Genomic DNA, 56175 nt, shown 5'->3' with positions numbered 1-56175 from the left:
GGACACCTCGTAGGTGAAGTCGACGTGGCCCGGGGTGTCGATCATGTTCAGCACGGCCTGCTCGCCGGCCCGCTCGCCCTCGCGGATGGTCCACGGCATCCGGACGGCCTGGCTCTTGATGGTGATGCCGCGCTCGCGCTCGATGTCCATCCGGTCGAGGTACTGGGCGCGCATCTGCCGGGGGTCGACCACGCCGGTGAGCTGCAACATCCGGTCGGCCAGGGTCGACTTCCCGTGGTCGATGTGAGCGATGATGCAGAAGTTCCTGATGCGCGCCGGGTCGGTGGCACCAGGAGCGTTCGCGCCGGAATCGAGCGTCGGTGGCACAGCTGTCCGTTCTGGTCGGCTGACGTTGAGCAGGCCGGCGCGACGCCGGCCCCCTCTATGCTCCCACGTCGCCGCCGCGCTCCCGCTGCGCGGGCGATCCCCGGCACCGACCTCGTGCCGTGGCCCGAGCCAACGCGGCCGTCACCCGGCGCCGCTCCCCCGCGCCGGCGTCACTCGGCGGGCGGTTCGACGAAGAGCGCGGCGAGCTTCGGCAGCCGACGGCGGGCCTCCTCCTCGTCGTCGAAGTCCCAGAAGTCGTTGAGGTCGGGCACCGGGACCGGGTCGCGGTCGGCCGGCAGGTCGGTCGCGGTCGCCTTCCGGTAGGCGTCCCAGGGCACCGTGAGCATCTCCTCGCACTCGAACTCCTCGCCGCTGAGCGAGGCGGCCCGCACCTGCGGCAACTCGGCCAGCGAGTCGGGGTCGGCGACGGCCCGGGCGAAGACCGCCCGCCCCTGGGTCATCAACCAGCCCCGGAAGTACTCGAAGCCGTCGTCCGAGGCACCCCCGTTGATCAGGTAGGCCGCGCCCCAGAGGTCGACCCGGTAGGACGCGGCGAGCACCCGCTGCTGGTGGCGGGCGTAGCCGACGATGTCGGCCGGCTCGTGCTCGGCGAGCAGCGCCACGGCCCGCGCGGCGACCGCTCCGGGCTCGCCGCCGCCGCCGGCCCGGGCCCGGTCGATCAACTGCCAGAAGTCGTCGGTCCTCATGGCCTGGCAGTCTCCCAGACCGACCAGGGCGGCCGGTCGGGCAGCGGGAACAGCTCGACCAGTCGCGGAAAGCGCCGGGTGAGCTCGTCGGGGTCGGCCAGCTCCCATTCCGGGTCCTGCGGGTCGGGGGACATGCTCACGTCTCTCCCCCGCACCGTCAGCGCGCCCTCCAGCCCGTCCTCGTCGCCGGTGATCCGCGCGTACGCCCGGTCGGCGACGTAGTCGAGCGCCTCCCAGTCGGGCCACTCGTGGTCGGCCCAGTCACGGTTGGGCCGGCCGGCCAGCCGGCGCACCTGCGGCACGTCGGCGAGCGCGTCCGGGTCGGCGACCACCCGCTCGAACGCCCCCCGGCCCAGCCCGACCAGCCAGGCCTGGAAGTAGTGGAAGCCGTCGTCGGAGCAGAGCCCGCCGCAGATGTGCAGCGCGGCGCCCCACATCGACCAGGTGTCCGCCCGGGCGCGGGCCTCGTCGAGCCGGACCGCGAAGTCGACCACGTCGTCGGTGGGCCGCTCGGCCAGGCGGTCGGTGAGCCAGGCCAGCCGGGCGTCCGGGTCGGCGGTGGCCGTGGCGGACGCCTCGATCAGCGCCCAGAAGTCGTCGGTGGCGATCACCGGCGCAGTATCGCGGGGCGGTACGACACGGGGCAGCATGGAGCCGTGCCCCCGCCGTCGCTGCCACCGGTGCCGTACCACGCGACGGCGCGGCGGCCGGACTGGGCCGACCTGCCCGCCGGGCTGCGGACGGCGCTCGCCGACCGGCTCGGCGCGCCGGTGGTCGCGGTGGAGATCGCCGGCGCCGGCTTCACCCGCGGCTTCGCCGCCGTGCTCGGCACCGCCGACGGCGACCGGGCCTTCGTCAAGGCCGCGCCCGCCGCCGGGCAACCGCAGCTGGTCGACTGGTACGCGCGGGAGGCGGCGATCCTCGACCGGCTGCCCGCCGGCCTGCCGGCGCCCCGCCCCCGCTGGACCCTGCGCGCGGCCGGCTGGTTCGCGGTCGGCCAGGAGGCGATCCGCGGCCGTACGCCCCGGCTGCCCTGGGACCCGGCCGAGCTGGCCGCCGCCCTCGCCGGGTACGCCCAGCTCGCCGCCGCCCTGGCCGACCCGCCGGCCGAACTGGTCGCCCTGGGGCTGCCCCGGCTCGCCGACCTGGCCCGGGAGGACATCCTCTGGTGGGGCGAGGTGGCCGCCGGGCGCGAGCCGCCGCCACCGCTGCCCGCCCCGGTCCGGGGGCGGCTGCCCGAGCTGGTCACCCTGGAGTCGCGCCTCCCCCGCTACGCCGCCGCCGGCACCGGGTTGATCCACGGCGACCTGCGCCTGGACAACGTGCTCGTCGACGCCGGCGGTCGGGCCTGGTTCTGCGACTGGACCTGGCTCTGCCACGGGCCGCCCTGGTTCGACCTGGCCGGCCTGCTGATCACCGCGTACGCCAGCGGGCTGGACGCCGACGGCCTCTTCGCCGGGCACCCGGCCGCCGCCGGCGCTCCCCCGGACGTGCTGGACGTCACCCTGGCCGCGCTGGCCGGCTACTTCCTCACCACCGCCGCGTCGGCGCCACCGACCGCCTCGCCGCACCTGCGGGCGCACCAGCGGTGGAGCGGCGAGCAGGCGCTCGACTGGCTCGCCCGCCGGCGGGGCTGGGCGTGACCCGGCGATCTCCGCCGGGACGCGGCACTAGCCGAGCGTGGCCGGCGCGGCGGTGGCGGAGACGCGATGGGATCGGCCGCCCGCGCCCCTTCCGGGCACCGCGGACCCGGCCGTTTTGGCTCGTCCCGGGCGACCTGGTAACCTGGCTCTTCGCGCAGCGATGACGCATGCTCGTCGCGCGCAGAAGCAGACCAACCCGAGCTATCAAGACGAGGCTGTCGCGTGGCGAACATCAAGTCCCAGATCAAGCGCAACCGGCAGAACGAGAAGCGCCGGCTGCGTAACAAGTCGGTCAAGTCGTCGCTGAAGACCGCCATCCGGAAGTTCCACGAGGCCGCCGAGGCCGGCGACGTGGAGAAGGCTGCCGTCCTCATGCGCGACGCTACGCGGAAGCTGGACAAGGCGGCCAGCAAGGGCGTGATCCACGCCAACCAGGCCGCGAACCGCAAGTCCGCGATCGCCAAGCGCGTGGTGTCGCTCTCCGCCTGAGCCGGCGGACCCAGACCTGACCGGAAGCCCCGGGCGCTGCCCCGGGGCTTCCGTCTGTGTGTCCGGGCACCCGGCCCGATCATGCTCGCCGACGGCGCCATGATCGTTGCGGTTCGGCCGCCGCTCGCCCGGTCTGCGGTGCCACGACCTACCGCGCCGGCCGTGCTCTCTCGGGGTGACGTGCATCCGTGGCGCGCGCTGTCGGGCAGGGCCATGCCCTTCCGCAGGACCGACGCTCCCGGTCGATATTCCTGTCAGTCATAAAAATCCGCTCCGGAATGTCGTTCACCTGCGTGCGGCGATCCAGGCCCGCCGGCGTCAGGTCAGCGGGTCGGGACGCTCGCCGGACGGGCCGGAGTCGACCTCGGGCTGGCCCGAGGCGCGGCGCACCGACCCGGGGTCGCCCGCCGGGCCGGACCCACCCGGCGCGCGGTGCGCCGATTCAGTGTCACCCGACCGGCCCGAGCCACCCGCCCCGTCCCGGGCGGGCGTCGTGCGCACCGGCTCGGACGTGATGACCACGCCGGGCACGCTGTGCGTGATCCACTCGACCTGCGCCCGGCCGACGACCGGCTCCATCTGCCGCCGGAACCGCTCCCGCTCCTGCTCGGGCACCGCCGCCGCGGACCGGACGACCAGCGCGGCCACCACGTCGTTGAGCTTCACCATCACCGCCACCGCGGCCGGCAGGACCAGCACCGCCCACCAGGTCACCAGCTCGGCGAGGGCGAGCAGCGCGGCCAGCGCGACGACGCCCTCGAAGAAGAGGAAGCAGAGCACCCCGCCGGGATTGACGAAGCGCAGGCCGAGGATCCGGGCGTAGAGCGGCCGGTACCGCTCCTCGTCGGCCGGGATCGTCGCCCACGAGCCGTGGCCCGCTCCGCTCACCGGGCGCCACCCTGCCGGGCGGCCGCGACCGAGAAGACGGCCCGCTCCAGGGCGTACGCCCGGTCGTCCGCACCGCCCTTGACGGCGGCGTTGCACTCGGCGGCGGCCTGCATCGCCCGGACCAGGCCCTCGGGCGTCCAACCGCGACCCTGCCGCTGGGCCCGCTCGATCTTCCACGCCGGCATGCCGAGGCTGCTGGCCAGCTGGTAGGGGCTGCCCCGGCCGGCGGACGCGACCCGGGCCACGGTGCGGACGCCGTCGGCGATCGCGTCGGCGATCGGCACCGGATCCACCCCGACGTGCAGGGCCCAGCGCAACGCCTCCAGCGCGGCCGGGACGTCGCCGACCATGGTGGCGTCGGCCACCGTGAAGCCGGTCACCTCGACCCGCCCCCGGTAGTAGCGCGCCACCGTGTCGGCGCCGATCCGGCCGTCGGTGTCGGCCATCAGCTGGGAGCAGGCCGCCGCCAGCTCGCGCAGGTCGTTGCCGACCGCCGCGATGAGCGCCTCGGCGGCGTCCTCGGTGCACTTGCCCCCGGCGCGGCGGATCTCGTCGCGCACGAAGGCCACCCGGTCGCGGTGCCCCTTGAGCTTGGCCGCCGGCACGACCGTCGCACCCGCCGCCTTGAGCCCGTCGGCGAACGCCTTGCCCTTGGCGGCACCGAGGTGCAGCACGATCAGCTGGACGTCCGGGTCGGGGTTCTTCGCGTACGCGAGCAGAGCCGCGACCAGGTCCTTGCGGGCGTCCTGGCCGGACCGGAGCACCAGCACCCGCCGGCCGCCGAAGAGCGAGGGGCTGAGCATCTCGGCGATCTCGCCGACGGTGAGCGCACCCGCCTGGTACTCCCGAACGTCCACGTCCGGGTCCACACTGCGGGCCCGGGCGACGGCTTCGGTCACCGCGCGCGTGGCGAGCAGCTCTTCGTCGCCGAGGACGAGCAGAATGGGAGCGAGGTTGGCGGCGGTCACGCCGCCCATATTCGCACGGCGTGCGACCGGATCCAGCCTGGTCATCGGTACTCCGCTCACGGAGCCCGCACTCAGTGCAAATCCAGACATTTATGTTGGTTCACCGTTAGTCGCTAGAATCGGCGTCGATTCGTCAGCGCTGCCGGCCGGGATCGACGCCCCGGGTCACCACCGCCAGGCCGGACCGCCCGACCACCGCCGCCACGTCGCCGTCGGTGTCGGTGCGCAGCACCCGCGCTCCGCCCCGGGCCAGCCGGTCCAGCAGCCCCGGGTTCGGGTGCCCGTAGTCGTTGTCGACGCCCACGCACACCAGCGCGACGGCGGGACGGACCGCGTCCAGGAACGCCGGATCCTGGTAGGCCGAGCCGTGGTGCGCCACCTTCAGCACCTCCGCCCGCAGCTCACCCGCCGGTACGCCGGCCAGCAGCGCCCGCTGCTGCTCGACCTCCGCGTCGCCGGTGAGCAGGATCCGCACGCCGGAGACCACGGCGCGCAGCACCACCGAGTTGTTGTTCGGGTCGGACCGGGTGCCGCGCAGCGGGTGGGGCGAACCGAGAGCGGCCAACTCGACCGCGCCCAGCCGGTAGCGCCAGCCGGGCGGGGCGGTCAGCAGCTCGGCGGCGCGGGTCATCGCCTCGACGCGCACCAGGTCCCGACCGGTCACCGGCTCCGGCCACTGCGGAGCGAGCACGGCGTCGACCCGCCGTCCCCGGAACACCCCGGCGACGCCGCCGACGTGGTCGACGTGGAAGTGGCTGATCACCAGCAGCGGCACCTCCCGTACGCCGAGCCGGCGCAGGCAGGCGTCGACCGCCGCCGGTTCCGGGCCGGCGTCGACCACCACCGCCCGCCCGGCGCTCACCGGCAGCACGATCGCGTCCCCCTGACCAACGGCGCAGGCGGCCACCACCCAGCCCGCCGGCGGCCAGCCGTCGGCCACCAGCCGGACCGGCAGCGCGCCGAGCACGACCGCGACGCCGACCACCTCCACCAGCCGGCGCACCAGCGGGCGTCGGGTCGCCACCAGCAACGCCCCGGTCAGGCCCGCCAGCAACAGCGCGCCCGGCACACCGCCCGGCCACGGCACCGTGCCGGCGGGCAGCTGTGCCCCGTACCGGGCCGGTGACCAGCCACCAGGCCGGCCAGCTGGCCAGCCAGGCGGCGAACTCGGCCCCAGCCGGCCAGACCGGCGACACCGCCGCCGCGAGTACGCCGAGCACGGTGGCCGGCGCGATCGCCGGGACCGCCAGCAGGTTGGCCGGCACCGCGACCAGGCTGACCGTGCCGGAAATCCCGGCGACCACCGGAGCGCAGGCGAGCTGCGCGGCGGCCGGCACCGCCAGTGCCTCGGCCAGCCCCGGCGGCACCCCGCGGCGGCGCAGCCAGTCGCGCCACCGCGGGGCGAGCAGCAGCAGGCCCCCGGTGGCCAGCACGGAGAGCGCGAAGCCGGCGTCGCCGGCCAGCTCCGGGTCGAGCAGCACCAGCACCGTCACCGCGGCGGCCAGGGCCGGCAGCGCGGCCCGGGGCCGGCCGGCGGCCAGGGCGACCAGCCCGATCGCGCCCATGGTGGCCGCGCGCACCACGCTCGGCGACGGGCGGACCAGGATGACGAAGCCCACCAGCGCCACGGCGCACAGCCCCGCGGCCAGCCACGGCCCGGCCCGCGCCCAGCGCGCGAGCAGCAGCACCGCGCCAACGACGATGGCCACGTTGGAGCCGGAGACCGCGTTCAGGTGGGTCATGCCGGTGGCCAGGAAATCCTCCTCCACGGTGGCGGGCAGCCGACTGGTGTCCCCGACCACCAGACCGGGCAGCAGGCCGCCCTGCTCGTCCGGCAGCGGCTCGCAGGCCCGTTGCAGGCCGGCCCGGAGCTGGCCGGCGGCCCGCTGGGGCGACGGCGCCGGCCCGTGCCGCGCCGGCGGTCCGGTCGCGGCGAGCACGGCGGCGGTGAGGTCCCCGCCGCGCGGCGCGGCCAGCCGCCCCTCGGCGGTCAGCCGCTGCCCCGGCAGCAGTCCCCGCCATCCCGGGACGCCGGCCAAGACGAGCACGCGCACCGGGGCGACCACCCGCCGCCCGTCCGGGCCGGTGACGTTGATCAGCTCGGCCGCCACCAGCAGCATCGCCGGGCGGCCGGCGCCGCCACGGATGGGCCGGGGATCGTCGCGGACGACCAGCTCCGCGCTGACCCGGGCCCGCTCGTCGACCAGCACGCGGACCGGCCCGGCGTCCCGGACGGCCAGCCGGGCGGCGGTGGCGCTCGCACCGCACACCACCCCGAGCAGAACGGCGACGGCGATCCAGCCATACCGCCCTGCCTGGGCGGACGGCCGGCCGAGGACGCCGAGCAGGCGCAGCGCGCCCAGTGCGGCCAGCCCGGCCGCCACCGCGGCGACCAGCAGCGTGGTCGCGGCGGTGAGGTACAGCCCGGCCAGCGCGGCGAGCCAGGCCGCCACGGCCAGCCCGGCGAGCCGCAGGTCCGGCCCCTCCGTCCGGGGTGGGTCCGCCACCCGGTTCCCGGCGCTCACACCGTCACCAGGTCCTTGAGCTGCTCGTAGCGGGCGTCGCCGATGCCGTCCACCTGGCGCCGGTCGCCGACGGACCGGAAGCCGCCGTGCTGTTCGCGATGGTCGAGGATCCGCTGGGCGAGCACCGGGCCGACCCCCGGCAACGCGTCGAGCTGCGCCAGCGTCGCGGTGTTGAGGTTGAGCCGGCCACCCGCGCCGGGCGCCGTGCCAGGGCCGCCCGCCGGCGCCCCGGCCGCGCCCGGCACGTTGGCCGGCGCCGGTACGCCGACCAGGATCAGCTCGCCGTCGGTGACCTTGCGGGCCGGATTGAGCAGAGCCACGTCCACACCGGGCAGCGCCCCGCCGGCCGCCTGGACGGCATCGGCGACCCGGGCGCCGGCCGGCACCCGGACCAGCCCCGGCCGGCGGACCTTGCCCGCGACGGCCACCACCAGTTCGCCCGTCGGCGACGGTGCCGGGTCGTCGAACGACGTGTGGAGCGGCCCGGCTGGCGCGGCGGTCGCCACCGGGGCGACCGGCTCGGCCCGCGGGCGCGACCGCCAGGCCCAGAAGCCGGCGCCGAGCACCACCAGCACGGCGACGACGGCCAGTGCCCGCACGCCCCGCCGCCCCGGATCGAACACGCCCGGCCCGGGCAGCCGGGACGTCGGAGCGTCCCCGCCGTGCAGTCCGACCCGCTCGGGAGTGGTGACCGTGGCGGCGGTTGGCGGCGGACCGGCCCCGCGGGCCGGGGCAGCGGCAGGCGGCCCGGAAGGATCCGGCGCGTCCGCGTCGCCGACCGGCACCACGCCGGGCAGCAGGCGCCGCAGGCGCTGCCGGACCACCGTCTCCTCGTCGTTCGACACGGCGCGAGGTTAGGCAGCCCACGCCCACTCCGAACGCCCGTGCGCCCCTGGCTGTGGACAGGCATCTCCGCTGTGGACAACGCGCTGATCATGCAGAGATGTGCTAGCCGACCGGGCGAGGCGTGCTGGGGCAACCACCGTGCCCCGGCAGGTCACCCGAGCAGTTGGTCACGCACGTCGGCCAGGACGGTCTGGGCCCAACGGGCGGTGAAGGAACTGCACGCCCGGGATCTCATCTACGGCCAGCAGGGACAGGGCGTCTTCGTCGCCGAGGCCGAGTAGGCCCGCGCGTCAGCGCGCTTCCGGGTCGAGGCCGAGCACCGAACGCCCGCCGTCGACCGGCAGGGTCACCCCGTTGACGAAGCTCGCCGCCGGCGAGAGCAGGTACGCGACCGCCTCCGCCACCTCCTCGACCCGGCCGATCCGCCCCACCGGGTGCAGCCGGGTCAGCTCCGCGTCGATCCACTCCGCCTCGGCCGGCTCCCGCTCGGCCAGGAAGGCGGCGTGCCGCTCGGTGGCGATCGATCCGAGCGCGACCGCGTTGGTCCGGATTCCCCGTGGCCCGTACTCGACGGCCAGCGCCCGGGTCAGCCCCTCGACGGCCGCCTTCGCCGTCGCATACGGCAGGCAGCCGCGCACCGGCCGGCGGGCCTGGTGGGACGAGACGTTGACGATCGCGCCGGCGGTCCCGGCGGCGAGGAACCGGCGGACCGCGGTGGTCGCACCGACCACCGCCGGCCGCAGGTTGAGCCCGATCAGGTCGAACACCTCGGTGGCGGGCGCGGAGTGCACCGAGGCGTCCCGGAACACCGCCGCGTTGTTGACCCACCCGGTCAGCGGCCCGGCGCGTTCGGCCAGGTCGGCGGCGCGCGTGACGACCTCCTCGTCGCCGGCGTCACCGGTCACGGCGACCAGCCGGTCCGGGGTCGCCACCTGACCCAGCCAGGCGAGCGCGTCACGGTCGTGCTCGATCACCACCACCGTGTCGCCGGTGGCGGCCAGCCGCTCCGCCACGGCCCGGCCCACTCCCCGGCCACCGCCGGTCACCACGAAGGACATCGCCGCTCCTCTCCCCGCCGACGGTCCGGGCCGCCGCGCCGACCGGCCGACCCGATCGCGCTGCCCCATCCGTGCGGGCAGCTCGACAGGGCACTCGACGTCGCCCCGGCCGGCCCGACCCGCGCCAGGGCCGAGCAGGCCGGACCGCACCCCAGACCCGCCGCGCCCGACCGTCCGGGCACCCTCAGCAGAGGCAGCCTGTCCGCCCGGACGGGCACGCCAGGACCAACCCTGCCAGCCCGACCCGACACCCACCGTCCGAACCGGTCACCGGACCGCGACGACGTGCGGCGGACGCTCGCTCAGCCGGCGTCGGGGGCCGGCCGGCGGTGCACCACCACGCACGCCAGGCCCGGGCCGGCGTGCGCGGCGACCACCGCACCGGCCTCCGAGACGTACGCGTCGTGCAGGCGGTCGCCGAGCCGCTCGCGCAACGCCGTCAGCAGCGACTCGGCCCGCTGCGGCGCGGCGAGGTGGTGCACGGCGAGGTCCACCTCGGCATCGCCGGCCGCCTCGACGGCGAGGTCGACCAGCCGGGCCACGCCCCGGCTCGCGGTGCGCACCCTGTCCTTGAGCACGATCGCGCCGTCCGGCATGTGCATGATCGGCTTGACCGACAGCGCGGTGCCGAGCAGCGCCTCGGCGGCGCCGATCCGGCCGCCTCGGCGGAGGAACTCCAGCGTGTCGACGTAGAACCACATGGTGGTGCGGCCGACGGCGGCCAGCGCGGCGTCGCGTACCGCCGGCAGGTCCGCGCCCCGGTCGGCGGCCGTGGCGGCCGCGACGACCGGGAAGCCCAGGCCCATGCCGCAGGACCGGCTGTCCACCACGGCGACCCGGTCGCCGAACTCCGCGGTCGCCAGCCGGGCCGCCTCCACCGTGCCGGAGAGCTCGGCGGAGATGTGCACCGAGACGACGCCGTCCGCGCCGGCGTCGAGCAGCCGACGGTACGTCCGGACGAACTGCTCCGGGGCGGGCCGGGAGGTGCTCACCGACACCCGCCGGCCGCCGAGCGCCCGGGTCGCGTCCGCCGGGAACGTCTCGATGCCTTCCAGGCCCTCCGCGCCGTTGAGCACCACGGTCAGCGGCACCACGGTCGGCCGGTGGGCGGACAGCAGCTCGGGGGGCAGGTAGGCGGTGGAGTCGGTGACGACCGCGACGGGCATGCCCGGCACGCTAGCCGATGCCGCCCCGGTATGCCGAGGGCGTGCCCTCAGACCGCGTCGGCCGGGGCCGGTGCGCCGATCAGCCCGACGTTGTGGGCCCGCAGGTGCCAGCCCCGCACCTCGTCGTGCCGCAGCTCGGTCCAGTGGCAGTTCTGCAGCGACCCGATGGTGCGCAGCACCTGGTGGTCCCAGCCGAGCAGCTGGCCGCAGCCCTGCCGGGCGCCGCCGCCGTGGGTGGCGACCACCACGGTCCCGCCGGCCACCGCGTCGGCGGCCTCCTGCAGGGCGGCGCCGACCCGCTTGCCGAGGTCGTCGAGGGTCTCGATGCCGGCGCCCGGGTCCGGGTCACCGGCCCGCCAGCGGGCGTACTCGCTCGGGTAGCGGCGGGCCGCCTCGGCCAGGGCGAGCCCCTGCCAGTGCCCGAAGTGCCGCTCGCGCAGCCGGGCGTCGGTGCGCACGGGCAGCCCGGTGACCGCGGCCAGCGCGGCGGCGGTGTCGGCCGCCCGGCGCAGGTCGCTGGCCACGATGGCGTCCGGGCGCAGCCCGGCGAGCAGCGGCGCGGCGGCCCGGGCCTGCTCGTGGCCGAGGTCGTTGAGCGGTACGTCGGTCTGCCCCTGGACCCGACCGGCGGCGTTCCAGTCGGTGTTGCCGTGCCGCCAGATGATCAGGCGGGTCATTCCGCCGCGGCGGTGCCGGACTCGGCGTCGACCAGGTCGCGGTCGACGAACGGGATCGTCGGGCAGTCCTTCCAGAGCCGGTCGAGGGCGTAGAACTCGCGCTCCTCGGTGTGCTGGACGTGCACCACGATGTCGACGTAGTCGAGCAGCACCCAGCGCCCGCCGCGCTCGCCCTCGCGCCGCACCGGCTTGGCCTTCTCGGGCAGCTGGAGCAGGCGCTCCTCGATGGCATCGACGATGGCCAGCACCTGACGCTCGTTCGGGGCCGCGGCGAGCAGGAACGCGTCGGTGATGGCGAGCTGGTCGCCCACGTCGATGATGACGATGTCCTGCGCCTTCTTGTCGGCGGCGGCCTGGGCGGCGGCGATCGCCAGCTCGTGAGCGCGTTCGGAAACTGTCACCGTTCTCCTTCGATCAACCGTGCGATCCTCCAAGCGTCTCACACACGGTGGAATCCCGACTTGTCAGTTCTGGTCGATTACCCGCACGATCCCCCTGATACCGGGCGGAATCACTGCTGATAGAGGCGCCGCTTGGCGATGTACTGCACCACACCGTCGGGCACCAGGTACCAGACCGGCTCACCCCGGGCCACCCGGTCCCGGCAGTCGGTGGACGAGATGGCCATCGCCGGCACCTGGATCAGGCTGACCGTGTCGGCCGGCAGGTGCGCGTCGGAGAGTTCGAACCCCGGCCGGGTCACCCCGATGAAGTGGGCCAGTTCGAAGATCTCGTCGAGGTCCTTCCAGCTGAGGATCTTCGCCAGCGCGTCGGCGCCGGTGATGAAGTAGAGCTGCACCTTCGGGCCGTACTCGGCGTGCAGGTCGCGCAGCGTGTCGACGGTGTAGGTGGGGCCGCCGCGGTCGATGTCGACGCGGCTGACCTGGAAGCGGGGGTTGGAGGCGGTGGCGATCACCGTCATGAGGTAGCGGTCCTCGGCCGGGCTGACCGGCTCGTCCACCTTCTGCCACGGCTGGCCGGTCGGCACGAAGACCACCTCGTCGAGCCCGAACCGGTCCGCCACCTCGCTGGCCGCGACGAGGTGGCCGTGGTGGATGGGATCGAAGGTGCCACCCATGATCCCGATCCGCCGGATGTCTTCCTCCACCCCGTGATCCTAATGCGGCGACGGGGGTCGCATCGTCGCCCCGTCAGACGTATACTCGCCTACGAGTAATCGTAGACGAGCAGTGACCGGAGGTGCGATGCCCAAGCGGCGCAAGGTCGGGAACCTGCTGGCGCTGGCCGTCCTCTCCGCCCTCACCCAGCGGCCGCTGCACCCGTACGAGATCGCCACCACCCTGCGGGCCTGGGGCAAGGACCAGGACATGGAGATCAAGTGGGGGTCGTTCTACACGGTCATCCGCAACATGGACCGGCACGGGCTGATCGCGGCCGTGGAGAGCGTCCGCGAGGGCCGGCGCCCCGAGCGCACCGTCTACCGGATCACCGACGCCGGCCGGGAAGAGCTGGTCGACTGGGCCCGCGAGCTGGTCTCCACCCCGGTGCCGGAGCAGTCCCGGTTCCGCGCCGGGCTGTCCGTGCTCGCCGCGCTGCACCCCGACGAGGCCGCAGCGCTGCTGCGGCAGCGCCTCGACCTGCTCGACGACACGATCCGGGCCGGCCGGGCCGCGCTCGAGGAGCACCTGCGGCACGTGCCCCGGCTGTTCCTGGTCGAGTCGGAATACGACCTGGCGATCCGGGAGGCGGAGGCGGCCTGGATCCGCGGCCTGCTGGCCGAGCTCGCCTCCGGCGGCCTGCCCGGGCTCGACCAGTGGCGGGCGTTCCACGAGACCGGCGAGCTGCCGGCGGAGCTGACCGACCTCGCGGAGAGGAGCCGCGCCACCGAGTGACGGACGGCCCCGGCGCGGTGCGCCAACACCGCACCGGGGCCCTTACCTCGAACCACACCTGGAAAGGTGCCCGGCCCGAAGCGGCAACACGAGGATAACCGGGCTCCCGTCCAGGACGGTTCGCACGCACGCACCCACGAACCCCTGGAGAGGACCTTCCATGACACGAGTGAGGACAGCCCTCGTCATCGGCGGCGGCATCGCCGGCCCGGTCACCGCGCTGGCGCTGCGCCGCGCGGGCATCGCCGCCACCGTCCACGAGGCGTACCCGGGCACCACCGACGGCATCGGCGGCACCCTCGCGCTCGCCCCCAACGGCGTCGCCGCCCTGCGCGTCGTCGGCGCGGACGACGCGGTGACCGCGATCGCCACCCCGATCCACCGGACGGCGATGGCCGTCGGCCGCAAGCGCATCGAGCTGCCCGGCCTGGCCGACGTGCCGCCGCTGCGCGTGGTGCGCCGCAACGAACTCCACCGGGTGCTGCACGAGCGGGCCCGCGCCGAGGGCGTACCGATCGAGCACGGCAAGCGCCTGGTCGGGGCGCGGGAGACCGGGGACGGCGTGACCGCGACGTTCGCCGACGGCAGCACCGCCACGGCCGACATCCTCGTCGGCGCCGACGGCGTCCGGTCCACCGTGCGCACCCTCATCGACCCGGACGCGCCGGGCCCGCGGTTCACCGGCCTGCTCGGCTTCGAGGCGGTGGCCCGGCACGAGGTGGACGCCGAACCGGGCACCATGACCTTCGCCTTCGGCCGGCGCGGCTACTACCTCTACTGGCCGGAGCCGGGCGGCGGCACCCGCTGGGGCGCCAACCTGCCGCAGCAGCGGCCGATGAGCCTGGTCGAGGCGCGGGCGGTGCCCCCGGCCGAGTGGCTGCGCACGCTGCGGGCCGCCTACGCCGACGACGACCCGGGCGGCGAGCTGTTGCGGACCAGCGACGCCGACGGCCTCCATGCGGTGGGTTCGCTGCACATCATGCCGCCGGTGCCGCGCTGGCACCGCGGACGCATGGTGCTGGTCGGCGACTCGGCGCACGCGCCCTCGAACAGCTCCGGCCAGGGCGCGTCGCTGGCCGTCGAAAGCGCCGTGCAGCTCGCCCGCTGCCTGCGTGACCTGCCCGACGTCGGTTCGGCGTTCGCCGCCTTCGAGCGGCTGCGCCGCGCCCGGGTGGAGCGGGTCGCCGCCCGGGCGGCCCGGATCAACCAGGCCAAGGCACCGGGTGCGGTGGCCCGCGCGATGATGCCGCTGCTGATGCCGCTGCTGGTGAAGACCGCGATGAACCCGGAGAAGACCGTCGGTCCCGAACAGCGTTACGTCATCGACTGGGACGCACCGGTGGCGTCGGAGCTGGTGTCCCGCTGACCGGTCCGTGGGGTGGCACACCGAAGTCGGGTGCCACCCCACGCACGGCCGGCTTCCGCCGCCGAGCCGCGCGTCCATCCGACGTGGCCCGGGTGGGTGCGCCCCGGCGGTGGGTCAGGCCGCGGCGGCGGCGACCGCGGTGCGGGCGATCAGGGCCCGGCGCAGGTCGTCGTCGGCGTCGGTCACCACCCGGCGCAGCCCCGGCGTGAGGTCGTCGCGGGCCAGCAGCGCCGCGGCCGCCTCCCGGGTGGGCTGCGCCACGGCGTAGCGGGGAAAGGCCAGGCCGGCCACCCGGTCGGCCGTCCACGGCGTACGCAGCCGCGCGGCGGCCGGCATGTCGGCGAAGTACCGGTCGACGTACCCGGCGGTCAGCTCGGCCTGCTCGGGCTGCCAGAAGCCCTCCGCGGTCGCCTCGACCAGCCGGTTGGAGAGCTCCGCGTTCGACACGATGATCTCCCAGGCGGCCCGCTTCGCCGCCGGGTCGGGCAGCGCGCCGCGGCAGCGGGCGGCCCGCTCGGCCCCGGCGGCGCTCGGGTCGGCGGCCGCCTCGGCGGCGATCTCCGCCTCGCCGGCCGTGCCGAGCACCACCAGCCGGTGCAGCACCGCCCAGCGCAGCTCCGCGTCGACGGCCAGCCCGGCCGGTACGCCGCGACCGGCCAGCCAACCGGTGAGCAGGTCGGCGTCGGTGGTCGCGGCGAGCCAGCCCCGGGCGGCGGCCAGCTGCAACGACTGCCCGGCCGGGGCGCCGTCGAGCAGCTGCCGGCAGGCGCCCGCGACGAGGGCCAGCGCGGCCGTCCGGGCCACCGGGTCGATGTAGCGGTCGATCAGCGAGCGGCTCAGCGTGAGCACGTCCTCGGCGATGATCACCTCGGTCTCGGCGGGCAGCGCGGCGGCGATCAGCTCGACCAGCCCGGCGACCGGCCGCTCCCCGTCGATGGCGGCGTCCAGCGCCTCGCGCCAGAGCAGCGCCCGGGCCAGCGGGTCGGCCAGGCCGGGCAGCACCAGCGGCACGGCGTCCGCCGAGGCCGGGTCGAGGCGGACCTTGGCGAAGGTCAGGTCGCCGTCGTTTGGCAGCAGCAGCTGGGCCGCCGGCGCGCCGGTCAGCCCGGCGAGCACCGTCCGGCCGCCGTCGGTGTCCGGGTCGAGGTCCACCTCGACCCGGTCGACGGTGCCGTCCGCCGAGTACCGGGCCACGCCGATGCGGTGCGGGCGCAGCACCGGGTGCGTCTCGGGGGCGGTCTGCACCACCGCCACCTCGGTGTAGCGCCCGTCGGCGTCGACCGCGACCTCGGCGCGGAGCGTGTTGACCTGGGCGCGGCGCAGCCAGCGCTCGGCCCAGCCGGCCAGGTCGCGCCCGCTGGCGGCGGAGAGGCCGGCGAGCAGGTCGGCCAGGGTGGCGTTGCCGAACCGGTGCTTGGCGAAGTGCGCGTTCAGGCCGGCGAGGAAGGCGTCGTCGCCGAGCCAGGCCACCAGCTGCCGCAGCACGCTGGCGCCCTTGGCGTACGAGATGCCGTCGAAGTTGAGCAGTCCCTGGGCCGCGTCGCGCACCTCCTCCGGCGCCACCGGGTGGGTGGAGGGGCGCTGGTCGGCGGCGTAGCCCCAGGCCTTGCGGCGCATCGCGAAGGTGGTCCAGGCCTGGTCGAAGCGGGTCGCCTCGGCGGTGACCCGGGTGCCGAGGTACTCGGCGAAGGACTCGTTCAGCCACAGGTCGTCCCACCAGCGCATGGTGACCAGGTCGCCGAACCACATGTGCGCCATCTCGTGCGCGATGGTGGTGGCGCGCAACTCGCGCTGGGTGTCGGTGACCGCGGACCGGAAGACGTAGTCGTCGCGGAAGGTGACCAGGCCCGGGTTCTCCATCGCGCCGGCGTTGAACTCCGGCACGAACGCCTGGTCGTACTTGCCGAACGGGTAGCGCTCGGCGAAGAGCTGGTGGAACCGGTCCAGGCACTGCTTGGTGACGGTGAAGATCTCGTCGGCGTCCGCGTCCAGGTGCTCGGCCAGCGAGCGGCGGCAGTAGATGCCCAGCGGGATGCCGTCGTGCTCGTCGCGCCGCACGTGCCAGGGCCCGGCGACGAGCGAGACGAAGTACGTGGCCAGCGGCGCGGTCGGGGCGAACTCCCAGCGGCCGGGGCGCGGGATGGCCGCGAGCTGGCCGTTGGCGGCGACCGTCCAGTGCTCCGGCGCGGTCACCGCGAGGGTGACCGGGGCCTTCAGGTCGGGCTGGTCGAAGGCGGCGAAGATGCGCTGCACGTCGTCCAGGAAGGACATGGCGTAGAGGTAGGTCTCGCCGTCGGCGGGGTCGACGAACCGGTGCATCCCCTCGCCGGTGTTGGTGTAGGCCATCTCGGCCTCGACGGTCAGCGTGTTGACCTCGGCCAGCCCGGTCAGCGACAGCCGGTTGTCGTCCAGCGTGGCCGGGTCCAGGTCGCTGTCGTTGAGGCGTACCGCCAGCAGTTTCGCGGGTTTGACCTCGGCGAACGTCGCGGCCCCGGGGGTCGCCCGGAACCGGATGGTGACGTGCGAGCGGAACCGCTCCGCACCGCCGGTGAGGTCGAGGTCCACCTGGTAGGACTCGACGGTAATCGCCGCGCCACGCGCGGTCGCCTCTACACGGGTCAGGCTCGGCATCCGCTTATCCTGCCGGATGGGGAACCGGACGTGTCTCCCCGTGACCCGTGGCACTGGAGGAATGAACCATGGCTTCGCACCCCAAGGGCGACTTCGACCTCTCTCGGGCGGTCTGGCAGCGGGCCGATGGCGACACCTCCGAGAGCGCCGTCGAGGTCGCCTTCGTCGACGACCTGATCGGCATGCGCAACTCCGCCGAACCGGACGGGCCGGTGCTGGTCTTCACCCAGGCCGAGTGGGACGCCTTCGTCGCCGGCGCCCAGGACGGCGAGTTCGACCTGGACTGACCGGGACGCGCGCCGCCTCACCCGTCGCCCCAGCCGAGCCCGCCGGGGCCCGCCGCGTGGTGGAAACCAGGGTGGTCGGCCACGTCCGCGCAGCGTTCGCCGTCCGGGCCGAGCGCCCCGCAGAACAGCCGCTCGGCCCGGTGCCAGGCGTCGGCGGGCGACAGCGCGGCCGCGCCGAGCGCCAGCTCGGGGCGGAGCAGGCTCAACGCCTCGGCGTAGCCGACCGCCAGCTCGCGGGCGTCGGCCGGGCCGGCGGCGGTGAAGCCGAGGTGCACGGTGAAGAACCGGGCCGGCCGGGTCACCCGCCGGGCCGGCGCGACCAGCGGCGCCGCGCCGATGTCCTGCCCGCCGGCGAGCCGCTCGCCCGACCGCCGTTGCCGCCAGTACGGCGCCCCGTTGTCCCGCATGCACCCTCCCCGTGGTCGACCATCCGCGCCGGCCCGTCCCGGCCCCGTCCCGCCGGGCGGTGCCGACCGGGCCGCTGCCGGTGGTGGCCGCCGGTCTCCCGGCGCTCGCGGCCGACCTCAGCGAACCAGATTCGGGCGGCCCTGGGAGGGGCCAGCCGGGGGCCGGCTTGCTGGCCCCTCCCCCGCCGCCGCGCCGCCGGCTCGGGATTCAGCGTCACTGACCTGGGTAGAAACAGGCGGCCGAGCAATCGGCGGGCCGGCCACGGCCGCGCCAGTGCAGCGTCAGGAGGCCCGATGTCGACCATTCCGGCAGACCGCAGCCCGGAGAGCACCCTTGCCTTCCTGCGCGACGGCTACCGGTTCGTGGGCGCCCGCTGCGACCGGTACGGCACCGACATCTTCCAGACCCGGCTGCTCGGACAGCGCACCATCTGCCTGCGCGGCCGGCCGGCCGCGCAGCTCTTCTACGACAACGAGCGCTTCGTCCGCGCCGACGCCCTGCCGCTGCGGGCCCAGCGGACGCTCACCGGTCGCGGCGGCGTGCAGGGGCTGGACGGCGCCACGCACCGGGACCGCAAGGCGATGTTGCTGTCGATCATGACGCCGACCGCGGTCCGGCACATCGGCCAGCTCTTCGACGACGAGTGGCGGGCCCGGATCACGGTCTGGGAACGGTCCGGGCCGGTCGTGCTCTACGAGGAGCTGGGCCGGATGCTCACCCGGACGGTCTGCGCCTGGGCCGGGGTGCCGCTGGCCGACGCGGAGGTGACCCGGCGCACCGGCGAACTGCACGCCATGATCGAGGGGCCGGCCGCGGTCGGCCCTCGGCACTGGCGGGGGCTGCTGGCCCGCCGCCGTGGCGAGCGCTGGGCCGGCGACCTCGCCGAGCGGGCCCGGGCCGGCAGGGTGCCGGCGCCGGCGGGGAGCGCGCTGCGGGTGATCGCCGAGCACCGGGACGAGCGGGGCCGGCTGCTCCCCCGCCGGATCGCCGCGGTGGAGCTGCTCAACATCCTGCGGCCCACGGTCGCCGTGGACCGCTTCGTCGTCTTCGTCGCGCTGGCCCTGCACGACCATCCGGCCTGGCGGCAACGGGTCCGGGAGAGCGACGAGGCCGCCGAGTGCTTCGTGCAGGAGGTCCGCCGCTACTACCCGTTCTTCCCGATGACCGCGGCCCGGGTCCGGCGCTCCTTCGACTGGAAGGGCTACCACTTCCCGCGCGGCCGGCGGGTCGTGCTGGACCTGTACGGCACCAACCACGACCGCACGCTCTGGCCGCAGCCGGAGCAGTTCCGCCCGGAGCGCTTCGCCAACTGGCGCGACGATCCGTTCGGCCTGATCCCGCAGGGCGGCGGCGAGCACCTGGCCGGGCACCGCTGCGCCGGCGAGTGGATCACGATCGAGCTGATGAAGCGGGCGGTGACCAACCTGACCACCGCCATGCGGTACGACGTGCCCCCGCAGAAGCTGGCGGTGAGCCTGCGCCGGATGCCGGCGCTGCCGCCCAGCGGCTTCCTGATCGCCAACGTGCGCCGCACCGCCTGACCAGCACACCACCACGGCGGGCCGACCCGCACGGGGGCGGCCCTTCGTGGTGTTCGACGCGGCGACCGGTCAGGCCGGATGCAGGACGGTGCGCAGGCAGCCGTCCTGCTTCTTCTCGAACACCTCGTAGCCACGGACGCCCTGCTCCAGCGACATCGGGTGGGTGGCCAGGTAGCCGGGGTCGATCTCGCCGGCGGCGAGCCGGTCCAGCAGCATCGGGATGTAGCGCTGGGCGTGCATCTGCCCCATCCGCAGCACCAGCGCCTTGTTCATCGCCGCGCCGAGCGGGAACTTGTCGACGAAGCCGCCGTAGACGCCGACGATGCTCACCGTGCCGCCCTTGCGACAGGCCATGATCGCCTGCCGGACCGAGGTGGGCCGGTCGCTCTGCAGGCGTACGGACTGCTTGGCCTTGTCGTACGCGTACGCCGGACCGACGTCGTGGCTCTCCATGCCGACCGCCTCGATGCAGGCGTCCGGCCCCCGTCCGGCGGTCATCTCCCGCAGCGCCTCCAGCACGTCGGTCTCGGCGTAGTCGATCGTCTCCACCCCGAGCCGGCCGGCCGCGGTGGCCAGCCGCTCCGGCAGCCGATCGATGACGATCACCCGCCCGGCGCCGAGCAGTTGGGCGGCCCGGGCGGCCATCTGCCCCACCCCGCCGGCACCCCAGACCGCGACCACCTCGCCGCCGGTCAGCCCGCAGAAGTCGGCGGCCATCCAGCCGGTGGGCATCGCGTCGGAGGCGAACACCACCGAGTCGTCCGGCACCCCGTCCGGGACCTTGAACGCCCCGACGTCACCGAAGGGCACCCGGACGTACTCGGCGTGCGAGCCGGCGTAGCCGCCGGCCGCGTGCGAGTAGCCGAGGATGCCGGCCGGCGAGTGCCCCCAGAGCTTCTCGGTGAAGACCGGCTGCGGGTTGGAGTTGTCGCAGAGCGAATACTGCTCGGTCCGGCAGTACCAGCAGCCGCCGCAGGCCACCACCGAACCGACCACCACCCGGTCGCCGACCTTCAGCCGCCGCACCCCCGGCCCGGTCTCCACCACCTCGCCCATGAACTCGTGGCCGAGCACGTCGCCCTCGCGCATGGCCGGCAGGTAGCCGTTGATCAGGTGCAGGTCGGAGCCGCAGACGCTGCTGGCCCGGACCTTGACGACGATGTCCCCCTCGGCGCGGATCCGCGGCTCGGGCACGTCGCGCACCGCCAGCTTGCCGACCCCCTCCCAGCACAGCGCCCTCACGCCCGGCCTCCCGTCGCCAACTTCTCGCGCACCTTGTCGGTCGCCCGCTCCTGGGCCGGGTCACGGCCGGACGGGTCGCGCCGGGTGTCGATCACCTGCCCGGCCTCGATCAGTGACTTCACCCGCCGCAGGGTGTCCCGCAGGGCCAGGTCCGGTTCGTCGCCGGCGGCCAGGCCGAGCGCCCGGCGCAGCGGCCCGGAGCGGTAGCGCAGCTCGGCCCGGATCTCGGTGCCCCGGTCCTGCGGCGCGGGCACCAGCTCGACCGTGCCCTGCTGCTCCGGCCCGTCGGTCACCCGCCAGCTCAGCCGCCCGGGGCCGACGACGCTGATCTCGGCGCACCACTCTGTCCCGCCACCGGCCGCGTCGCGTGCCACGCACCGCCAGCGGTTCTCGGCCAGCTGCTCCAGCGTCGCCCACTCCGCCAGCGCCCGGTCCAGCCGCTCCCGGTCGGTCCAGAAGCCGAGCACCGCCTCCACCGGCCGGTCCACGGTCACCCCGCGCCGCACCACGTACCAGCCGCCCTGCCGCTGCGGCTGGTGACGACGGCGGCGCCGGGCCACCACCCGGGCGGCGCCGAGCGCGGTCAACGCCCCGGCACCGAGCACCGCCCACCTCGTTCCGTTGCTGGTCATCACGTCTCCTCCAGCGGGCGTCTCGGGGTTGGACCGCCCGTGCCCGTTGCGCTACCCGGCGCCGGCCCGACGAAACGGCGGACCGGTTTGATCCGCCGATATCCGGGCACCTGCTGGGCACTCACAGCTCGCCCTGGAGGCCCCGTTGCCCTTCGACGCCAGTGCCTACGGCCGGCAGATCGCCGACGTCTACGACGAGGCGTACGCCCACCTGAACCCGGACGCGGCCGTGGACCGGCTGGCGGCGCTGGCCGACGACGGCCCGGTCTGCGAGTTCGGCATCGGCACCGGGCGGCTGGCCCTGCCGCTGGTGGAGCGGGGCCTGACCGTCGCCGGCATCGAAGGGTCGCCGGAGATGGTGGCCGGGCTGCGCGACAAGCCGGGCGGCGACAAGATCGAAGTGGCGGTGGGCGACTTCGCGCAGACCCGGGTGCCCGGCGAGTTCGCCCTGGTGGTGCTCGCGTTCAACACCGTCTTCGCGCTGCCCGACCAGGCCGCGCAGGTGGCCTGCTTCCGCAACGCCGCCGCCCACCTGCGCCCCGGCGGCCGGTTCGTGGTCGAGGCGTGGGTGCCCGACCCGGGCGCGTTCCGGGCCGGCTCGGCGCTGCGGCCGGTCCGGGTCGCCGAGGACGAGGTGCTGCTGGAGGCGGCCGTGCTACACCCGGCCGAGCAGCGGATGACCACCACGAAGATCCGGCTCACCGACGCCGGCGTCCGGCTGCTGCCGGCCAACCACCGCTACGCCTGGCCGGCCGAGCTGGACCTGATGGCCGAGCTGGCCGGGATGACCCGGGAGCACCGCTTCGCGGACTGGTCGGGCCGACCGTTCACCGACGACAGCCGGGAGCACGTCTCGGTCTGGCGACGGCCGGAGGCGGCGTGAGCGCCCCGACCCGCCCGGCCGGCGGAGCCACCGACGACGACCACGCCCGCCGGGCCGCCCTCGCTCCGGCCGGTTCGGCCACCGGTGACGGCGCCGCCGACCGGTCCGGGCCCGCGCCGGCCGGCTCCGTCGGCGGCGACGGCGACGCCAGGCCCGGGCCGGCCGGGTCGACCGGCGGCGACGTTCCGGCCGGCGACCGGTCGCGCCGGCTGCCGGTGTCGTACGTGCTGCCGCTGCGCTGGGCCGATGACGCCGGCCTGGCCGAGCTGACCGGATACCTGCGCTGGCTCGCCACCCGGGTCGAGGTGACCGTGGTCGACGGGTCCGCCCCCGAGGTCTTCGCCCGGCACGCGCGCACCTGGCGCGGGCTGGTCCGGCACCTGCCCCCGGATCCCGCCCTGCGCAGCGTCAACGGCAAGGTCACCGGGGTGCTCACCGGCGTCCGGGCGGCCCGGCACGAGCACGTGGTGATCGCCGACGACGACGTCCGCTACGACGAGACCGGGCTGCGCGCGGTGCACCGGCTGCTGCACCGGGTGGACCTGGTCCGGCCGCAGAACTACTTCGACCCGCTGCCCTGGCACGCGTACTGGGACACCGGGCGGACGCTGCTGAACCGGGCGCTCGGCGCCGACTACCCGGGCACCCTCGCGGTGCGCCGGAGCACCTTCCTCGGCATGGGCGGCTACGACCCGGACGTGCTCTTCGAGAACCTGGAGCTGATCCGCACCGTGCGCGCGTACGGGGGCACCGAGGCGGCCCCGGCCGGGCTCTACGTCCGCCGGCTGCCACCGGACACCGCGCACTTCCGCGGCCAGCGGGTCCGCCAGGCGTACGACGACCTGGCCCAGCCGGTGCGGCTGGTCACCTCGCTCGCGGTCCTGCCGGCGCTGGCGGCGGCGGTCGCGGCCCGGCGGCCGGGGCTGCTGCTCGGCGCGGCGGTGACCACCGTGGCGCTGGCCGAGGTGGGCCGGCGCCGGGCCGGCGGCACCGCCGTCTTCCCGCCCGCCACCGCCCTGACGGCGCCGCTGTGGCTGCTCGAGCGGGGGGTGTGCGCCTGGCTGGCGGTCGGCCGGCGGGTGCTCTTCGGCGGCGTCCCCTACGCCGGCACCCGGATCCGCCGCGCCGCGCACTCCGAGCGCGCCCTGCGCCGCCGCCTGCGCTGACCGCGATCTTGCACTTTCCGCCCGGGCGGACCGGTAGAAATGCCGCACAGGGCGGGCCCGAAGTGCAAGATCGCGGGGGTTGCCGACGGGCCGGACCGCACACGGCAGCTCGCGGCCACTGTCCGGCGGGGTGCCGGGAAGTGGCCGCGAGCTGGAGTGTGCGGGGACCGGCTGGTCAGTACCGGACCTGGTCGCGGGGCTGTTGCGCCTGGTCCTTGACGTCCTGTGCGGCAGACTTCGTGTCGTCCTTGACGGCGTGCACGGCGTCCTGCGCGGTGGACTTCACCGACTCGGTGGCCTGCTGCGCCGGCTCGCGCAGCTCCTCCTTCAGCTCGCCGGCCACCTCGGTCAGCTTCTCCTTGACCGCGCCGGTGTGCTCGCCGGCCATCTCCTTGACCTGCGTCGCCACCTGCTGCTCCCGACGGGTGGCCGGGATCAGCGAGGAGGCCAGCCAGCCGACGCCGAACGCGATCAGGCCGGCGGCCAGCGGGTTGCCCTCGGACTTCTCCCGGATCACCTGCGGCGCCCGCTGCGCGGCGTCACCGACCGTCGACGCGGCCGACTGCGCCTTGTCGCCGACCGTGTGCGCCGCCGAGGAGGCGCGGTCGCCCACCGAGTGGGCGGCGTGGCCGGTGCCGTGGCCCAGGTCCGAAGCGGTTCCCATCACCTTGTCCCTCACATTCTGCAGCGCGGTACGGGCCCGCTGCTTACGGTCGTCGACGATGCGGCTCGGGCTGACCTTGTAGGCCAGCGCGTCCACATCGGAGCTCAGGTTGTTGCGGGTGGCCTCGATCTCCCGGCGGATCTGGGCGGGATCGGTGCTCATCGGGTGACCTCCTGCGGGTGGGGCTTGAGCGCGTCGGGGATCCGCTGCACGCTGTCGTTGGTCTGCTTGAGGCCGCGGATCCGCTCCGCGTTCTTCTTCGCCATGGAGTAGAGGACGGCGGCGATCACGCCCCAGACGACGGCCACGATCAGCGCCGCCCAGCCGGCGTCCATCACGTTGGACAGCCCGGCCCACAGGGCCAGCGAGAGGAACAGGGCCACCATGTAGCCGCCGAAGCCGGCGCCGCCGAAGAACCCGGCGGCCTTGCCCGCCTTCCTGCCCTCCTGGCGGATCTCCGCCTTGGCCAGCTCCACCTCCTGGCGCATCAGGGTGGACAGGTCGGCGGTGACCTGGCGCATCAGCTCGCCGAGCGAGCTGCCCCTGACCTCGTCCGCGGTGTGCGGGGCACCCGCGTGTCCGGAGTTCGGCCCGGACCCCTGCGTCGGCATGCTCATGCCGCCGCCTCCCTTCGGATAACTCGGCTCACGGACGGGTGGTCCCGCTCGACGGCACGCCCGGCAGCGGGTCGGTCTGGTTCACCGGCGGCAGCGGCTGACCGGTGCCGCCGGCCGGGTCGGCGTAGCTGGTGGTGGTCCCGGAGTCCGGGTAGGCGCCCGGCGTCGGGTCGAGGTAGCCGCCCGGCGGCACGGCGTCCGGCACCGCCCGCGGTGCCGGCGGGGTCGGGATGACCGCGGTCCGGTCCGGGTCGTAGCCGGCGTCCGAGCCGTACGCCCGGTGGGCGCCGCTCTGGTCGGCGGAGAGGTTCTTGGTCAGCCGGCCGGCGAGCACGCCGAGCACGGCCGCGCCGACGAGGAAGGTGCCCGGGTTGCGGCGGGCGTAGTCGCGCACCTCGGTGAGGATGTCGCCGGGCTCGCGCGCCTCCAGCCAGCCGGCCACCCCGTGCACCCGGTCGGCGGCCTGGCGGGCGAGTTCGCTCACCGGGCCGGCCTGCCCGCCCTGCTCGGCCATCGAGCGCATCTCGTCGGCCAGCGACCGGAGCCCGCCGGCGGCGCGGCGCTGCTGCTCGCTGGTCTGGCCGGCGAGCTGGGTGCGGGCCTCGCCGTACAGGTTGCGCGCCTGGCGGGCCGCCTCGCGGCCGACCTCCTTGCCCTGCTCCTTGGCGGTCTCCGCGACCGCCCCGCCGGCCTGCGCGGCCTCCGACCCGACCTGGCGGGCCTGCTCGCGGACGCCGCCGTTGGTCGACTCCTGCCCGTAGGTGGCAGACGTGGATGACAGATCGTAAGTCATGATGTCCCTTCCGCTCGGAAAGTCGTCGCGGTGTGCTGGGGGAACGCGCCGGTCGTCCGGCCGACGCGGACATTCACCTACCCTCCGTCGCCGGGTCCATACCTGATTCGCCATTTCTCTGCGGAGCCGTCCGCGCAGGGTTACAAAATGGAGGATCGTCGGGTTGGGTGACGTCGCCGATGCGGACAGTCACGAGCGCTTCTCGCGAACCGGCGCCGCGGAGATTCCGCGGATCCACGGAGGTGACATCGATGGCGCGTGACGCACGCGGTGGCGCGACCGCCGGGCCGAAGCCCCGGGTCCAACTCGCCGCCGCGGCCGCGGCCGGGGTCTTCGCCCTGCTCGGGGTGCTCGGCTTCATCCCCGGCATCACCACCGGCTACGACCAGATGACCTTCGCCGGACACCACTCGGAGGCCATGCTGCTCGGCGTGATCCAGGTGTCGATCCTGCACAACATCCTGCACCTGGGCTTCGGCCTGGTCGGCCTGGTGATGGCCCGCCGGGTGGCCGGGGCGCGGGTCTTCCTGGCCGGCGGCGGCGCGCTCTACCTCGGGCTCTGGCTCTACGGCTTCGCCATCGACCAGGAGAGCGGGGCGAACCTGATCCCGGTCAACGACGCCGCCAACTGGCTGCACCTGGCGCTCGGCTTCGGCATGCTCGCCTTCGGCCTGCTGCTCTCCAACCAGGTCGGCACCGGCGGCCGGCTGGACACCCCGTTCGACCGCCCCTGACCGGGGGCGGTACTGGCGCGCCGGCGGTGTGACCCGCCCGTCGGCGGAGTTTGCCAGGTGATCCGCTGGGGCAACGGAGAGTCACCGGATCTCCGACGAGGAGGCGACGATGCCCCGCTGGCTGCGGAACAACGCCCTGAGCGTGTCGATGTTCGGCGCGTTCCTGGTCTTCCTGGTGCTGCAGAGCGTGTTCGGCTGGCAGACCCACAACGAGGAGCTGGCCGAGTTCGGCGCCCCCCAGCTCAGCTGGTGGGCCTACCTGGGCACGGGGCACTTCGGCGAGGCGGTCTTCGAGAACTGGGAGTCGGAGTTCCTCCAGATGGGCGGCTACGTCCTGCTCACCGCGTACCTGGTGCAGCGGGGGTCGGCGGAGTCGAAGCCGCTGGAGCAGACCGACCGGCCCGAGGACGACGAGCGGCGGGCCACCCCGAACTCCCCCTGGCCGGTACGCGCCGGCGGGCTGCCGCTGGTGGTGTACCGCAACAGCCTCTCCCTGGCGCTACTGCTGATCTTCGCCGGCTCGTTCCTCGGCCACCTGCTCACCGGCACCGCCGAGTACAACCAGCAGCAGGCGTTGCAGAGCGGTGCCCCGCCGATCGGCGTCTCGGAGTTCCTCGGCACCAGCGACTTCTGGTTCCAGTCGATGCAGAACTGGCAGAGCGAGTTCCTCGCCGTCGGCACGCTGATCGTGCTGAGCATCTTCCTGCGTCAGCACGCCTCCCCGGAGTCGAAGCCGGTCACCGTGGAGCACGCGCACACCGGCGACTGACCGGGCGTCAGGCCCGCACCGCCAGCCGCTTCGCGAAGCAGACGCTGTACGGGTTGTCGACGTACTCGCCGTAGACCGGGATCGGCTCGTAGCCGCAGGAGGTGTAGAGCCCGATGGCCGCCGGGAGGTACGTCCCGGTCTCCAGGCAGACCGTCTCGTGCCCCTGCCGGAAGGCCAGTTCCTCCAGCGCGGCGAGCAACTGCCGGGCGATCCCCCGTCCCCGGTACGCCGGCCGGACGTACATCCGCTTGACCTCGCCGGTGCCGGCGTCCAGCGCCTGGATCCCGCCGCAGGCCACCGCGCGCCCACCGACCACCACCGCCAGGTAGCGGATGTCGTCGTGGGTCACGGTGACCTGCCCGTCCAGCCCGCCGTCGGCCTCGCGCAGCTCGCGCTGCTGGGCCGTGACCAGGGCGGCGATCTCCGGATCGGTGGCGGGACGTGACTCGATCAGCATCACGCCACGTTACGATGCCCGGATTTCGGCCAGGTTTCCGGCAGTCGACCTGGTCACGGAGCGCAACGAGCTATTCGGCGTCGATCTCCCCGACCCGGTCCGGGCCGGTCTCGGCGACGTCGACCTCGCCGGAGGTCACCTCGCCGGCCACGACCTCGTCGGCCGGCCGCTGCCGGCGGGCCTTGCGGGCCGCCAGCCGCTCGGCCGCCGAGGCGCGGGTCGACTTCTCCTCCAGCCGGACGTCGGTGCCCCGGCTGCCCGGGACAAAGTCGACGCCCGCGTAGAGGGTGGGCTGCCAGTCGAACTCCCGGTCGCCGATCCGGACCAGGTCGCCCGCCTCGGCGCCGGCCTTCGCGAGCTTCTCCTCGACGCCCAGCCGGGCCAGCCGGTCGGCGAGGTAGCCGACCGCCTCGTCGTTGTCGAAGTTCGTCTGCCGCACCCACCGCTCCGGCCGTACGCCGCGCACCACCCAGGCGCCGTCCGGCGCCGCCGCGATGGTGAAGCCGGCGTCGTCCACCGCGGTCGGACGGATCACGATCCGGGTCGGCTCGGCCGGCGGCGCCGCCTGGCGCGCCTGCTCCACCAGCTCCGCCAGTGCGTACGTGAACTCCTTGAGCCCCTCCCGGGTGGCCGCGGAGACCTCGAACACCCGCAGGCCGCGCGCCTCCAGGTCGGGGCGGACGATCTCGGCGAGGTCCCGGCCGTCCGGCACGTCGACCTTGTTCAACGCGACCAGCCGGGGCCGGTCGGCCAGCCCGCCGTACTCGGCCAGCTCGGCCTCGATGGTGTCGATGTCGGCGACCGGATCGCGGCCGGGCTCCAGGGTGGCGGTGTCGATCACGTGCACCAGCACCGAGCAGCGCTCGATGTGCCGGAGGAACTCCAGGCCGAGCCCCTTGCCGGTGGCCGCGCCCGGGATCAGGCCGGGGACGTCGGCGACGGTGAAGGTGTGGTTGTCGACCCGGACCACGCCGAGGTTGGGCACCAGGGTGGTGAACGGGTAGTCGGCGATCTTGGGCTTGGCGGCGGAGATCACCGAGATCAGCGACGACTTGCCGGCCGACGGGAAGCCCACCAGGCCGACGTCGGCAACGCTCTTGAGCTCCAGCACCACGTCGAGCTGCTCGCCGGGCTCGCCCAGCTCGGCGAAGCCGGGGGCCTTGCGTCGGGCGTTGGCCAGCGCCGCGTTCCCGCGCCCCCCGCGCCCGCCCCGGGCCACCTCGAAGGTGGTGCCGGCGCCGACCATGTCGGCCAGCACGGTGCCGTCGAGGGCCTGCACCACGGTGCCGTTGGGCACCTTCAGCACCAGGTCGGTGCCGTTGGCGCCGTCCCGGTTCGAGCCCGCGCCGCCCTTGCCGTTCGGGGCCTTGACGTGCGGGCGGAAGTGGAAGTCGAGCAGCGTGGTCACCTGCGGGTCGACGACGAGCGACACGCTGCCGCCGTGCCCGCCGTTGCCGCCGTCGGGGCCGCCGAACGGCTTGAACTTCTCCCGATGGATCGAGGCACAACCGTGCCCGCCATCGCCGGCCTGCAGGTGCAGGACGACCCGGTCAACGAACGTCGCCACGCCGTCAATCCTTCCAGCGAGGCACAGCCCCGCACGAGAAAAGCGAAACGGGCCGGGACACCAGGTCCACGGCCCGCTTCGCGGAAAACTACTGCTGTGCCTGAACGATGCTGACGGTCTTGCGACCGCGCTTCGTGCCGAACTGAACCGCACCGGCGGCCAGCGCGAAGAGCGTGTCGTCGCCGCCGCGGCCGACCAGGTCACCGGGGTGGAACTTGGTGCCACGCTGCCGGACGAGGATCTCGCCGGCGCTGACGACCTGACCACCGAAGCGCTTCACGCCGAGCCGCTGGGCCGCGGAGTCACGACCGTTACGCGAGCTGGACGCACCCTTTTTGTGAGCCATCTGAGGACGACCTACTTCCCGCTGGAGATGCCGGTCACCTTGACCTGGGTCAGCGGCTGGCGGTGACCCTGGCGCTTGTGGTAGCCGGTCTTGTTCTTGAACTTGTGGATCCGGATCTTCGGGCCCTTGGTGTGCGCGGCGATCTCGCCGGACACCGAGACCTCGGCAAGCTTCGCCGCGTCGGTCACCAGGTCGTCACCGTCGACGAGGAGCACCGCGGTGAGCTTCACCGCGTCGCCGGGGTCACCGGCGAGCTTCTCGACCTCGATCACGTCGCCCTCGGCGACCTTGTACTGCTTGCCGCCGGTCTTGACGATCGCGTACATCGGAGGCGGACTCCCTGTCGTTGAGGCTGCTGGCGGTAGTCCCCGCGGCGGCTCGCCGGGTAGCAGTGGCACGGCGGCCCGGGCACGCGGGAACTCGGCACACCAAAGTGCGCCGCAGGCAAGCGTACGCCATGGCGGGGCCGACGCCCAAACCGGGCCGGCGGGTCAGCGGCCGCAGAGCTCGTCGAGGCGCTGCTGGAGCCGGTCGAGCTCGGTCTCGTCTATCGCGTCGAGGTCGGCGCCCATCGCCTCGACCTCGCCGGCCAGGTCGGTCAGGAGCGTCTTGAGCTGGGGATCCTCGGCCCGCGCGGACTGCTGCCGCAGGGCGGTCCGCCAGCCGGCGAGCGCGGCCCCGGCCCGCCGCCGGGCGGTTTCCGCCGCCGTGGTGTCGTTGGCGCCGATCGCGGCGAGCATCCTGCCCACCTCCTCGACGTACGTGGTGACCGCGGCCCCGCCGGCCTGCCGCGCGGCGGCGCACACCTCGGCGTCGTCGCCGGCCGCCCCGCCCGCCGTCGGGTCCGACCCGGTCGTCCCGGCGCCGGCGGTGACGGCCGGGGCGGCCGGCCCGGCGGCCTCCGGCCGGTCGGCGGCGGCACAGCCCGTCGCGACGAGCAGAACGGCGGTGGCCGCGGTGGCGGCGAGCAGACGCATCCTTCTCCTCCTGGCCCGGGGCGGACCGGTTCCCGGCCCGGCCGGCCCGGACGGCAGAGCCCCTCCCACCGGACTTTGCCGGCGAAGGGGCCCTGTCAAACCCGGAGCTGGTCAGCCGGTCACGGCCGGGTCCGCCGCCGGGCGCCGCCACGGCGCGACCGGCGCCGTCCGGTGCCGCCCTCCGACTCGTCGGCGTCCGCCTCGGCGAGCGCGTCCGGGTCGTCCGGCGCGGCCAGCCGGGCCGACTCGCCCTGCTGGCTGTCGGCGACCTCCGGCGCGGCGGCGGTGTCCGACTCGTAGCGGGACAGGTCGTAGCCCATGGTGTCGTGGTAGTCGGCCTCGGCCGTGGTGGTGTCGGTGTCCGTGTCGGTCACCTCGACCACGGTCCGCTCGGCCGGCGCGCTCTTGCGCGCCCGCCGCCGGGACGTCCCGCCCGCGGCTTCGGCCGCCGGAGCGGTGACGGCCGAGGCGACGGCCTTGACCTTCTCCCCCGCCCCGCCGGTGCGCGCCTTCTCGGGCACCGGCTCGGGGTGGATGATCACACCCCGACCCTTGCAGCACTCGCAGGTCTCGCTGAACGCCTCCAGCAGGCCCGCGCCGATCCGCTTGCGGGTCATCTGCACCAGGCCCAGCGAGGTGATCTCGGTGACCTGGTGCTTGGTACGGTCCCGGCCCAGGCACTCGGTCAGCCGGCGCAGCACCAGCTCCCGGTTCGACTCCAGCACCATGTCGATGAAGTCGATCACCACGATGCCGCCGATGTCGCGCAGCCGGAGCTGGCGGACGATCTCCTCCGCGGCCTCCAGGTTGTTCCGGGTGACCGTCTCCTCCAGGTTGCCGCCGGCGCCGGTGTACTTGCCGGTGTTCACGTCGACCACGGTCATCGCCTCGGTCCGGTCGATCACCAGGTGACCGCCGGAGGGCAGGAAGACCTTGCGGTCGAGACCCTTGAGGATCTGCTCGTCGATCCGGTACTCGGCGAAGACATCGGTGGTGCCGACGTGCCGGCGCAGCCGGGCGACCAGGTCCGGCGAGACGTGCGACAGGTACGACTCGACCATGTCGTACGCCCCGTCGCCCTCGATGACCAGTTCGCGGAAGTCCTCGTTGAACAGGTCCCGGACCACCCGGATGACCAGGTCCGGCTCCTCGTAGAGCAGCACCGGGGCGCCACCCTCGGCCGCCTTGGCCTGGATGTCCTCCCACTGCGCCTGCAGCCGCTTGACGTCGCGGGCCAGCTCGTCCTCGCTGGCGCCCTCGGCGGCGGTCCGCACGATCACGCCCGCGCCGTCCGGAACCAGCTTCTTCAGCACGTCCCGCAGCCGCTTGCGCTCGTTGTCCGGCAGCTTCCGGCTGATCCCGGAGGCGTTGCCGTTCGGCACGTAGACCAGGTGCCGGCCGGAGAGCGCGATGTGGCTGGTCAGCCGGGCGCCCTTGTGCCCGATCGGGTCCTTGGTGACCTGCACCAGCACCGAGTCGCCGGACTTCAGCGCCTGCTCGATCGAGCGGGCCCGCCCCTCCAGGCCGGTGCTGTCCCAGTTGACCTCGCCGGCGTACAGCACCGCGTTGCGGCCGCGGCCGACGTCGACGAAGGCCGCCTCCATGCTGGGCAGGACGTTCTGCACCTTGCCCAGGTAGACGTTGCCGGCCATGGTGCCGGCGGAGTTGCGGGTGACGTAGTGCTCGACCAGCACGCCGTCCTCGAGCACGGCGATCTGGGTGCGGTCGCCACGCTGGCGCACCGCCATCACCCGGTCGACGGCCTCCCGGCGGGCCAGGAACTCCGACTCGCTCAGGATCGGCGGGCGGGTCCGGCGCTGCTCGCGGCCGTCCCGGCGGCGCTGCCGCTTGGCCTCCAGCCGGGTCGAGCCGGAGACGCCCTGCACCTCGTCCACGGTCCGGCGGGGCTCGCGGATCTTGACCACGGTCGGCACGCCGTCCTCGACGGCGCCCTCGGCCTCCCCGGCACCCCGGCGACGCCGGCGGCGCCGGCGGCGGGTCAACCCCTCGCCGCCCTCGGCCTCTTCCTCCTCGGCCTCCTCGGCCTCGGCCTCCTCGGCCTCGGCCTGGATGGCCTCCTCGGCTTCCTCGTCCTCGACGTCCTCGACGCCGCCCTTGCCGCGGCCCCGGCCGCGGCGACCCCGGCGGCGCCGGCGGCGGGCAGCGGCGCTCTCCTCGTCCTCGTCCTCGGCGGCCTCCTCGGTCTCCTCGGTCGGCTCCTCCTCGGCCTCCACCGCCTCGACCGGCTCCACCTCGCGGCGGCCCCGCCGGCGCCGGCGGGACGGCTCGACCGCCTCCTCGGCGGGCTCCTCGACCGACGCGGCCGGGACGACCCGGGCGACCGGCAGTTCCTCCGGCTGCGGGGGCATGAAGAGCACGGTGGGCGCGGAGAGCGCGGCCCGCCGGCGGCGGGTGCGCGGCTCCGGCTCGACGACGGCCGGCTCGGCCGCCTCCTCGGCGGACGGGCTGACCGCCACGCCCGGCGGGACCTCGCCGGAGCGGGGCTCCGCCCCGCTGCCGGCCGCTGGCGCGGCGGCGCCGAAGTCGGTTCCGGCCGCCGGCTCGGTGTCCGGGCCGGCGGCGGCCGGCGCCGACGGCGGGGTCGCCTCGGCGGCCGCCTCGGGCTCGGTGAGCGGCTCGGCGGTCGGGCCGGTGCCCTCCTCCGCCGTCTCCGCGGCCGGCTCGGCCGCGGCGGGGGCGGCCTTGCGCCGCCGGGTACGGGTGGCCTTGACCGGCGGCACGACCTCGGCGGACGTCTCCGCTGCCGCCTCGGCCACGACCGGCGGCTCCTCGGCGGCCTTCGCGGTGCTGGCCTTGCGCCGGCGGCGCGGGGTCTTCGGTGCGGCGTCGAGATCGCCGGAGATCGGGGCGAGCACCTCCGCCTCCGGGGCCTCCCCGCTGCCCGACGCGGGCGCGGTGGACGCCTCGACCGGCGCCTCGATCTGCTCGGGCTGGTTCAGCGGGGTCGCCCGCTTGCGCGTGGTGCGGCGCCGGGTCGGCGCGGCCGGGGCCTCGCCCTCGGCGCCCGCCAGGGGCGCGCTTCCGACGGCGCCGCCGTCGACGGTGCTGCTGTCAGCGGTCTCACCGGCCGGCTGTGCGCCGGTCCGTTCGCCGCCCTCGGGCTCGTTCTCGAGCATGGACGTTCTCCAGTTCTGGCTACCCCGGGCGCGGGTGAGCGCTGCCACGCAGGGTTGCCGCAAAGGTGTTTCCGCCGGGCGCGCTAGCTGTGCGACCGGCGAAGTCTGCCTGCCTGGGCGCTGACCGTCGGTCAGTGCCCGCCGATGGTTGCCCCGTCGCGGTCCGCTTCCAACGGATCCGCGATCGCACCCTGCGCGGTCAGCGTGCCCTGAGCCAGCCGGATCACCCTCGGCGGTACCGGCGGCTCCAGGTCGGCCACCACGCGGAGGCCGGAAAGGACGTCATCGGGTCGTACGGAGGGGGTGACCTGCCGGACGACCAGTTCGAGTATCGCACACGGTACGGCCACCGCCCCGGAAGGCGTCTCCGTCGGCGCGACGACATCGATGGAGATGACCGCGGCCCGGGCGTCGAAGGTGCGCCGGCCCTGCTTGGTCATCCGCTCCACCAGCACCTCGCCGGCGGCGGTGAAGGCGGACACCGCGGCCGAAAGCACGCCCGGGTCGACCTCGGGCAGCTCGATCCGCCAGTGCGACGCCTCGATCCGGTCGGCCAGACTGCCGCCGCCGGCCACCACCGCGTCCAGCACGTCGAGGCCGGGCGAGAGCGCGGCGTCCAGCGCGGCCCGCAGCTCCGCCGGGTCGACCTGCTCGCGCAGCCCGATCTCCAGGTACTCGGCCTCGCTCGCCACGCCGGTCGGCGCCGCGCTGGCGTACGAGATCTTGGGGTGCGGGGTGAAGCCCTGGGAGAAGGCGACGGGCACCCCGGCCCGGCGCAGCGCCCGCTCGAACGCCCGGGCGAAGTCCCGGTGCGAGGTGAACCGCAACGGTCCGCGCTTGGCGTACCGGATCCGGACGCGCTGGACGACCGGCGCCTGCCCGCCCTCCGGCTGTGGTCTCTTACTGATCGTCGTGCTCCTCGTTCGGTCAGTGCTCGTTGATCATGAAATTGTCGTCATCGGCACCGCGTGTTCGCCGACGACACCTTCATGATCAACCAAGTGGGCCCCCGGGCGCCGGTCAGGGCTGGGCGGGGGTGGGCAGCTTCAGGCCGTTGATCGGGGTCAACGGGAGGAGCTTCTTTCCGGTCGGGCCGATCTGGATCTCGGTGTCCATCGCCGGGCAGACGCCGCAGTCGAAGCACGGGGTCCACCGGCAGTCGTCCTGCTCGTACCCGCTCATCGCGTCCTGCCAGTCCTGCCAGAGCCAGTCCTTGTCCAGCCCCGAGTCCAGGTGGTCCCAGGGCAGGACCTCCAGCTCGTCGCGCTCGCGGGTGGTGTACCAGTCGAGGTCCACCCCGAACGCGGGCAGCACCTCGGCGGCCGCGTCCACCCAGCGCTGGTAGGAGAAGTGCTCGCTCCAGCCGTCAAACCGGGCGCCGTTCTCCCACACCTTGCGGATCACCGCGCCGACCCGGCGGTCACCGCGGCTGAGCAGGCCCTCGATCAGCGACGGCTCGCCGTCGTGGTAGCGGAAGCCGATCGCCCGGCCCAGCGAGCGGTCCGCGTTGATCGCCTGCTTGAGCAGCTTGAGCCGGCCGTCGATGACCTCCGGCCGCTCCATCGCCGCCCACTGGAAGGGGGTGTGCGGCTTCGGCACGAAACCGCCGATGGAGACCGTGCACCGGATGTCCTTGGATCCGGTGGCGGCCCGACCGGCCCTGATCACCTCGTGCGCCATGTCCGCGATCTCGAGGACGTCCTCGTCGGTCTCGGTGGGCAGGCCGCACATGAAGTAGAGCTTCACCTGCCGCCAGCCGTTGGTGTACGCGGTGACGACGGTCCGGATCAGGTCTTCCTTCGACACCATCTTGTTGATGACCTTGCGGATCCGCTCCGACCCGCCCTCCGGGGCGAAGGTCAGGCCGGTCCGCCGCCCGTTGCGGGACAACTCCTGGGCCAGGTCGATGTTGAACGCGTCCACCCGGGTGGACGGCAGCGACAGCGAGACGTTGGTGCCCTCGTACTGCTGGGCCAGGCCGGAGCACATGTCGCCGATCTCCGAGTGGTCGGCCGACGACAGCGACAGCAGACCCACCTCGTGGAAGCCGGAGAACTCCAGCCCCTGCTGCACCATCTGCCCCACCGTGGTGATGGACCGCTCGCGGACCGGCCGGGTGATCATCCCGGCCTGGCAGAACCGGCAGCCGCGGGTGCAGCCCCGGAAGATCTCCACCGCGTACCGCTCGTGCACCGTCTCGGCGAGCGGCACCAGCGGCTTCTTCGGGTACGGCCAGGCGTCCAGGTCCATCGTCGTGCGCTTGTGCACCCGGAACGGCACGTCCGCCCGGTTCGGCACCACCCGCTGGATCCGGCCGTCGGGCAGGTAGTCGACGTCGTAGAAGCGCGGCACGTAGACGCTCTCGGTGCGGGCCAGCCGCAGCAGCAGCTCGTCCCGCCCGCCCGGGGAGCCCTCGGCCTTCCACTCCCGGACGATCGCGGTGATCTCCAGCACCGCCTCCTCGCCGTCGCCGAGCACGGCGGCGTCGACGAAGTCGGCGATCGGCTCCGGGTTGAACGCGGCGTGCCCGCCGGCCACGATCACCGGGTCGGCGTCGGTGCGGTCGGCGGCGAGCAGCGGGATGCCGGCCAGGTCGATCGCGGTGAGCAGGTTGGTGTAGCCCAGCTCGGTGGAGAACGAGACGCCGAACACGTCGAAATCGCGCACCGAGCGGTGCGCGTCGACGGTGAACTGCGGCACGCCGTGGGCGCGCATCAGCTGCTCCAGGTCCGGCCAGACCGCGTAGGTGCGCTCGGCGAGGACGTCGGGCTGCTCGTTGAGCACCTCGTAGAGGATCTGCACGCCCTGGTTGGGCAGGCCGACCTCGTAGGCGTCGGGGTACATCAGCGCCCAGCGCACGGTCGCCGCGGCCCAGTCCTTGACCACCGCACCCAGCTCGCCACCCACGTACTGGATGGGCTTGGTCACCTGGGGCAGCAGCGGCTCCAGCCGGGGCCAGACGGATTCGCCCGCGGCGGGGCGCGGGGTGGTGGACGGGACGCTCATGATGCCCAAGGGTACGCGTCCCGGCGGCGGGGGCGGCGCGCACGCCGCCGCCGGGTCACCGGGAGGCATCGCCGCGCGGGATGGCCGCCGCCGCACGCGGGGTGGCGGCCGCCGGGCGGTGGGCGGCTCCCCGGTGGTGGCGGAGCGGTACTAACCTCGGATCGGCGCGAGAGGAGATTGCCGCGATGCCGCAGCCGCAGCCGGGAGCAGACCGGCCGGCCGACGGGAGCACCCCGGACCAGCACCCGGACCGGGGTCCGGCGGTCAGCGAGGAGCCGACCCTCTCCCCCGTACCGCCCGCCGACAGGCCCCGCACGGGCCCGGAGGGCACCCGCGAGCTGCCCACCGACCAGTCCGGCCGCGACCCGGAGGCGGACGGGCCCACCGCGGCCGCCCCGCCCGCCAGCGAACCCGCGGACGACGGGCCGCACGACCCCGACACGCCGCCCGCCGACGCCGCAGACGCGGACCCGCGGGACACCGACGCACCGCCGGCCGACGCCGGCCCGCAGGGCACCCGCCGGCTGCCCGGCGACCAGGCGGCCGACGCCGCCACCCCGGCACCCGACGCGGCACCGGCACCGGACGCCGGCCCGCAGAGCACCCGGCGGCTGCCCGCCGACGAGCCGGAGGCCGCGCCCCGGTGGAGCGGCTCCGCCCCGGTCCCGCCCCCGCCGCCGCGCCGACGGGCCTGGGGCGAGTCGGCCGAGCCCACCCCGGTGCCGCCGGCCCCGCCCGAGCCGCCGGAGCACCGGGTCCCGGTCGACCCCTGGGCGCACGCGGACACCGGCGGCTGGGAACTGCCCTCGGCCGAACTCCCGGCCCTGCCGCCCACGCTGCCCTACCCGGTGCCGCCGCCGACCCGGCCGTACTCCGGGCCGCCCGCGCCGCCGCCCGCCTTCCCGGCCCCCGCGCCGCCGCCGGCTCCGGTGTCCCCACCGCCGGCCGCCCGGCCGGGGCCGCCGCCCGCGCCGGTCGCCCGGCCGCCGGCCCCGGTGGCCCCGCCACCGATGGCCCCGGTGCGGCCGCCCCGGCAACGACGCGGCAAGACCCCGCCGCCGGTGGCGCCGCCCCCCGGCTGGCAGGCCCCCAAGGGGTACGTCCCGGTCGCCGTCCGCAAGCGCCGCCGCTGGCCCTGGCTGCTGCTGCTCAGCCTGGCCTGCTGCTGCGGCTGCCCGGCCTACTACGGCATGCCGATGGCGACGCAGTACCCGGCGCACGCCACCCTGCCGGCCGAGGTGGCCGACCTGCGGCTACGCGACGACAACCGGGCCGAGGCGACCGCCAGGCAGTTGGAGACCGAGGTACGCAAGGCGCACTGGCTGGCCGAGGAGACCTTCGCCGGCGTCTACGCCACCGGGGACGGCAAGCGGGTCACCGTCTTCGGCGGCACCGGTTTCCGGCTCACCCCGGAGGCGGACGCCGAGGAGGAGCTCGCCCGGCTCACCGAGCAGTACCAGCTCGGCGAGGCGCAGGTGGTCGAGACCGGGGTGCGCGGCCGACACGGGCGCTGCGCGGCCGGCCGCGACGGCGGCACGGACGTGGTGGTGTGCACCTCGGCCGACCACGGCAGCATCGCCACCGCAGTGTTCACCCGGCTCTCCGTCGACGACAGCGCCCGGCTGCTCGACACGCTGCGCGGACAGATCGTCACGGCGGAGCAGAACTGAGCCGATCGGCCGGGGTCAGGCCGGGCTGTCCCCGGAGGTGGCCGGGTGGGCCCGCGGCGGGGCGTACCGGGGCACATACTCCTGGCCGGTGAGCTTCTGGATCTCGCTCATCACCTCATCGGTCATCGCCCGCAGCGAGGTCCGGTCGTCCGGCCGGCCGGTGAAGTCCAGCGGCTTGCCGAACCGGATGGTGATGTCCGCCGGGAGCAGCCGGGGCATCCGGGCGCCGATCGGCTGGACCTTCTCGGTGCCGATGGTGCCCACCGGGATCACCGGCACCTGAGCGGCGACCGCCAGCCGGGCCACCCCGGTGCGCCCGCGGTAGAGCCGGCCGTCCGGTGACCGGGTCCCCTCCGGATAGACGACCACCAGGTCACCACCCTTGAGGGCGGGGATCGCCGCGTCGAACGCCGACAGCGCCGCCCGCCCGCCGGCCCGCTCGACCGGGATCGCGCCGAGGCCGGTGAGCACCGCCTTGCTGAACCGGCCCCGCAGGCCGGTGCCCTTGAAGTAGTCCGACTTGGCCCAGAACGCCAGGTGCCGGGGCACCACCGTGCCCAGCAGCAGCTCGTCGGCGACCGAGAGGTGGTTGGCGGCGAAGATCGCACCACCGGTCGGTGGAATGTGCTCCAGCCCTTCGACGCGGGGACGCCAGGCCAACCGGAGCGCGGGCGCCACGGTGAGCTTGCCGATGGTGTAGAGCAGGGGCACGGATCCTCCGGCGGTCGGGCTGGGCGGGCGCTGTCACGTTAGCGGACGCCACCCGGACGATCCGCGCGGGTGGCGGACGGTCCGGCGGCTGGTCCGGGAGCGTGGCGACGGGCGGGAGAGACCCTTCCGCTGCGCGAACGCGGCGGAAGGGGCCCCTCCTGCCACCTCACCCGAATCTCATACCCGGCGAACCGCGACCGTCACCCGGTCGCCCTCGCCGACCTCCCCGGTGAACCCCTCGACGCCGTCGACGACGTCGACCGAGTCGGCCAGCACCTCCCGGGCGACGAAGTCCGCGAACCCGGCCACCGCCGCGCGGACCTCCTCGGAGGCCGACAGCGCCACCACGATCCGGTCCGAGACGTCCAGGTCGGCGTCCCGGCGGGCCTGCTGCACCACCCGCACCACGTCCCGGGCCAGCCCCTCGGCGGCCAGCTCGGGGGTGACCTCGGTGTCCAGCACGACCACGCCCTCACCGCCGGGCAGCGGCGCCGAGTGCTCGGCGTCGGCGGCGACCAGGCGCAGCTCGTACTCGCCCTCGGCCAGGGTGACCCCGGCGGCGACCGGGGCGCCGTCGACCAGCTCCCACTCCCCCGCCTTGACCGCCTTGATGACCTGCTGCACCTGCTTGCCGACCCGCGGCCCGAGCGCCCGGGGCACCACGGTCAGCACCTGCTGGCAGTACGCGGACACCTCGTCGGTGAACTCCACCGCCTTGACGTTGACCTCGTCGGCTACCAGGTCGGCGAACGGGCGCAGCTGCTCCGCCGCCGGGGAGGCGACGGTGAGCTTCGACAGCGGCAGCCGGACCCGCAGCCCCTTGGCCTTGCGCAGCGACAGCGCCGCCGAGGCGACCGCGCGGGTGTCGTCCATCGCCGCCACCAGCTCATGGTCGGCCGGGAACCCGGTGGCGTCCGGCCAGTCGGTCAGGTGCACCGACCGCTCACCGGTGAGGCCGCGCCAGATCTCCTCGGCGGTCAGCGGCGCCAGCGGCGCCACCACCCGGCAGAGCGTCTCCAGCACCGTCCACAGCGTGTCGAACGCGTTCTGGTCACCGGACCAGAACCGGTCCCGGGAGCGCCGGACGTACCAGTTGGTCAGCGCGTCCAGGAAGGACCGCACGGTGGCACAGGCGCCGGAGATGTCGTACGCGTCCAGCTGCGCCTGGACCGTGTCGACCAGCTCGCGGGTCTTCGCCAGCACGTACCGGTCGAGCAGGTGGGTGCTGTCGGTCCGGCGCCGCGCCTGGTACCCGTCGGCGTTGGCGTAGAGCGAGAAGAAGTACCAGACGTTCCAGAGCGGCAGCAGCACCTGCCGGACGGCGTCGCGGATGCCCGCCTCGGTGACCGCCATGTCGCCGCCGCGCAGCACCGGCGAGGACATCAGCATCCAGCGCATCGCGTCCGAGCCGTACGCGTCGAAGACGTGGTAGACGTCCGGGTAGTTGCGCAGGCTCTTGGACATCTTGCGCCCGTCGGAGCCGAGCAGGATGCCGTGGCTGAGGCAGTTGCGGAACGCCGGCCGGTCGAACAGCGCGGTGGCCAGCACGTGCATGGTGTAGAACCAGCCGCGGGTCTGCCCGATGTACTCCACGATGAAGTCGCCCGGGTAGTGGTGCTCGAACCAGTCGGCGTTCTCGAACGGGTAGTGCACCTGGGCGAACGGCATCGAGCCGGACTCGAACCAGCAGTCCAGCACCTCCGGCACCCGGCGCATCATCGACCTGCCGGTCGGGTCGTCCGGGTTGGGGCGGACCAGCTCGTCCACCGCCGGCCGGTGCAGGTCGGTCAGCCGTACGCCGAAGTCCCGCTCGATCTCCTCCAGCGAGCCGTAGACGTCGATCCGCGGGTAGGTCGGGTCGTCGGACTTCCACACCGGGATCGGCGAGCCCCAGAACCGGTTCCGGCTGATCGACCAGTCCCGGGCGTTGGCCAGCCACTTGCCGAACGAGCCGTCCTTGATGTGCCCCGGGGTCCAGTTGATCTGCTGGTTCAGCTCGACCATCCGGTCCTTGAACGCGGTCACCGCGACGAACCACGACGACACCGCCTTGTAGACCAGCGGGGTGTCGCAGCGCCAGCAGTGCGGGTAGGAGTGGGTGTAGGTGTCCTGCTTGAGCACCACCCCCCGCTCCTTGAGCTCCCGGATCACCGGCTTGTTGACGTCGAAGACCTGCTCGCCCTGGTACGGCGAGACCAGCGCGGTGAACCGGGTGTGGTCGTCCACGGTGACGACGGTGGGGATGCCGGCCGCGTTGCAGACGTTCTGGTCGTCCTCACCGAAGGCCGGGGCGAGGTGGACGATCCCGGTGCCGTCCTCGGTGGTGACGAAGTCCGCGCCGAGCACCTGGTAGGCGTTCTCCCCGGCCTGCTCCACCAGGAAGTCGTAGAGCGGGGTGTAGCGGCGTCCGACCAGGTCGGCGCCGCGCACCGTGCCGACCCGCGCGTACCCCTCCAGCTCCTTGTCGTACGCGGCCAGCCGGGCCGCGCCGACGACGTACCGCCGGCCGTCGCGCTCCAGCACCGCGTACTCGATGTCGGGGCCGACGGCGAGCGCCAGGTTGGACGGCAGGGTCCACGGCGTGGTCGTCCAGACGCCGAGCCGCACCGGCCCGCGCACCAGCTCGGGGGCGGACTCGTCGGGGGTCAGCTCGAACCAGACCGACAGCGTCGGGTCGTGCCGGTCCCGGTAGACGTCGTCCATCCGGGTCTCGGTGTTCGACAGCGGCGTCTCGCAGCGCCAGCAGTACGCCAGGACCCGGAAGCCCTCGTAGACCAGACCCTTGTCGTGCAGGGTCTTGAAGGCCCACATGACGCTTTCCATGTAGTCCAGGTCGAGGGTCTTGTAGTCGTTGGCGAAGTCGACCCAGCGGGCCTGGCGGGTGACGTACCGCTCCCAGTCCTGGGTGAACTCCAGCACCGAGGTGCGGCAGGCCTCGTTGAACCGGGCCACGCCGAGGTCGAGGATCTCCGCCTTGCTGGTGATGCCGAGCTGCTTCTCGGCCACCACCTCGGCGGGCAGGCCGTGGCAGTCCCAGCCGAAGCGCCGCTCGACGTGCTTGCCGCGCATGGTCTGGTAGCGCGGCACCACGTCCTTGACGTAGCCGGTGAAGAGGTGCCCGTAGTGCGGCAGGCCGTTGGCGAACGGCGGGCCGTCGTAGAAGACGTACTCGTTCTTGCCGTTCTCCCCGGCCGGACGGGCCTCCACCGACGCCTCGAAGGTCTTGTCGGCCGTCCAGTGCTCCAGGACCCGGCGCTCGACCGCGGGCAGGTCCGGGCTCGCCGGCACGCCGGCGGCGGTCGGGTCGTGCAACGGATAGGCCATCGGGGGTCGCTCTCCTCGCGCAGCTCACTCGTCGTGTGGGTCTGCGAGGACGAGCCTTCTCGGGTACGCCTCGACGGCGCCCCCGGGCAGGCCCGCGGTACCACCCCGCTTGGCGGCCAGGATCGACCGCCCGCTCGTTGGCCGGCTGTGACGGGCCGGACCCGTCCGGTTCTACTGGGCCGGTCACCCGGCTGTTCTTCCGGAGGCTCGCCGGTGATGGCCGGGTCATCGCCTTACGGTCGCCAAGGATACTCGACCACCGCCGCGGACCGCCGCCGAGTAATCGGCAAGCGGCGGCCGGAGGCCCGCCGACTAGGCTCGGGCCGTGATCCGGATCGAATTGGACGAGCCCACGCTGGCGCGCACCCGGATCGCGACCAGTCCCCTCTGGGAAGCCAAGTGCAGCCTCTACCTGCTCGACCGCTATCCGGACGAGGCGCCCTGGCCGTACACCGACTGGGCCCGGCACGCCCGCCGGGTGCTCGCCGAACTGCCCGCCACGGCCCCGGTCCGGCTCTACTCGGCCACCGGCGCCTGGTATCCGGACTTCCTCGGCCCGGTGCCGCCCGCCGCGAGCCCGACGCTGGCGGAGGAGCTGGCCGCGCTGCGCGCGACACCGGCCGAGGTGATCGCCGAGCAGATCCCCCGCTACCACCGCCCCGACGACCTGCCGCCCTGGCTGCGCCCGTACGTCGACGACCGGCAGGCCGCCCTGGACCGGCTGGCCGACGGCCTCCAGGCGTACTGGGACGCGGCGATCGCGCCCTGGTGGCCGGCGATGCGGGCGGCCCTGGACGAGGAGGTGCTGCACCGGGCGCGGGCGCTCGCCGCGGACGGGCCGGACGCGCTCCTCGCCGACCTGCACGAGCGGGTGCGCTGGGAGAAACCGGTGCTGACCCTGGTCAAGCCCTCCGAGCGGCGCTTCGCCGCGGTCGACCAGCGGCTGCTGCTGATCCCGCTGATCTTCTCCCGGGGCGCGCTGACCCACTCCACCGACCATCCCGAGGTGATCGCCGTCTCCTACCAGGCCCGGGGCGCGGTCGTGCTGGCGGACCGGCCGGCCCCCGGCGCCCCGGCGGCGAAGACAGGGACGGACCGGCTAGCCGTTCTGGTCGGGCGGGGCCGGGCCGGGGTGCTGCGGGCGCTGGCCCGCCCGGCCACCACCGCCGGGCTCGCCGCCACCCTGGGACTGGCCCCGAGCACCGTCTCCGAACACCTCGCCGCGCTGCTCGCCGCCGGCGTGGTGCACCGGCGCCGGATCGGGCGGCGGGTGCTGTACGGGCTGGAACCCGCCGGCGTGGCCCTGGTGAACCTGGTCGGCGAGGAGCCGGTGACCGCCTCGGCCTGAGCATTCGGCCGGCGCCGAATCCGTTTCCGCCCGGCCCGGCCCGGCCGTAGGTTCCCGGACATGAGCGAACACGCGATCGAGGCGGTCGGCCTGCGGCGCACCTACCGCAGCCGGACCGGATGGTTACGACCCCAGCACCGGGAGGTGGAGGCGGTCCGCGGCGTCGACCTGACGGTCGGCAACGGGGAGCTGTTCGGCCTGCTCGGACCGAACGGCGCGGGCAAGACCACCACCATCAAGCTGCTGAACACGCTGCTCATCCCGACCGCCGGCACCGCCCGGATCTGCGGGTACGACGTGGTCAGCCGGACCCGGGAGGTACGCCGGCGGATCGGGTACGTCTTCGGCGGCGACCGTGGCCTCTACGACCGGCTCTCCGCCCGGGACAACCTCCGCTACTTCGCCGAGCTGTACGGCGTGCCCGGCCGGGAGCAGAAGCGCCGGATCGCCGAACTGCTCGACCTGGTGCGGCTCACCGGCCGGGAGAACGAGCGGGTCGAGGGCTACTCCCGGGGCATGCGGCAGCGGCTGCACATCGCCCGGGGCCTGCTGCACCGCCCGCAGGTGCTCTTCCTCGACGAACCGTCGATCGGGGTGGACCCGGTGGCCGCCCGCGAGCTGCGGCAGACCGTCGCCGACCTGGCCGCGAGCGGTACCACCGTGCTGCTCACCACCCACTACATGGTCGAGGCCGACGAGCTGTGCGGCCGGATCGCGGTGATCGCCAATGGCCGGATCCAGGCTCTCGGCACCCCGGCCGAACTGCGCCACCACGCGGACGGCCGGCGGGTGCTGGAGGTCGAGGCGTACGGAGTGACCGACGGGCAGTTGGCCGCGATCCGCGCCCTGCGCGGGGTGCGGGAGGCGAGCATGGAGGTCGTCGGCGCCGCCCAGGTGCTCGGGGTGCAGTCCGACGCGGGGGTGGACGTGCAGGCCGACGTGCTGCGGGAGCTGGACGGGGTCCGGCTCGGCCGGGTCACCGCCCGGCAGCCGACCCTGGAGGACGCGTACGTCGCCATCGTCAACCGGGTCGCCGACGAGCGGCCGGTCGCGGCGGTGCCGGCGTGAGGACGCTACGCATGCTCGCGGTCGGGGCGCTGCTGCACGCCAAGCAGCTCAGCCGGTCGCCGTTCGAGATCGCCACCGCGCTGATCGTGCCGGTGGTGCAGGCGACCCTCGCGGTCTACCTGTTCCGGGCCGGCGGCGAACCCGGCCGGCTGCTGGAGGCCGCGGTCGGGGCGGGCCTGATGGGGGTCTGGTCGTCGGTGCTCTTCGGCTCCGGCGGCGCGATCCAGAACCAGCGCTGGCAGGGCACCCTGGAGATGATCATGCTGGCGCCCCGGCCACCGGCGCTGGTGGTCCTGCCCATCACCCTGGCCACCGCGCTGACCGGCACCTACGCCATGCTCGCCACGTTGGTCTGGGGCCGGCTGCTGTACGGCATCCGGCTCGACTTCGCCCATCCGCTGCTGTTCGCCGTCGCGGTGCCCGGCTGCATCCTCGGGCTGGGCATGTTCGGGCTGCTGCTGGCCTCCACCTTCGTGCTGCTGCGCAACGCCAACGCGCTCACCAACACGCTGGAGTACCCGATCTGGCTGGTCTCCGGGATGCTCGTGCCGATCACCGTGCTGCCGGGCTGGCTCGGTCCGGTCGCCGCCGTGCTGCCGACGACCTGGGGAGCCCGGGCGGTCCGCGAGGCCGCCACCGGCACCGGCCCGGTGTGGCCGTCCCTCGGCATCTGCCTGGCGATCAGCCTGGCCTGCCTGGCGGTCGGCGCGATCATGATGACCCACGTCGAGCGGCGGGCCCGCGCCGCGGCCACCCTCGCGCTGGCCTGAGGAGGCAATGATGACCGCACTGCTCCGCCTGGTCGGCACCGGGGGCGTGATCGCCTACCGAGCGCTGTTCAACTGGACCACCCCGGCGATGTTCGTCGGCACCCTGCTGGTGGGACCGCTGTTCCAGCTGCTCTTCTTCGCCTACCTCGGCCGCCAGCTCGGGGTGGCCGACGACCGGTTCTACATCGTCGGCAACGCGGTGCTGGCCGCCTCGCTGGCCTGTGTGTTCGGCGGCACCATGGCGGTGTCGAACGAGCGCCGCTTCGGCACCCTCGGGCATGTGCTGCTCTCTCCGCGCAGCCGCACCGCGGTGTTCCTCGGCCGGGTGCTGCCGTACGCCGGCAACGGCCTGCTGATCGCGGTGAGCACGCTGACCGTCAGCTCGCTGCTGCTCGGCCTGCGGGTGCCGCTCGCGGCCCTGCCCGGCCTGCTGCTCACAATGGCCGTGGCGGCCCTGGCCTGCGGCTTCTTCGGGCTGACCCTGGGCGCCATCGGCCTGCGCTTCCGTGACGTCTGGCTGGTCTCCAACGTCTCGGTGGCGCTGCTGCTCCTGCTCACCGGGGTCAACGTGCCGGCCGCCGGCCTCCCCGCCGGGATGCGGGCGGTGGGCGAGGTGCTGCCGATCACCCACGCCGCCGAGGCGGCCCGCCGGCTGGTCGGCGGCGAGGGCTTCGCCGCGGCGCTGCCGCCACTCGCCGCGGAGCTGGCCGTCGGCGCCGGGTACGCGGTGCTGGCCGCCGTGCTGCTCAAGGTGTTCGAAGCGGAGAGCCGCCGGCGCGCCTCCCTCGACACCCTCTGATGCCGTCCGGGCCGGCATGACCGGTGTCACAGGCCCCGGCCGTCACGCCCCGACCCCGCCGCCTCGTCGTACCGGTGTCACAGCACAGCACCGACCTGGGAGGTTTGTCATGCAGCGGATCAACGCGGCCGAGGTGGCGCCGGAGGCTTACCACGCCGTGCTCGGGCTGGAGAAGTACGTGCGGGCCAACGTCGAGCACACCGTGCTGGAACTGGTCAAGCTGCGGGCGTCGATGCTGAACGGCTGCGCGTTCTGCGTCGACATGCACAGCCGGGACGCGCTCGACGCGGGCGAGTCGAGCCGCCGGCTGTTCGCGGTGGCCGCCTGGCGGGAGGCGCCGTTCTTCACCGAGCGGGAGCGCACCGCGCTGGCGCTCACCGACGCGGTCACCCGGCTCGGCGAGCACGGCGTGCCCGACGACGTCTGGGACGCCGCCGCCAAGGTGTGGTCGGAGAAGGAGCTGGCCGACCTGGTCATGGCGATCGCCACGATCAACGTGTGGAACCGGATCGCGGTGACCACCCGGACCCAGCCCCCGACGGACGTCTGACCCCCGACCGGGGCGGCGCAGGCGGCCGGTGCGCCCGGGGCGCGCCGGCCGCCGCCGCTCTCGCGGGGTAAGGACCGGTGCGGCACCCGCCGCCTCTCCGCCCGACATCCGCCGCGCGGCTTGACCTGCCCCGCGCGCTAGCGCAGACTCGCTCGGTGCGCGCACTCAGCCATTCCGAATTCCTCGCGATGCGCCGATTCGACGCGCTGGACGGGCTCCGGGCCTTCGCCGCCGTGATCGTGGTCGCATTCCACTTCGGCGGTTCCGCCTGGGGCTGGACGTCCGGCTGGATCGGCGTGCACCTGTTCTTCGTGCTCTCCGGGTTCCTGATCACGACGCTGCTGCTGCGCGAGGAGAGCGCACGCCGCCGGGTGTCGCTGCGCGGGTTCTACATCCGGCGCTTCTTCCGGATCCTGCCGGTCTACTTCGTGGTGCTCGCCGCCACCTGGGCGCTCGCCCACGTCAACGGCACCGGCCACCGGGTCCGCGAGTCGATGGTGCACTACGTGCTCATGCTCAACGAGTTCGCGCCGACCAAGTCCTTCCTGCACTCCTGGACGATCGCGATCGAGCAGAAGTTCTACCTGGTCTGGCCGCTGCTCGCGTTCGTCCTGGTCACCGGCGCGTTCTACCGGCGGCTGGCGGTCACCGCGGCCGCCGTGGTGGCGCTGCTCGCCCTGATCCCGGTCTTCACCTCGTGGCCGTACTGGCCGGTGCAGTACGTGGTCATCCTGGTCGGCTGCGCACTGGCGATCATCATGCACAACCCCCGGTCGTACGCCCTGGTCCGCCCGTTGACCCACCCGGTCACGGCGGTCGTGGTGGTGGTCGCGTTCACCGCGCTGCACCTGTCGCTGCCGTACTGGCCGGAGGCCGCGGACGGGCACAACGACACCCGGGTGCTGGTCTACGCGTTCGGCACCGCCCTGCTGCTGCCCGCGCTGCTCACCCGCAGCGTCCCGGCCCGGATCCTGGCGCTGCGGCCGCTGGCGTTCGTCGGCGAGCGGTCGTACTCGCTGTACCTGGTGCAGTACCTCGCGGCGGCGACGGTGGCCGGTCTCGCGCCGTCGGTGCCCCGGGGCACCACCTTCTTCCTCGCCACCGTGGTGGTCGGCCTGCTCGCCGCCGACCTGCTGTACCGCTGGGTGGAACTGCCGATGATCGGGCTGGGCCGCCGGCTGGCCAAGGGCCGGTCCGCCGCGGCACAGCCGGTGGCGGACGTCACCCCGCCCGCCGCTGCGCCCGCCCCGACGTCCGCCGTCGGCCGCGCGCAGCCGGTCATCGTCCGGCAGGTCGACGGGCACGTCGAGGCATCGACCGCCGGCCACCCGGCGCCGCCGCCCTACGGGCCCTACCCGGCACCGGCGCCCTTCGGACTCCAGCCGACCCCGCACGAGGCGCACCCCGACCCGCTGCCCTTCGGGGGTCACCCGGCACCGTCGCAGGCCACCCGGCCAGCCCCGATCATCCCCTGACCCCGCCCGACCGCCCCCCCGCGACCGGTCCCCGGCAGCCCGGGCCCAGCCGGTTGATCATGAGGTTGGCGGCGGGACCCGATCTCCACAACCGCCGCTAACCTCATGATCAACGAAACGTCGTGAGGCGGTGCGCGTCGCGCACCGCCTCACGTGTCGAGGCCGGCGGCCGGGGCCGCCGGATCGGTCAGCCGAGCTCGGGGAACCAGAGTGCGATCTCCCGCTTGGCGCTGTCCGGCGAGTCGGAGGCGTGCACCAGGTTCTCCCGGTTGGACAGCGAGAAGTCGCCCCGGATGGTGCCGGCGGCCGCCCTGCGCCCGTCGGTCGCGCCGACCAGCCCGCGCACCACGTCGATGACCTGGTCGCCGGAGAGCACCAGGGCGACCAGCGGGCCGCCGGTCATGAAGTCCTTCAGCGGCGGGTAGAACGGCTTGTCGACGTGCTCGGCGTAGTGCTCGTCGGCCAGCGCCGCGTCCATCGTCCGGGTCACCATCGCGTCGATCCGCAGCCCCTTGCGCTCGAAGCGGGAGATGACCTCGCCGACCAGCCCGCGGCGCAGCGCGTCGGGCTTGATCAGTACGAGGGTGCGCTCATCCGGGCTGGTGCTGGACACGCTGGGTTCCTCCTGTGCGCGCAAGGCGGTCATGCTGGGTACGGTCAGCCTAGCGACCCGGTCCCGGCGCCGGCGCGGCGGCCGGTCTTTCCCCGAGCCGCCGATCCGGCCTAGCCTGGCCCTTGACCCCCGGGAGGTCCACTGTGGCGAATGGCGGGAACCGACCCATCGCGCCGGTACGCAAGCTGATCGCGGCGGTGCTCGGCACCGTGGCCACCTTCGTGGTCCTCTTCGGCCTGGGCATGACCAGCTGGGCGATCGTGGCGCTCGGGGTGGCACTGCTGGTGCTGGCCATCGCGCTGGCCACGGTGCGCGGCGGCGGGCGTACCTGGGTGGTCGGCGTCGGGCACGTGCACAGCGCCTCCGAGCCACCCACCCAGTACGCCTTCGGCCGGTGCGAGCTGCAACTGGTGATCGATGCTCCCGGGCTGCCGCCCCGCTCCAAGAAGATCATCGAGCCACGGGTGCCGGTGGCCAAGTGGCCGTCGCTCGGCCAGGCCCTGCCGATCCGGGTGGCGCTGGACGACCAGCGGCACGTCCGGGTCCTCTGGGACGAGGTGCCCACCCACACCGAGACGGCCGCGGCCACCGCCGACCTCCCGCCCGAGTACGCCGGCGCCGAGCCGGTGGAGGAGGTGCTGATCCAGCAGGAGGCCCCGCCGTGGGCCGACCGGGCGCCCGAGGACGACTTCCGGGACGACCCGCGCGACCCGCTCGCACCGGACCCGCTGGTCGAGGAGTTCGGCCCACCCGCAGAGGAGCGCGAGCCGGTGCGGATGCACCAGCGCCCCGGCGGGCCGGTGGTGCTGGAGGGCACCGTGGTGGAGCAGTCGACGGAGAGCGGCACCCTGCCCCGCCGGGCCACCCCGGCCCCGCGTCCGCCCGCCGAGGAGCGGTTCGACGCGCCGCCGGCGGAGCCGCTGGACCCGATCGACCTGCCGCTGGACGATCCGCTGTCGCCGCCCCGGGTCCGCGAGGAGACGGTCAGCCCGGAGGAACTGGACGAGGCCATCTTCGGCTTCGACGCCGCCGCCGACCCGGCCGCCCCGATCAGCGGGGTGGGGCTCACCCTGCTGGTCACCGAGCTGTCCCGCTCGCTGGCCTTCTACCGGGACGTGCTCGGTTTCACCGAGGTCGACCGGGGCGCCGGCAACGCGGTGCTCGCCTCCGGCGCCACGCGGCTGGTGCTGCGGGAGAACACCGAGGCGGCCGCGGTGAACCGGCGGGTGGTGCACGTCAACCTCGAGGTCGACGACATCCAGGCCGCGTACGATCGGCTGCGCGACTCCGGCGTCCGGTTCACCTACGCCCCGCGGGTGGTGAACCGGGGCACGAAGCTGGAGGTGTGGGCGGCCGCGTTCCGCGACCCGGACGGTCACGGCATCGCACTGACCCAGTGGCGGGAACGCGCGGAGGCCTGAAGGAGGCCCAGCCCGGGTGCCCGGTCAGCCGAGGATGACCCGGCGGACGTGCAGGGCGTAGGCCCAGACCAGGGCGAAGATGACGCCCAGCACGAGCAGCGACCAGTGCAGCAGGCCGGCCAGCATGAGCAGCCCCTGCAGGACGGTGCCCGCGGGCCAGGCCCACCGCCGGCGCATCATGCCGGCCAGCACCACCGCCGCCACGGCCAGGGCCACCACCACCGCGATCGCCGGGCCGCCGAGGTCGCCGCCGACCACCCGGATCGGCTGGATGGCCAGCAGCAACACCAGCGCCTCCAGGCTCAGCGTGCCGGCGCCCAGCCCGCGTACCGCCCGCTCCGGGTTGCGCAGCCCGGACCTCCGCGGCTGCCCGCCCGCGGCTCCCGCGCCGGGCTGCTCGTCGGGTGCACCCGGCTGCCCGCCGGGCGCACCCGCCGCGGGACGGTCGGGTGACGGCGCGTCCGCCGCCGGGCGCGCGGGCGCCGCTCCGGTGGGATGCTCGGCGCCGACCCCGTCCCGGTGGTCACCCGCACCGCGGTCGGCCCGCGGCTGTTCCGGGCCGGTCATCGCTTCAGCAGCCGGCGGGCGTCGGCCACGGTCACCACCGAACCCGTGATCAGCACGCCGACCCCGCTCAACTCGCCCGGCACGTCCTCCTCGGCCAGCGCCACCGCCGCCTCGATCGCGTCCGGCATCTCCTCGGCCACCTCGACCCGGTCCGGGCCGAACACCTCGGCGGCCAGCGCGGCGAGTTCCCGGGCCGGCATCGCCCGGGGCGAGCTGTTCCGGGTGACCACCAGCTGGTCGACCACCGGTTCCAGCAGCTCCAACAGGCTGGCCGCGTCCTTGTCGGCGAGCACGCCGAGCACCGCGACCAGCTTGCTGAACGCGAACTCCTCCTGCAGCGCGGTGACCGTGGCGGCCATCCCCTGCGGGTTGTGCGCACCGTCCAGCAGGATCGTCGGCGCGCTGCGGACCCGCTCCAGCCGCCCGGGCGAGCTGGCCGTCGCGAATCCCTCGCGGACCGTCTCCACGTCCAGCTGCCGCCGCGCGCCGGCACCGAGGAACGCCTCCACGGCGGCGAGCGCCACCGCCGCGTTCTGCGCCTGGTGGGCACCGTGCAGCGGGACGAAGACCTCCTCGTAGACGCCGCCGAGGCCCTGCAGGGTGAGCACCTGGCCGCCGACGGCGACCGCGCGCCGGAGCACGCCGAACTCCGACCCCTCGCGGGCGATGGTCGCCCCGACCTCGGCGCAGCGCTCCAGGATCGGGCGGGCCGCCTCCTCGTCCTGCGCCGCCGAGATGACCGTCGCGCCCTTGTGGATGATGCCGGCCTTGTGCAGCGCGATGTCCTCGACCGTGTCGCCGAGCCACTCGGTGTGGTCCAGCCCGATCGGCGTGATCACCGCTACCCCGGCCTGGATCACGTTGGTCGAGTCCTCGGCGCCGCCCAGCCCCACCTCGACCACCGCGACGTCGACCGGCGCGTCGGCGAAGGTGGCGAACGCCAGCGCGGTGGTCATGTCGAAATAGGTCAGCGGCTCGGCCGAGCGCTCGTCCACCAGCCGGGCCAGCGGCTCGACCTCCCGGTACGTGGCGGTGAACCGCTCCTCGCTCACCGGCTCGCCGTCCAGGCTGATCCGCTCCCGGACGGTCTCCAGGTGCGGGCTGGTGTAGCGGCCGGTGTGCAGCCCGAACGCGCGCAACAGCGAGTCGATCATGCGGGCCGTGGAGGTCTTGCCGTTGGTCCCGGTCAGGTGGATCGCCGGATACGCCCGCTGCGGGGAGCCCAGCAGATCGAGCAGGGACTCGATCCGGTCCAGCTCGAAGACCATCCGGGTGAAGCCGCGGCCGGCGAGTTCGGCCTCGACCTCGGCGAAGGAGTCACGATCGGTCACGAGGGAAGCGCCTCCAGGGCTGCGTCGATCCGGGCAAGGTCGGCCTCGGCCACCGCGAGCCGGTCACGGATCTTGGCGACCACCGGCTCCGGCGCCTTGCCGACGAACGCCGGGTTGTCCAGCTTGGCCCGGGCCTGCGCGGCCTCCTTCTCGGCCGCCGCGCGGTCCTTGGTCAGCCGGGCCCGCTCGGCGGCCACGTCGATGGAGCCCCGGGTGTCGAGGGCGACGTTCACCGGGCCGGGCATGGCGAGCGTGGCGCTGGCCTGGAAGTCGGCACCGGGCGCGTCCAGCCGGGCCAACGACCGGATCAGCGGCTCGTGCGCCGCGATCCCGGCGCCGGCCAGGCCGTCGAGCCGGGCGGCGACCCGCTGGGTGGGGCGCAGGCCCTGGTCGGAGCGGAACCGGCGGACCTCGGTGACCACCCGCTGCAACGTGCCGACCTCGGCCTCCGCGGCGTCGTCGAGCAGCGCCCGGTCGGCAGTCGGCCAGGCGGCGGTCATCACCGTCTCGCCGCCGGTCAGGGCGAGCCACAGCTCCTCGGTGACGAACGGGATGACCGGGTGCAGCAGCCGCAGCAGCTGGTCCAGCACGTGCCCGAGCACCCGGCGGGTGGCCTCGGCGGCCGGGCCGCCCTCGGCCAGCACCGGCTTGCTCAGCTCGACGTACCAGTCGCAGACGTCGTCCCAGGCGAAGTGGTACAGCAGGTCGCAGACCTTCGCGAACTCGTACGCCTCGAACTGCTCGTCCACCTCGGCGGTGACGTGCGCCAGCCGGGACAGGATCCACCGGTCGACGGTGGAGAGCCGCTCGGCGGCCGGCAGTGGGCCTTCGGTGTGCGCGCCGTTCAGCAGCGCGAACCGGGTGGCGTTCCAGAGCTTGTTGCAGAAGTTGCGGGAGCCCTGGCACCACTCCTCGCTGACCGGCACGTCCTGCCCGGGGTTGGCGCCCCGGGCCAGGGTGAACCGGGTGGCGTCGGCGCCGAACCGGTCGATCCAGTCCAGCGGGTCGACCACGTTGCCGAACGACTTCGACATCTTCTTGCCGTGCTCGTCCCGGACCATGCCGTGCAGGGCCACCACGTCGAACGGCTGGACGCCGTCCATCGCGTACAGGCCGAACATCATCATCCGGGCGACCCAGAAGAAGAGGATGTCGTACCCGGTGACCAGCACGCTGGTCGGGTAGAACTTCGCCAGGTCCGGCGTACGCTCCGGCCAGCCCAGCGTGGAGAACGGCCACAGGCCGCTGGAGAACCAGGTGTCCAGGACGTCCTCGTCCTGCCGCCAGCCCTCGCCGGTGGGCGGCTGCTCGTCCGGGCCGACGCAGACGATCTCCCCGTCCGGGCCGTACCAGACGGGGATGCGGTGACCCCACCAGAGCTGGCGGGAGATGCACCAGTCGTGCATGTTGTCGACCCAGGCGAAGTAGCGCTTGGCCAGCTCGGCCGGCTCGATCTTCACCCGGCCGTCGCGGACCGCGTCGCCGGCGGCCTGGGCGAGCGGTGCGGTGTTCACGAACCACTGCAGTGACAGCCGCGGCTCCACCGTGGTCTTGCACCGCGAGCAGTGCCCCACCGCGTGCAGGTACGGCCGCTTCTCGGCGACGATCAGGCCCTGCTCGCGCAGCGCGGCGACGATCGCCGGGCGGGCCTCGTACCGGTCCAGCCCCTCGAACGGACCGGGCGCGGTGATGATGCCCCGCTCGTCCATGATCGTCAGGGCCGGCAGGTCGTGCCGCTGGCCGATCTCGAAGTCGTTCGGGTCGTGCGCCGGGGTCACCTTGACCATGCCGGTGCCGAAGCTCGGGTCCACGTGCTCGTCCGCGACGATCGGGATCCGCCGGTCGGTGAGCGGCAGCGCCACCTCGGTGCCGATCAGGTGCCGGTACCGCTCGTCCTCCGGGTGCACCGCGACCGCGGTGTCGCCGAGCATCGTCTCCGCCCGGGTGGTGGCCACCACGACCTCGTCGCTGTAGCGGATCGAGATCAGCTCGCCCTCGTCGTCGGTGTGCTCCACCTCGATGTCGGAGAGGGCGGTGAGGCAACGCGGGCACCAGTTGATGATCCGGTTCGCCCGGTAGATCAGCCCGTCGTCGAAGAGCTTCTTGAACATCGTCTGCACGGCCCGGGACAGGCCCTCGTCCATGGTGAAGCGCTCGCGGTCCCAGTCGACGGCGTCGCCGAGGCGGCGCATCTGGCCGAGGATGGCGCCGCCGGACTCGGCCTTCCACTGCCAGACCCGCTCGACGAACTTCTCCCGGCCCAGGTCGTGCCGGGACAGCCCCTCGGTAGCGAGCTGCCGCTCCACCAGGTTCTGGGTGGCGATGCCGGCGTGGTCCATCCCGGGCAGCCAGAGCGCCTCGTACCCCTGCATGCGCTTGCGCCGGGTGAGGGCGTCCATCAGGGTGTGCTCGAACGCGTGGCCCATGTGCAGCGAGCCGGTGACGTTCGGCGGCGGGATGACGATGGTGAACGGCGGCTTGTCGCTCTCCGCCGACGCCCGGAAGTGCCCGGCGGCTACCCACTGCTCGTACCGTCGCTGCTCTACCTCACCCGGCTGGTACTGGCCGGGCAGGGTCGGGGCGTCGGGGCGTCGGGCATCCAGTCTCTCGGTCACCCTGAAAGTCTACGGAGCGCTTCCGCGGACCTGACGTGCGCCACCGGTGCTTCGCGTACGGTGTCGGCTATGTCCGACGCACATCTCACCGAGCGCCCGGTCGACGACGGGTCCGAGCCCGTCGACCTGACCGAGGAGCCCATCCAGCTGAGCAACCGGGACCCGCAGGCGACCGCCGAGCAGCCGCCCAGGTCGCGCCGCCGGCGGGTGCTGCTCGCGGCCCTGCTCGTCGCCGGGCTGGCCGGCGCCGGCGCGCTGGGCACGGCCGGCTGGCGGGTGGCGCAGCAGAAGGACACCGACCTGGCCTCGCCGGACCGGGTGGCCGGACTGACCCGGGACGACAGCGAGCGCGCCCGCAGCACCGCCGACTACCTGCGCAGCGGCTTTGCCGCCGACATCGAGCTGGACCGCAGCTTCGGCACCGTCTACCGCGACCCGGCCGACGAGCGGCGGTCGGTGCTCATCTTCGGCGGCACGACCCTGCTCTGGCAGCCGGAGCGCGACCTGGACAGCCTCTTCGGCCTGATGGCCGACGAGACGGGCCGGGTGACCGGGCTGCGCGAGGTGCCGGCGGGCCGGCTGGGTGGCGTGATGAAGTGCGGCAGCACCAGCGGCGAGGGCGGCGACTTCGCCATCTGCGGCTGGGCCGACCACGGCAGCGTGGTGATGGCGATGTTCCCCGGGCGCCCGGTCGACGAGGCCGGCGAACTGCTGCGGAAGATCCGCGAAGGGGTCCAGACCCGCGACTGACGCCGAGCCACCGTCGCCGTGAGTTCGGAGGCCCCGACCCCGCGACTGACGCGGGCCGCGTTCCCGGCAAGGACGCCTCGGCGGTCAGGCTCGCCGGCGTGCGCGGTTCCCCGGCAGTTCCGTGCAGGGCCCGAGCCTCAGCTGACGCGCGGGCCTCTTGCGAGCTGAGGCCGCGGCCTGCGTGCCCCCCATTGTCGGCCTTGGCACCAGAGAGGCTCCGCCTCGGACCGCCGAGCGGGCCGGTTGAGCTGGACAAACAGCCTGTGGCCCTACCTCGGGCCAAGCTCACGCAGGGACCTGCGGCCCGATCTTGGCCGGCCGCCGCCACCCGCTGCGCCGATGTCCGGCCGCCGTGGCGACCGGCTGTGCCACACCAAAGTGGCTGGTCAGAACCCATGTCTGCAAAATGTGGAGCGGGCAACCCAACGTTACGCCCGCTCAAAAACTTGACACAAACGTCGAGAATCTGGCGGCCAAGGATCTAGGGCGCGGGGGTCGCGGTGGTTTCCGGGATGGAAACGCATTCAGGGCCACCCCCGAAGTGGGGGTGGCCCTGAATGGAAAGGTTGTCCGGCGGTGTCCTACTCTCCCACACCCTCCCGAGTGCAGTACCATCGGCGCTGGAGGGCTTAGCTTCCGGGTTCGGAATGTTACCGGGCGTTTCCCCTCCGCCATGACCGCCGTAACTCTATCGACTTATCAAACACCACACTTGTGGGGTGTTCGTTTGTCGGGAGTTGCACAGTGGACGCGTAGCAGCTTTGTAGTCAAGTCCTCGGCCTATTAGTACCGG

52 protein-coding genes, 1 rRNA gene and 1 pseudogene (1 of these 54 only partly in view) are annotated in these 56175 nt (G+C 74.2%); 20 read left to right on the top strand and 34 right to left on the bottom strand.

Annotated features, from left to right (window positions below; all coding sequences use genetic code 11):
• The 3 genes from lepA to ACVCAH_RS24075 all read right to left on the bottom strand — a co-directional run.
• Positions 1-327: the 5' portion of a translation elongation factor 4 gene (lepA, locus tag ACVCAH_RS24085; protein WP_447138459.1), read on the bottom strand. It extends 1551 nt beyond the left edge of the window; 327 of the gene's 1878 nt are visible here — the first part of the coding sequence; the start codon lies at positions 325-327; its stop codon lies off the left edge, out of view.
• A gap of 170 nt (positions 328-497) precedes the next feature.
• Entirely contained in the window at positions 498-1034 is a 537-nt protein-coding gene (locus ACVCAH_RS24080) for a DUF4240 domain-containing protein (protein ID WP_447138458.1), read from the bottom strand.
• The gene (locus ACVCAH_RS24075; protein ID WP_447138457.1) at positions 1031-1645 is read right to left on the bottom strand and encodes a DUF4240 domain-containing protein; all 615 of its coding nucleotides are present in this window, start codon (positions 1643-1645) and stop codon (positions 1031-1033) included. The genes ACVCAH_RS24080 and ACVCAH_RS24075 overlap by 4 nt, the downstream gene beginning before the upstream one ends.
• 45 nt (positions 1646-1690) lie before the next feature.
• Between ACVCAH_RS24075 and ACVCAH_RS24070 the strand changes: the two genes are divergently transcribed.
• Together ACVCAH_RS24070 and rpsT are read left to right on the top strand one after the other, a co-directional pair.
• Complete coding sequence (locus tag ACVCAH_RS24070; RefSeq protein WP_447138456.1) at positions 1691-2677, top strand: phosphotransferase family protein; 987 nt, start codon at positions 1691-1693, stop codon at positions 2675-2677.
• Positions 2678-2899: 222 nt separating this feature from the next.
• On the top strand, positions 2900-3166 hold the full coding sequence (gene rpsT, locus ACVCAH_RS24065) for a 30S ribosomal protein S20 (protein ID WP_447138455.1): 267 nt from the start codon (positions 2900-2902) through the stop codon (positions 3164-3166).
• 318 nt (positions 3167-3484) lie between these two features.
• Here the strand turns inward: rpsT and ACVCAH_RS24060 are convergent, their stop codons facing one another.
• From ACVCAH_RS24060 to ACVCAH_RS24045, 4 genes and pseudogenes are all read right to left on the bottom strand, one after another.
• Entirely contained in the window at positions 3485-4054 is a 570-nt protein-coding gene (locus ACVCAH_RS24060; protein ID WP_447138454.1) for a hypothetical protein, read from the bottom strand.
• Positions 4051-5031: a DNA polymerase III subunit delta gene (gene holA / locus ACVCAH_RS24055; RefSeq protein ID WP_447138513.1), complete on the bottom strand. Its 981-nt coding sequence runs from the start codon at positions 5029-5031 to the stop codon at positions 4051-4053. Before holA ends, ACVCAH_RS24060 begins: the two co-directional genes overlap by 4 nt.
• Positions 5032-5155: 124 nt before the next feature.
• A pseudogene (locus ACVCAH_RS24050) lies at positions 5156-7547 on the bottom strand (ComEC/Rec2 family competence protein).
• Complete coding sequence (locus ACVCAH_RS24045) at positions 7544-8392, bottom strand: helix-hairpin-helix domain-containing protein (protein WP_447138453.1); 849 nt, start codon at positions 8390-8392, stop codon at positions 7544-7546. Before ACVCAH_RS24045 ends, ACVCAH_RS24050 begins: the two are co-directional and overlap by 4 nt.
• A 72-nt stretch (positions 8393-8464) precedes the next feature.
• Between ACVCAH_RS24045 and ACVCAH_RS24040 the strand changes: the two genes are divergently transcribed.
• Complete coding sequence (locus tag ACVCAH_RS24040) at positions 8465-8674, top strand: hypothetical protein (protein ID WP_447138452.1); 210 nt, start codon at positions 8465-8467, stop codon at positions 8672-8674.
• 9 nt (positions 8675-8683) lie between these two features.
• Here ACVCAH_RS24040 and ACVCAH_RS24035 read toward each other — a convergent pair whose 3' ends face one another.
• From ACVCAH_RS24035 to nadD, 5 genes are all read right to left on the bottom strand, one after another.
• Entirely contained in the window at positions 8684-9451 is a 768-nt protein-coding gene (locus ACVCAH_RS24035) for an SDR family NAD(P)-dependent oxidoreductase (RefSeq protein ID WP_447138451.1), read from the bottom strand.
• Positions 9452-9753: 302 nt separating this feature from the next.
• Positions 9754-10617, bottom strand: a complete 864-nt coding sequence (locus ACVCAH_RS24030) for a DegV family protein (protein WP_447138450.1) — start codon at positions 10615-10617, stop codon at positions 9754-9756.
• Between the two features lie 47 nt (positions 10618-10664).
• On the bottom strand, positions 10665-11294 hold the full coding sequence (locus tag ACVCAH_RS24025) for a histidine phosphatase family protein (RefSeq protein ID WP_447138449.1): 630 nt from the start codon (positions 11292-11294) through the stop codon (positions 10665-10667).
• Complete coding sequence (gene rsfS / locus ACVCAH_RS24020) at positions 11291-11695, bottom strand: ribosome silencing factor (protein WP_167179231.1); 405 nt, start codon at positions 11693-11695, stop codon at positions 11291-11293. Before rsfS ends, ACVCAH_RS24025 begins: the two co-directional genes overlap by 4 nt.
• 110 nt (positions 11696-11805) lie before the next feature.
• Positions 11806-12402, bottom strand: coding sequence for a nicotinate-nucleotide adenylyltransferase (gene nadD / locus ACVCAH_RS24015; RefSeq protein ID WP_447138448.1), 597 nt, complete (start codon positions 12400-12402; stop codon positions 11806-11808).
• Between the two features lie 97 nt (positions 12403-12499).
• On the opposite strand from nadD, the gene ACVCAH_RS24010 reads away from it, so the two are divergent.
• Together ACVCAH_RS24010 and ACVCAH_RS24005 are read left to right on the top strand one after the other, a co-directional pair.
• Positions 12500-13147 (top strand): PadR family transcriptional regulator, encoded by a 648-nt coding sequence (locus tag ACVCAH_RS24010; protein ID WP_447138447.1) that lies wholly within the window; start codon positions 12500-12502, stop codon positions 13145-13147.
• A gap of 160 nt (positions 13148-13307) precedes the next feature.
• Positions 13308-14513: an FAD-dependent monooxygenase gene (locus tag ACVCAH_RS24005; protein ID WP_447138446.1), complete on the top strand. Its 1206-nt coding sequence runs from the start codon at positions 13308-13310 to the stop codon at positions 14511-14513.
• Positions 14514-14627: 114 nt separating this feature from the next.
• On the opposite strand, the gene pepN is transcribed toward ACVCAH_RS24005, so the two are convergent.
• Positions 14628-17144 carry an aminopeptidase N gene (gene pepN, locus ACVCAH_RS24000; RefSeq protein WP_447138445.1) on the bottom strand — a complete coding sequence of 839 codons (2517 nt, stop codon included), beginning with the start codon at positions 17142-17144 and terminating at the stop codon, positions 14628-14630.
• A gap of 68 nt (positions 17145-17212) precedes the next feature.
• Here pepN and ACVCAH_RS23995 point away from each other — a divergent pair, with 68 nt between their 5' ends.
• Complete coding sequence (locus ACVCAH_RS23995) at positions 17213-17431, top strand: DUF397 domain-containing protein (protein WP_447138444.1); 219 nt, start codon at positions 17213-17215, stop codon at positions 17429-17431.
• Between the two features lie 17 nt (positions 17432-17448).
• Here ACVCAH_RS23995 and ACVCAH_RS23990 read toward each other — a convergent pair whose 3' ends face one another.
• A complete protein-coding gene (locus ACVCAH_RS23990) occupies positions 17449-17838 on the bottom strand; it encodes a hypothetical protein (protein WP_447138443.1) in 390 nt (129 codons plus the stop codon).
• A gap of 294 nt (positions 17839-18132) precedes the next feature.
• Between ACVCAH_RS23990 and ACVCAH_RS23985 the strand changes: the two genes are divergently transcribed.
• Positions 18133-19380 (top strand): cytochrome P450, encoded by a 1248-nt coding sequence (locus ACVCAH_RS23985; RefSeq protein WP_447138442.1) that lies wholly within the window; start codon positions 18133-18135, stop codon positions 19378-19380.
• A gap of 69 nt (positions 19381-19449) precedes the next feature.
• Here ACVCAH_RS23985 and ACVCAH_RS23980 read toward each other — a convergent pair whose 3' ends face one another.
• A complete protein-coding gene (locus ACVCAH_RS23980; RefSeq protein WP_447138441.1) occupies positions 19450-20622 on the bottom strand; it encodes a zinc-dependent alcohol dehydrogenase in 1173 nt (390 codons plus the stop codon).
• On the bottom strand, positions 20619-21254 hold the full coding sequence (locus ACVCAH_RS23975; protein WP_447138440.1) for an SRPBCC family protein: 636 nt from the start codon (positions 21252-21254) through the stop codon (positions 20619-20621). Before ACVCAH_RS23975 ends, ACVCAH_RS23980 begins: the two co-directional genes overlap by 4 nt.
• A 145-nt stretch (positions 21255-21399) precedes the next feature.
• Between ACVCAH_RS23975 and ACVCAH_RS23970 the strand changes: the two genes are divergently transcribed.
• Together ACVCAH_RS23970 and ACVCAH_RS23965 are read left to right on the top strand one after the other, a co-directional pair.
• Entirely contained in the window at positions 21400-22137 is a 738-nt protein-coding gene (locus tag ACVCAH_RS23970; protein ID WP_447138439.1) for a class I SAM-dependent DNA methyltransferase, read from the top strand.
• A complete protein-coding gene (locus ACVCAH_RS23965; RefSeq protein ID WP_447138438.1) occupies positions 22134-23303 on the top strand; it encodes a glycosyltransferase in 1170 nt (389 codons plus the stop codon). The genes ACVCAH_RS23970 and ACVCAH_RS23965 overlap by 4 nt, the downstream gene beginning before the upstream one ends.
• A 175-nt stretch (positions 23304-23478) precedes the next feature.
• Here ACVCAH_RS23965 and ACVCAH_RS23960 read toward each other — a convergent pair whose 3' ends face one another.
• Genes ACVCAH_RS23960 through ACVCAH_RS23950 form a run of 3 tightly spaced genes read right to left on the bottom strand, consistent with a single transcriptional unit; the run spans position 23479 to position 25377 of the window.
• Entirely contained in the window at positions 23479-24129 is a 651-nt protein-coding gene (locus tag ACVCAH_RS23960) for a DUF3618 domain-containing protein (RefSeq protein WP_447138437.1), read from the bottom strand.
• Positions 24126-24584, bottom strand: a complete 459-nt coding sequence (locus tag ACVCAH_RS23955; protein ID WP_447138436.1) for a phage holin family protein — start codon at positions 24582-24584, stop codon at positions 24126-24128. Before ACVCAH_RS23955 ends, ACVCAH_RS23960 begins: the two co-directional genes overlap by 4 nt.
• A gap of 28 nt (positions 24585-24612) precedes the next feature.
• Positions 24613-25377 carry a hypothetical protein gene (locus tag ACVCAH_RS23950; RefSeq protein WP_447138435.1) on the bottom strand — a complete coding sequence of 255 codons (765 nt, stop codon included), beginning with the start codon at positions 25375-25377 and terminating at the stop codon, positions 24613-24615.
• Between the two features lie 251 nt (positions 25378-25628).
• On the opposite strand from ACVCAH_RS23950, the gene ACVCAH_RS23945 reads away from it, so the two are divergent.
• Positions 25629-26111, top strand: a complete 483-nt coding sequence (locus ACVCAH_RS23945; protein ID WP_447138434.1) for a DUF4383 domain-containing protein — start codon at positions 25629-25631, stop codon at positions 26109-26111.
• A gap of 109 nt (positions 26112-26220) precedes the next feature.
• A complete protein-coding gene (locus ACVCAH_RS23940) occupies positions 26221-26880 on the top strand; it encodes a DUF6766 family protein (RefSeq protein ID WP_447138433.1) in 660 nt (219 codons plus the stop codon).
• A 7-nt stretch (positions 26881-26887) separates the two neighbouring features.
• Here ACVCAH_RS23940 and ACVCAH_RS23935 read toward each other — a convergent pair whose 3' ends face one another.
• From ACVCAH_RS23935 to ACVCAH_RS23900, 8 genes are all read right to left on the bottom strand, one after another.
• Positions 26888-27337 carry a GNAT family N-acetyltransferase gene (locus ACVCAH_RS23935; RefSeq protein WP_447138432.1) on the bottom strand — a complete coding sequence of 150 codons (450 nt, stop codon included), beginning with the start codon at positions 27335-27337 and terminating at the stop codon, positions 26888-26890.
• A gap of 70 nt (positions 27338-27407) precedes the next feature.
• Positions 27408-28904 carry a GTPase ObgE gene (gene obgE / locus ACVCAH_RS23930; protein WP_447138431.1) on the bottom strand — a complete coding sequence of 499 codons (1497 nt, stop codon included), beginning with the start codon at positions 28902-28904 and terminating at the stop codon, positions 27408-27410.
• Positions 28905-28992: 88 nt separating this feature from the next.
• On the bottom strand, positions 28993-29250 hold the full coding sequence (rpmA, locus tag ACVCAH_RS23925; protein ID WP_447138430.1) for a 50S ribosomal protein L27: 258 nt from the start codon (positions 29248-29250) through the stop codon (positions 28993-28995).
• Between the two features lie 11 nt (positions 29251-29261).
• The gene (rplU, locus tag ACVCAH_RS23920) at positions 29262-29576 is read right to left on the bottom strand and encodes a 50S ribosomal protein L21 (protein ID WP_447138429.1); all 315 of its coding nucleotides are present in this window, start codon (positions 29574-29576) and stop codon (positions 29262-29264) included.
• A gap of 165 nt (positions 29577-29741) precedes the next feature.
• Positions 29742-30227, bottom strand: coding sequence for a hypothetical protein (locus ACVCAH_RS23915; protein WP_447138428.1), 486 nt, complete (start codon positions 30225-30227; stop codon positions 29742-29744).
• Positions 30228-30346: 119 nt separating this feature from the next.
• Positions 30347-33364, bottom strand: coding sequence for an Rne/Rng family ribonuclease (locus tag ACVCAH_RS23910; RefSeq protein WP_447138427.1), 3018 nt, complete (start codon positions 33362-33364; stop codon positions 30347-30349).
• A 131-nt stretch (positions 33365-33495) separates the two neighbouring features.
• Positions 33496-34215: a TIGR03936 family radical SAM-associated protein gene (locus ACVCAH_RS23905; RefSeq protein ID WP_447138512.1), complete on the bottom strand. Its 720-nt coding sequence runs from the start codon at positions 34213-34215 to the stop codon at positions 33496-33498.
• 169 nt (positions 34216-34384) lie between these two features.
• Positions 34385-36370, bottom strand: coding sequence for a TIGR03960 family B12-binding radical SAM protein (locus ACVCAH_RS23900; protein ID WP_447138426.1), 1986 nt, complete (start codon positions 36368-36370; stop codon positions 34385-34387).
• 185 nt (positions 36371-36555) lie between these two features.
• On the opposite strand from ACVCAH_RS23900, the gene ACVCAH_RS23895 reads away from it, so the two are divergent.
• Entirely contained in the window at positions 36556-38040 is a 1485-nt protein-coding gene (locus ACVCAH_RS23895; protein WP_447138425.1) for a hypothetical protein, read from the top strand.
• A 15-nt stretch (positions 38041-38055) separates the two neighbouring features.
• On the opposite strand, the gene ACVCAH_RS23890 is transcribed toward ACVCAH_RS23895, so the two are convergent.
• Positions 38056-38751 carry a lysophospholipid acyltransferase family protein gene (locus ACVCAH_RS23890; protein WP_447138424.1) on the bottom strand — a complete coding sequence of 232 codons (696 nt, stop codon included), beginning with the start codon at positions 38749-38751 and terminating at the stop codon, positions 38056-38058.
• 177 nt (positions 38752-38928) lie between these two features.
• Positions 38929-42075 (bottom strand): isoleucine--tRNA ligase, encoded by a 3147-nt coding sequence (ileS, locus tag ACVCAH_RS23885; RefSeq protein ID WP_447138423.1) that lies wholly within the window; start codon positions 42073-42075, stop codon positions 38929-38931.
• A 325-nt stretch (positions 42076-42400) separates the two neighbouring features.
• Between ileS and ACVCAH_RS23880 the strand changes: the two genes are divergently transcribed.
• From ACVCAH_RS23880 to ACVCAH_RS23855, 6 genes are all read left to right on the top strand, one after another.
• A complete protein-coding gene (locus ACVCAH_RS23880) occupies positions 42401-43423 on the top strand; it encodes a helix-turn-helix domain-containing protein (protein ID WP_447138422.1) in 1023 nt (340 codons plus the stop codon).
• A 60-nt stretch (positions 43424-43483) separates the two neighbouring features.
• Positions 43484-44491 carry an ABC transporter ATP-binding protein gene (locus tag ACVCAH_RS23875; protein WP_447138421.1) on the top strand — a complete coding sequence of 336 codons (1008 nt, stop codon included), beginning with the start codon at positions 43484-43486 and terminating at the stop codon, positions 44489-44491.
• Entirely contained in the window at positions 44488-45261 is a 774-nt protein-coding gene (locus tag ACVCAH_RS23870) for an ABC transporter permease (RefSeq protein ID WP_447138420.1), read from the top strand. Before ACVCAH_RS23875 ends, ACVCAH_RS23870 begins: the two co-directional genes overlap by 4 nt.
• A 10-nt stretch (positions 45262-45271) precedes the next feature.
• The gene (locus ACVCAH_RS23865; protein WP_447138419.1) at positions 45272-46060 is read left to right on the top strand and encodes an ABC transporter permease; all 789 of its coding nucleotides are present in this window, start codon (positions 45272-45274) and stop codon (positions 46058-46060) included.
• A 109-nt stretch (positions 46061-46169) separates the two neighbouring features.
• On the top strand, positions 46170-46610 hold the full coding sequence (locus ACVCAH_RS23860; RefSeq protein ID WP_447138418.1) for a carboxymuconolactone decarboxylase family protein: 441 nt from the start codon (positions 46170-46172) through the stop codon (positions 46608-46610).
• 155 nt (positions 46611-46765) lie between these two features.
• Entirely contained in the window at positions 46766-48085 is a 1320-nt protein-coding gene (locus ACVCAH_RS23855) for an acyltransferase family protein (protein WP_447138417.1), read from the top strand.
• 187 nt (positions 48086-48272) lie between these two features.
• Here ACVCAH_RS23855 and ndk read toward each other — a convergent pair whose 3' ends face one another.
• Entirely contained in the window at positions 48273-48698 is a 426-nt protein-coding gene (gene ndk / locus ACVCAH_RS23850; protein WP_447138511.1) for a nucleoside-diphosphate kinase, read from the bottom strand.
• Between the two features lie 143 nt (positions 48699-48841).
• On the opposite strand from ndk, the gene ACVCAH_RS23845 reads away from it, so the two are divergent.
• Entirely contained in the window at positions 48842-50119 is a 1278-nt protein-coding gene (locus ACVCAH_RS23845) for a VOC family protein (RefSeq protein ID WP_447138416.1), read from the top strand.
• A 24-nt stretch (positions 50120-50143) separates the two neighbouring features.
• Here ACVCAH_RS23845 and ACVCAH_RS23840 read toward each other — a convergent pair whose 3' ends face one another.
• From ACVCAH_RS23840 to ACVCAH_RS23830, 3 genes are all read right to left on the bottom strand, one after another.
• Entirely contained in the window at positions 50144-50470 is a 327-nt protein-coding gene (locus ACVCAH_RS23840) for a DUF4233 domain-containing protein (protein WP_447138510.1), read from the bottom strand.
• 212 nt (positions 50471-50682) lie between these two features.
• Positions 50683-51954: a bifunctional folylpolyglutamate synthase/dihydrofolate synthase gene (locus tag ACVCAH_RS23835; RefSeq protein WP_447138509.1), complete on the bottom strand. Its 1272-nt coding sequence runs from the start codon at positions 51952-51954 to the stop codon at positions 50683-50685.
• A 59-nt stretch (positions 51955-52013) separates the two neighbouring features.
• Positions 52014-54632, bottom strand: a complete 2619-nt coding sequence (locus ACVCAH_RS23830) for a valine--tRNA ligase (RefSeq protein WP_447138415.1) — start codon at positions 54630-54632, stop codon at positions 52014-52016.
• 69 nt (positions 54633-54701) lie between these two features.
• On the opposite strand from ACVCAH_RS23830, the gene ACVCAH_RS23825 reads away from it, so the two are divergent.
• Positions 54702-55382, top strand: coding sequence for a hypothetical protein (locus tag ACVCAH_RS23825; RefSeq protein WP_447138414.1), 681 nt, complete (start codon positions 54702-54704; stop codon positions 55380-55382).
• A gap of 568 nt (positions 55383-55950) precedes the next feature.
• On the opposite strand, the gene rrf is transcribed toward ACVCAH_RS23825, so the two are convergent.
• Positions 55951-56067 (bottom strand): 5S ribosomal RNA (gene rrf / locus ACVCAH_RS23820).
• Positions 56068-56175: the final 108 nt, after the last annotated feature.

It is taken from the genome of Micromonospora sp. LZ34, assembly GCF_052981855.1.
The sequence above is the reverse complement of the archived record's forward strand: the minus strand, read 5'-3'. Positions and strand labels throughout refer to the sequence as shown.

What these genes read in the sequence shown, in the direction of transcription:
- ACVCAH_RS24080 (WP_447138458.1), bottom strand. Translation starts at nt 1,034, where the DNA reads ATGAGGACCGACGACTTCTGGCAGTTGATCGACCGGGCCCGGGCCGGC.
- holA (WP_447138513.1), bottom strand. Translation starts at nt 5,031, where the DNA reads ATGGGCGGCGTGACCGCCGCCAACCTCGCTCCCATTCTGCTCGTCCTC.
- ACVCAH_RS24035 (WP_447138451.1), bottom strand. Translation starts at nt 9,451, where the DNA reads ATGTCCTTCGTGGTGACCGGCGGTGGCCGGGGAGTGGGCCGGGCCGTG.
- ACVCAH_RS24030 (WP_447138450.1), bottom strand. Translation starts at nt 10,617, where the DNA reads ATGCCCGTCGCGGTCGTCACCGACTCCACCGCCTACCTGCCCCCCGAG.
- ACVCAH_RS24025 (WP_447138449.1), bottom strand. Translation starts at nt 11,294, where the DNA reads ATGACCCGCCTGATCATCTGGCGGCACGGCAACACCGACTGGAACGCC.
- ACVCAH_RS24010 (WP_447138447.1), top strand. Translation starts at nt 12,500, where the DNA reads ATGCCCAAGCGGCGCAAGGTCGGGAACCTGCTGGCGCTGGCCGTCCTC.
- ACVCAH_RS24005 (WP_447138446.1), top strand. Translation starts at nt 13,308, where the DNA reads ATGACACGAGTGAGGACAGCCCTCGTCATCGGCGGCGGCATCGCCGGC.
- pepN (WP_447138445.1), bottom strand. Translation starts at nt 17,144, where the DNA reads ATGCCGAGCCTGACCCGTGTAGAGGCGACCGCGCGTGGCGCGGCGATT.
- ACVCAH_RS23995 (WP_447138444.1), top strand. Translation starts at nt 17,213, where the DNA reads ATGGCTTCGCACCCCAAGGGCGACTTCGACCTCTCTCGGGCGGTCTGG.
- ACVCAH_RS23990 (WP_447138443.1), bottom strand. Translation starts at nt 17,838, where the DNA reads ATGCGGGACAACGGGGCGCCGTACTGGCGGCAACGGCGGTCGGGCGAG.
- ACVCAH_RS23985 (WP_447138442.1), top strand. Translation starts at nt 18,133, where the DNA reads ATGTCGACCATTCCGGCAGACCGCAGCCCGGAGAGCACCCTTGCCTTC.
- ACVCAH_RS23975 (WP_447138440.1), bottom strand. Translation starts at nt 21,254, where the DNA reads ATGACCAGCAACGGAACGAGGTGGGCGGTGCTCGGTGCCGGGGCGTTG.
- ACVCAH_RS23960 (WP_447138437.1), bottom strand. Translation starts at nt 24,129, where the DNA reads ATGAGCACCGATCCCGCCCAGATCCGCCGGGAGATCGAGGCCACCCGC.
- ACVCAH_RS23955 (WP_447138436.1), bottom strand. Translation starts at nt 24,584, where the DNA reads ATGAGCATGCCGACGCAGGGGTCCGGGCCGAACTCCGGACACGCGGGT.
- ACVCAH_RS23950 (WP_447138435.1), bottom strand. Translation starts at nt 25,377, where the DNA reads ATGACTTACGATCTGTCATCCACGTCTGCCACCTACGGGCAGGAGTCG.
- ACVCAH_RS23945 (WP_447138434.1), top strand. Translation starts at nt 25,629, where the DNA reads ATGGCGCGTGACGCACGCGGTGGCGCGACCGCCGGGCCGAAGCCCCGG.
- ACVCAH_RS23940 (WP_447138433.1), top strand. Translation starts at nt 26,221, where the DNA reads ATGCCCCGCTGGCTGCGGAACAACGCCCTGAGCGTGTCGATGTTCGGC.
- ACVCAH_RS23935 (WP_447138432.1), bottom strand. Translation starts at nt 27,337, where the DNA reads ATGCTGATCGAGTCACGTCCCGCCACCGATCCGGAGATCGCCGCCCTG.
- rpmA (WP_447138430.1), bottom strand. Translation starts at nt 29,250, where the DNA reads ATGGCTCACAAAAAGGGTGCGTCCAGCTCGCGTAACGGTCGTGACTCC.
- rplU (WP_447138429.1), bottom strand. Translation starts at nt 29,576, where the DNA reads ATGTACGCGATCGTCAAGACCGGCGGCAAGCAGTACAAGGTCGCCGAG.
- ACVCAH_RS23915 (WP_447138428.1), bottom strand. Translation starts at nt 30,227, where the DNA reads ATGCGTCTGCTCGCCGCCACCGCGGCCACCGCCGTTCTGCTCGTCGCG.
- ACVCAH_RS23910 (WP_447138427.1), bottom strand. Translation starts at nt 33,364, where the DNA reads ATGCTCGAGAACGAGCCCGAGGGCGGCGAACGGACCGGCGCACAGCCG.
- ACVCAH_RS23900 (WP_447138426.1), bottom strand. Translation starts at nt 36,370, where the DNA reads ATGAGCGTCCCGTCCACCACCCCGCGCCCCGCCGCGGGCGAATCCGTC.
- ACVCAH_RS23895 (WP_447138425.1), top strand. Translation starts at nt 36,556, where the DNA reads ATGCCGCAGCCGCAGCCGGGAGCAGACCGGCCGGCCGACGGGAGCACC.
- ileS (WP_447138423.1), bottom strand. Translation starts at nt 42,075, where the DNA reads ATGGCCTATCCGTTGCACGACCCGACCGCCGCCGGCGTGCCGGCGAGC.
- ACVCAH_RS23875 (WP_447138421.1), top strand. Translation starts at nt 43,484, where the DNA reads ATGAGCGAACACGCGATCGAGGCGGTCGGCCTGCGGCGCACCTACCGC.
- ACVCAH_RS23865 (WP_447138419.1), top strand. Translation starts at nt 45,272, where the DNA reads ATGACCGCACTGCTCCGCCTGGTCGGCACCGGGGGCGTGATCGCCTAC.
- ACVCAH_RS23860 (WP_447138418.1), top strand. Translation starts at nt 46,170, where the DNA reads ATGCAGCGGATCAACGCGGCCGAGGTGGCGCCGGAGGCTTACCACGCC.
- ACVCAH_RS23835 (WP_447138509.1), bottom strand. Translation starts at nt 51,954, where the DNA reads ATGGTCTTCGAGCTGGACCGGATCGAGTCCCTGCTCGATCTGCTGGGC.
- ACVCAH_RS23825 (WP_447138414.1), top strand. Translation starts at nt 54,702, where the DNA reads ATGTCCGACGCACATCTCACCGAGCGCCCGGTCGACGACGGGTCCGAG.